The following is a 57671-nucleotide window of genomic DNA, read 5'->3' on the forward strand; positions in this document are numbered from 1 at the left end:
GGTCGGCACCCTTGCCGACGGCGAGACCTTTATTAACGGTAGCCAGCAATTCTATGCTCACGCCCTGTTCCAAAGCGAAGCTATGAATCTGAGCGATGAAGAGCGAGCCAACCTCGACCCATCAACACTGCCAGACGTTAGCGGTGCGGATGCTGTTGTCTTCTCTGCATTGCCAGGCTATGCCAACGGCGACGGTAGTTGTGCAACCGCATTGGGTCTTGAGCTTCCAGATCTTCCCGGTAGCGGTGGTGGTGACGGCGATGGTTCTCTCTTGTCTGGCATTCCCATTCTAGGCGGTCTCTTGGACTTCTATCTTGGCGATGTAATCGACATCTTAACCATCCCCTTAGACTCACTCCCCGGCCTACCTGGCGGCGGTGATGGTGGCTTTGGCGCCGGTCCTGCGGCAAGCTTCTCCGGTGAAATGAAAGGTCAGCTACAAGCCAATGGCCAGCTTCGTCTCAGCACAGTCTGTATCCAAAGCTTTATCGATAATGATGGCAGCGGCGGGCTAACAGAGGGTGATGACCTAGCCCAAGAAAGCTCTTCGGTTTTAGTGTTACCTGCAGCCGATGACAACCTGCTGAATTTCTCCAATGAGTTGTGTGAAATTCTGGAGCCTGCGTTAACCTTGGGTGCTGGCACGCCTGCTTCAGGTATTGTACCTGCAGGTATTGTAGTGCCGCTGGTATATGGCGTGAGCTTAATTGCCGATCCCGTGCTTAACGTTCTGGATGACACCGTACCCACTGAAGACATCCTGAATGCGCTGATTACTGGTAGCTTCTCTGACCTCAGCATTCCTGGTCAGCCAGAATTCACCGATGCACCCTTTGGCTTGGGCTTCCTAACCAATGGACTACTGAGCGGCACAGGCGCAACACCGGGACTTGAGCCCACACTAGTTGATGCCTTAGACTCTTGCTTAATTGACCCATTGACACTAAGTGTTAACTCACTTCTGACTGGTTTGCTGACCCTTGATCCTGGGGCACTAGGCGACATAGCAGACAGTGGTTTCTCTCCTGCAGAGTGCGCAGCTATCTTTGGCGATGTGCTTCCAGGAGACGGTATCGGGTTACCAGATTTACCCGGTGCGCCAGGCATTCCCCTGCCGCTACCGACGCCTTAATAAGCTCTTCTAACGCGACCCACTGGGTCGCGTTTTTATAATTAACTACAAATGGAGACCCAATAGATGAGCAAGTTGCGTAACTGGACGATTGCCCTTGCTTTAGGCTGCACAGCTATTTCGGGACACAGCCAAGAAGACGACGAGCGCACCTACGACAACCGCTGGCGACTTCACGGCATGGCGGGCTCGATGGTAGCCGATGACTCCGACTACGATACCGGTTTTGAATACAAAATCGGTATCGGTAAGCCCATCAGTCGCTATGTCATGCTGGACTTACAAGCCAACTTTGGCGAACTAGAAACAGAAATTGGTGATCAATACGAACGCGCCGTTGGTGGCTTAGATGTATTGTTCTTCCCTGCCCGGGCCTTTGAACTAGATTCCCGCGCGTTTCAGCCCTTCTTTGGTGTTGGTGCCACCTACCATGAAATCGACTTTTTAGGTGCCACCGAGTCAGGTTTCGGTACCGACATGATTGCCGGTTTTATGTACAAACTGGATCAAGTCGAGTTTCGTGCAGAACTGCGCTACCAGGTCGACAATATCGAAGAAGAGCCGCCCATTCAGGACGACACCTTCTATACCTATGGCGCAATGCTCGGTGTCTCTATTCCGCTGGGCGAAAAACCCTTGCCATATAACTACGACTCCGATGGCGATGGCGTACCAGACCGCTTGGATAAGTGCCCTAACACCCCTCGGGGAACGCGGGTAGATTCCGATGGTTGCCCATTGGATAAAGACGGTGATGGCGTCCCCGACTTCCGGGATAAATGTCCAAACACCCCTCGCGGTGCCAAAGTTAACGTAGATGGCTGCTCCATTGACGATGACCGTGACGGCGTACCCAACGATATCGACCAGTGTCCGAACACCCCTTACGGAACCCCAGTTGATGCCAAAGGCTGTGCGTTGGATTCGGATAGAGACGGCGTACCTAACAAGATTGACCAATGTCCAGGTACCCTGCCCAACATGAAGGTTAACTCTCGTGGCTGCGTCATTTCGCAAACGGTAGAACTGAGCGGTGTTCACTTTGAGTTTGATAAAGCACGCTTGACGCTGGACGCTAAAACAGTTCTGCGTAAGGTGTCTGAGTCACTCAATAATGAGCCTGATGTGAAAATCATCATAATGGGCCACACCGACTCAATGGGTAGCGATGCTTATAACAAGCGTCTATCTCAAGAGCGTGCTCAATCTGTGGTGAACTACCTCTCGACACAAGGTATTAGCAGCAGCCGTATGCAAGCCATTGGTTACGGTGAGAGCAAACCGGTGGCCAGCAACAGCACTGACGAAGGTCGCGAACGCAACCGCCGCGTTGAGCTTCAGGTTATTTCACCTAATCAGTAACAGGCGACACTAAAATGATAAGGGCGGCTGATAAGCCGCCCTTTTTTTTCGCCTGTATATTTAATGCCCTATCGCCCTCTTAACGTTCGCCAATAACAACCGTTACGACATCCCTCTTTAGGATTTTTATCATCAGTTGCAACGAGTAAAATCCTGTCCACACGCCTCGGGTGCCAAGCTGGCTCGATACAGCAGCACATTAAAAAGTGTTATTAGACTTAGGGAAGTCTAGAGGAATTTGACGGTCCAGCTGCGAGTTCTCAGCTTCGTCCTTAAAACGTAAACCGACACCCAACAAACGAACAGGTTGATTCAGCCTACCCCACGCCTGGCGTGTCAAATCATGGTACACCGACATATCAGGTACCGCGCAATCTACCCGCCGCTCCACAGTGGTCGTTTGAAAGTCACTGCTTTTAAGTTTTACAAAGGCGCCACATATTTGCTCTTTAGAAGTGCTGGCTTTTTCCATTCGGGACTCCAACCGAGACAGCAAAGCCTCCACCTGCATCAACGCCATCGCCTCCGTGGGCAAATCCTCAGGATAAGTATGCTCCACACTGAGGGATTTTCGCTGCCGACGAGTCTGCACCGGACGCTGATCATCTCCTCTCGCGCAGTGATACAAATGTTGACCAAACTTTCCAAACTGCCGTACTAATTCATGTAATGGAATATTGAGAATATCGGCACCGGTACGCAAGTCAGACTGATGAAGGCGTTGGGCCATCACCTTGCCAACGCCGTGAATTTTTTCTACCGGCAGCTGGGCGGCAAACCTGGCCGCATGATCGGGAGCAATCACCATTAAACCATCTGGCTTATTCCAATCACTGGCCACTTTTGCCAGAAATTTATTACCCGCCACACCGGCAGAAATAGTGATACCCACTTCCTCTACAACGGCGCGGCGAATTTCCTCGGCAATCCGGGTAGCACTGCCCTGACAATGTGGGCTCTCTGTCACATCCAGATAAGCCTCATCTAAAGATAAGGGCTCTATGACATCGGTATAGCGCAAAAATATCGCTCTGACCTGTTCAGCAGCTTTCCTGTACTTGTCCATAGAGGGAGGAATAACCAACAAGCCAGGACAGAGCTTTTTGGCTTGCCCAGTAGGCATGGCAGAGCGAACGCCATAACTCCGAGCCAGATAATTGCAGGTAGCAATCACCCCTCGACGGTCCGAGTCACCACCAACCGCCAAAGGTAAAAAGCGTAACGAGGGATCATCCCGCATCTCCACTGAGGCGTAGAAGCAATCGCAGTCGCAATGAATAATTTTCCGCATCAGCAACAAATACTGGTTATTTAAACAGCAATCTAGCAAATTCGGTATGGGATGTCACCGCTCCAGGGCGTTATACTGTGCAAAACTTCATCGCAAACTTGCGACGCGCTTTAATAGCCCGTTTGCAGGGGTTAGCCTTAAATGTCGCTAACCTATGTATGCAGAGGTTTCTTCATTTTTTTAACCGAGATCCCGATAATGTCAGTAAACGACTGGACGCCAGACACACAGCTCGCCCAGCAACAAATTGATTCTCAGTGGCTCAAAAAGTGTATTGCCATGAGTCAGGCAAACGCGCTGGAAACCATGGCGGAGCAAATAGATGCAGCCGATCTAAGGGAAAAAGCGGCGTATATGCGCCTCCCCCCAGAACAATGGCAGGCAGCGACCACCCATTTTAATAACGATGAACTCATCGCCTTAATTCGATTTTTTACCCGGGCAGAAATGCTGCTAAGCGGCTGGGAGGCAGGCAACAGCTCTCCTGTTATCGCCCTTAATAAAGCGCTTCGCCAACGGGGAGAAAAACTATCAAAAGAAACGTTGTTATGGATTAGGGCCAATAGCGATAACCGCTATATTCCCAATGGCGCCCTATAACAGACGGCTTAAAGCAAAAGCGGTTAGCAGGCACGCCCCCTTACACCCCCTAAGAGGGCTACTGTCAGTACTGCCGGCTACTTTTGTTTGTTCTCAAACGCTGCCATTTGCTCTGCAGAGGCCTCAGCCTGGTAAAGCTTCTTCCATTCTGAATACGGCATGCCATAAACCCGCTCCCGGGCGGCCTCATAGTCTACCGTTTTACCCTGCTCCTCTGCCGCAGCCACATACCACTTAGACAGGCAGTTGCGACAAAAGCCCGCTAAATTCATCAAATCAATATTTTGAACATCTTTGCGCGCATCAAGGTGGGCAAGCAAACGACGAAAAACTGCCGCTTCAATCGCGTCGTTGTTGGTATCAGACATATTCTATTCCTCATTAATTTTTGCAAACGAGTCTATCCATTCTCGCAGAATTTGCTATGGTTTAGGTCAGTTGTAGTGATTAACGGCTAATAGCCTTAGATCTCGGGCTCAATTTTCTGTAACAGTATTGAGCTACGTTATAAACACTGGCCAGTGTCGTCGGCCAATCCAATGTTAAGAGGATAGCAAAATGGCGAATAAAAAAATGGATCCGGTCGCAATGATAAAGAAAGAGATCGAGGCGCTAGAAAAAAAGGTCGAAGCGCTGCGAGAGCGGTTAATGTCCGATGCCGACAAAGGTATTGAGCGGGCAAAAGCCCAATTAGAACGAGCCAAAACTAAGCTCAACACAGAACAGAATAAACTTAAAGAGTTGCAAGCTGCCGCCAAAAAGAATTTGGATGCTCGAGTACAGAAACAACTAGACCGGGCAAATAAAGCCGTCGATGCCGCTAAAAATCTCGAACTAGACGCCCAAGCTCTCCTTATTATGGGCAAAGATCATATCAAGGATTTACGAGAAGACTATCGCCAGGCAAAAGCCATGGCCAAAGCAGCCAAAGACGCTGCCAAAGAGTTTGACCAAAAAGCAAAAACAGCAGCAAAGAAATCACCCGCAAAAAAAACGCCTGTAAAGAAAGCACCTGCAGCGAAGAAGACCGTAGCGAAAAAGGCCGCGCCCAAGAAAAAAGCGCCGGCAAAGAAAGTCGCTACCGCTAAAAAGTCACCCGCAAAAAAAGCCGCCGTAAAAAAACAGTCCTAGCGCGTTGCATCACTCGTATCCGGCGCTACGGAGACGCTGCTCCGGAAAGTTAAACCCTGAGTTAAATCGCTTAACCGATTGGGCTACAGCCCAATCGGCATCGAATTCAGCTTTAAATGCGCTATTTGAGTTTATTTGGCCGAATAATTTGACATCCCCCCACGCTGTACTTTACTTCTATGTACTCCATATGTTGATTTTAGGAATATTCATCCTTCACTCAGGGACGACAATACCTTCTTAAAAATCAATCCTAATGCCGCCGGCAACTTCGCAAAAGAGGCGGGCATGTAGCAATATGTGCCCCATAGATATGCAAGCCAACGACAGCAAAAACAAAAATCCTTTCTCCAAAGATCATCTCAACCCCCCGTTTTTTTTGGTTCCGTTATTCTTATCTTTGCCATAGTTATCTATGGCGCGCTTATGCCAGAAAATGCGGGCGTGGTGTTCGGCCACGTTCAGTCTTGGATCGTAGACACGTTTGGCTGGTTTTACCTGCTGGCAGTAGCGATATTTTTGATTTTCTCGCTATATCTAGCCCTGTCTCACTACGGCGATATCCGCTTAGGGCCAGAACACTCCAAACCTGATTTCAGTTATGGCTCGTGGTTTGCCATGCTCTTCTCTGCGGGCATGGGGATTGGCTTATTATTCTATGGTGTGGCCGAGCCAGTACTGCATATGAATACGCCGCCAACCGGTGAGGGTCAGACGGTAAAAGCCGCCAGAGAAGCCATGTCGATTACCTTTTTTCACTGGGGTCTGCATGCCTGGGCCATCTACGCGGTGGTCGGACTATCATTGGCCTATTTCGGTTTTAGACACGGTCTGCCCCTAACCATTCGTTCATCGCTGTACCCTATTATTGGTGATCGAATTTACGGCCCCATCGGTCACACCGTCGATATTTTTGCCGTATTGGGCACCTTGTTTGGCGTTGCCACATCACTCGGCTTGGGGGTTATGCAGGTGAATGCCGGGCTGAATTATCTGTTCGGCGTAGAAGTCTCTACCACAGTGCAAGTGCTGCTCATCGTCATTATCACCGGCTTTGCCACAACGTCAGTGGTGGCAGGGCTAGACAGCGGTATCCGCAGGATAAGTGAACTGAACTTGGCGCTGGCAGCACTTCTCCTGCTGTACATCGTTTTTGCTGGCCCCACCCAACACTTATTTCAAGCCTTGATACAAAACACCGGCCACTACCTCACTACGGTAACTGAGCGTACGTTTAACCTTTATGCCTATGACCCTATCGAGTGGATGGGATCATGGACGCTCTTTTATTGGGGCTGGTGGATTGCTTGGTCGCCCTTTGTAGGGATGTTTATTGCCAGAGTATCTCGAGGCCGGACCATTCGAGAATTTGTCTGCGGTGTACTCTTTGTGCCGGTGGGCTTCACGTTTATCTGGATGACGTTCTTTGGCAACACGGCTATTGCCCTGGACTTCGGCACCGCCCAGGGCGCCATATCGGCGGCCGTAGACCAAGATGTCTCCACCGCTATTTTCAAGATGTTTGAATACCTTCCCTTAACAACGATTGCTTCTGGCGTAGCAACACTTTTAGTGGTGACCTTCTTCGTTACATCGTCAGATTCGGGATCGCTGGTTATCGACATGATTACCTCCGGTGGCAATCATGAACCCCCTGTGTGGCAACGTATATTCTGGGCCGTCACCGAAGGTCTGGTAGCCGCCGTCCTGCTACTGGCTGGTGGCTTGGGGGCGCTGCAAAGCGCCGCCATCGCCAGCGCCTTGCCCTTCACCTTTATTATGCTGCTGATTTGTTATGGCTTGATACGAGGCTTGCGTTTAGAAGGGCTTAAACGGGCAGCGGCAAACCAGTCTCGTCGTCCGGTATCGCCAATAGAAGCACCTTGGCAAGTTCGGCTGCGACGCATGGTGAGCTTTCCAGACCGGGAACAGGCCCTCGCGTTTCTTAACTCGGAAGTGCTTGATGCATTTACCGCTGTTAAGCGTGAAATGATCAAACACGATCGTCAATGCGAAATGCTCAGAGAAGCCACCAGCATCAACATTAAAATGCTGCATGACGATGAAGAAAGCTTTGAATACCACGTTGTCATGACAGCACACATCCACCCCAGTTTTGTCGTATCGGACCTGCATATGGACGAGAACAAACAGCGGCATTTTTATCGTCTTGAAGTCCACCTTAGCGAGGGCACACAACAATACGACATTATGGATTACAGTCGCGAGCAGATTATCAGTGATGTTCTCTCCCAATATAATCGCCATCTCATCTATTTAGATATGGCTCGCCCCGACTCAGACACAATTGTGCCAGAGGAGGCGCCAATATGAGGCATTCAGCGAATATCATCAGGGCCACCCTACTTGGCCCCTTACTCCTATCCGCCACGGCCAGTTATGCCCAAGACACGGATATCGCTGTAGGGGGTGCAGTGCGCTTTCAATACAGTTGGGAGGACTACGACGATGGCAACAGAGGTCGAGGGGGAGACCTCGACCTCGATACGGTGAGAATCAATTTCGACGGTGAAGTGAGCGGCTTAACGCTATCGGCTGAGCTGCGTTACTACCAATATATGGAAGTTATTCACCACGCCTGGCTTGGGTATGACTTTAACGAACAATGGCAAGGAAAACTGGGGATCAGTCAGGTTCCCTTTGGCAACCTCCCCTATAACTCCCACAGTTTTTTCTTTAGCAGCAATTACTATGTCGGGCTGGAAGACGATTACGATTTTGGTCTGCAATTTCTCTACGATAACGGCCGTATTAACAGTCAGGTCGCCTTATTTAAAAATGATGAACAAGGCGGTATCGATGGCTATGTCGATAATAGGAGTGATCGCTATTCCTACGACATTGTTGGCAACCGACCTGCTGGCGAGGGCAATTTTGACGAGCCCGGTGAACAGCTGGCAGAGAATAACACCGTTGTTTGGCGCTTTGCCGGGGACCTAAACCCCGACGAAGACGCGCGTAGCGAGCTGGGGTTTTCCATACTTCACGGCCAACTCAACAATGATCAAGAACAAGACAGCGGTGACTATCAAGCCTATGCCGTTCACATGGATAACCAGTATGGTCCCTGGAACTTACAACTCACCACAGGACATTACAAATACAACGTCGAGAACGGCTCGGAACGAATTGCCGTCGGCGCGTACTCCTTCTTTGACAGCATTGCCAGCGAGGCCGATATCCACAGCATCAACTTGGCTTATACTTGGAACAAGCCCATTGACGGGCTAGATAGCCTGACCTTCTACAGCGATAACAGCCTGATTAATGAAAAATCTGGCGGCTTACCGGACACGCAAATGCACGTCTTTGGGGTCGCCCTTAGCAAGGGCAAGTTATACACCTACTTCGACTTTATCATTGCCAAAAACCAGCCCTTTATTGGCGGATCGATAGCTGGCGATGACGATATGACCCAACGGCTGAATATCAACTTCGGCTTTTATTTCTAGCACTATCTGCCACAAACAAAAACGCCCCGCATTGCAGGGCGTTTGTTCAGCCAGACAACTATTTAGCTATCCAGCGTCTGATAGTAATCCATCAGAATTTTAGCCACTTCAGGACGCGAAAACTCAGGGGGGGGTGCAATGCCATTACCTAGCATTTCCCGCACTTTAGTGCCCGACAGCAGCACAAAGTCTTCTTTGTCGTGATCGGGAGCATCCCGCATCATCACCACTTTATCCAATTTTTTAGAATAAGCCGTGTGGTCTGCACGGTAGATTTCGATATCCAGTGCGCCTTCGGGGACTTTCTCATCGAAGATCGTCTGGGCATCGAAACCACCGTAATAGTCACCAACACCTGCATGGTCACGACCAACAATCAGTTGTGTACAGCCACAGTTTTGACGGAACACCGCGTGCAATACTGCTTCGCGAGGGCCAGCATAAAGCATGTCAAAACCGTAGCCGGTGATCATCACCGTGTTTTTGGGGAAGTACACATCTACCATTTTACGGATAGACGCATCGCGCACGTGGGCAGGAATATCGCCGGGTTTCAACTTGCCCAGCAGCATGTGAATCAGAATACCGTCGGTACCCAGATCTTCCATCGCCATCCGACACAGTTCTTCGTGGGCGCGGTGCATCGGGTTGCGCGTTTGAAAGGCAACCACTTTTTCCCAACCGCGCTCGGCGATTTCATTGCGAATCTCTACTGCCGTGCGGAAAGTATCCGGGAAATCACTTTGGAAGTAAGAGAAATTCAACACCTGAATAGGGCCGGACAAGACATTGTTGCCCTGAGCCTTAAAGGTTTGGACGCCGGGGTGATTGCCATCCAAGGTGCCAAAAATATTCTCAGCCATAACATCTATCTGCTTATCCGTTGCAGTATCAATGGCTTCGATATCCATAATGGCAAGTACAGGGTTGCCTTCTACATTGGGGTCACGCAGCGCCACACGCTGGCCAGCGCTCACGCCCTGCAGATCTTTTAACAGATTAAGAATGGGCACAGGCCAAAACAGACCGTCTTCAGTGTAAAGCTTCTCTGACACGCTCAAGGCATCGGCCAAGTTCATGTAGCCAGTGAGCGGGGTAAAGTAACCCGCGCCCAGCATCACTGCGTTCGCAGCGGCGGCAGAGCTAATCAGGATTGAAGGCAGGGTTTCTGCCTCAGTAATCAGGGCGTGGTGTTTTTCAGTGTCATAGACGAACAAAGGTTTCAGTTCGTCGGCGCCATGGGGCTTAATCATTTTGAGACTCCAGTTGCGTAACGCAGGTATAAAAATATCGAGCGCAGCGCCAGTATGGCGCTGCCGAACAAAATCAGATAATGCCTTGCTCTTTCAGTGCTGCCAGCAGCACTTCGACTTCTTCGTCCAGGCTCAGTTCGTGGCTGTTCAGAACAATCTCAGGGCTTTCTGGCGCTTCATAGGGATCATCAATACCGGTGAAGTTTTTGATCTCGCCAGCGCGGGCCTTTTTATACAAGCCTTTAGGGTCACGCTCTTCAGCAACTTCCAGCGGTACATCCACATACACTTCAATAAAGGGCATATCGCTTTCTGCATGCAAGGCACGAACATTGTCACGATCGGCACGGTATGGGCTGACGAAGCTGGACAGTACGATGACACCAGTGTCGACAAACAGCTTACCAATTTCGCCAATGCGACGAATATTCTCTGCGCGATCATCCGCACTAAAACCCAGATTTTTATTGATACCCAAACGGATATTGTCACCGTCTAAGCGATAGCAAAGGTGGCCTTTTTCCATCAATGCTTTTTCAAGTGCAACGGCAACGGTACTTTTGCCGCTGCCAGACAATCCTGTAAACCACAAGGTAGCGCCTTTTTGCTTGAGCAGCGCGTTGCGATCTTCACGGCTCACTTCGCCGTCGTGCCAATGAACATTGGTCGCTTTCACTTCAGTCATTTCACTTCCCCGTTATTAGAAGCTGCGCCATCGGCAGCGGAAACTGGCGAAATATTAATGCGCCTCGCTCTACAAGTAAAACGGGATATTGTTATACTCGCTATCGATAAATTCGATACTATAACCAACCACCATTATCGGGATAATCTTTGTGAAATTTAGTCTGCGCCAGTTAGAGGTTTTTTTAGCCGTTGCCCGCCACCAAAATGTGTCCAGGGCCGCTGACCAGCTTGCCATGTCCCAGTCTGCCGCCAGCGCTGCGCTGCAAACCCTTGAACGGAATTACGGTGTCAGCCTGTTTAGCCGTAAAGGCAATAAGCTCAGCCTCAACCCGGTCGGACACACGCTTCGGCAAGAAGCTGAAACCCTGCTCGGCCACTGTCAGCAATTTGATGACGCCTTAAAACGCCACGGCGAAATCGGCCATCTTAAAGTTGGCGCCAGCTTCACCATCGGCAATCATTTGGTGGTCCGTTATCTGGCTGACTATTTAACCGAATACCCAGAAGCCGATGTACAACTGCACACAGCGAATACTCCTGAGATTGTCGCCAAGGTTCTAAACTACGAGGTCGACGTGGGCATGATTGAGCGGGAAGTCCAACACCGGGAATTGGAGATGATCCCCTGGAAAGAAGACGAACTCATTGTGTTTTGCAGCGCCAATCACCCTCTTGCCAGTAAAAATACCCTGAGCAACAAAGACATTAAAGAAGCCAAATGGATTTTGCGGGAACCCGACTCCGGTGCCCGGCATACATTTGACCGGGCCTTGGCTGGGCTACTCCCAGAAATCAATATCTACCGAGAGTTCAAACACAATGAAGCAATTAAAAGTGCTGTCACCTCGGGCCTCGGTATAGGCTGCTTGTCTCGGGTGGTGTTACAGAACGATTTCCGCAACGGCGAGCTGGTGCCGTTAAAACTGGCCAAGCGAGATATGCGCCGACGCTTTTATATTGCCCTGCCCAAAAAGCGCCACCCCAAAGCCGCAGTAGAACACTGGATTAAACTCTGCAAAATCGCAGAGGCGGCGGATGACAACCACCCCAATTAAGCCTGTTCCTTAACTCGGCGCAGCTTGTTGAGCCAAGGTCGTTTTCAAGCCAAGGTCGCTTGCCCCGCTTTTACCTTGGCATTCCAGCCCGGTGCGTCTTCCAGCTCACCATCTTCACCCAAGGGTGGATACGCCAGGCCCCGTTGCTGACAAAACGCCGTTAACTGGGGGTGGGCCCATTCAAAAAACAACCGCTGATACTGCTCGGGCGATAAACGGCATTGATCATAACAACCCGCTTGCATGCGCTGATGCTGCGCCTCAGCCAAAATAATCCCCGCCGCGACGGACACGTTAAAAGACTGGACCATACCCATCATCGGAATAGTAATATGCGCATCGGCCATGTCAGCGGCCACTGCACTCACGCCGCGTTTCTCCGCGCCCAGCAAAATAGCGGTAGGGCCAGTGTAATCCACCTCTCGATAGTCCACCGAGTCATCCGCCAAATGGGCCGCCAGTATCTGTACACCTTGCTGCTTTAACGGAGCGATAGCACTCTCAATGGTTTTGTGGCGGTACATTTCAACCCAGCGCTGACTGCCCATGGCGGTGCCGCGAAAAGCTCTGTACTCATTGTCATCCACCACGCAATGCATGCTGGCAATCCCAACCGCATCGGCATTGCGCAACACCGCCGAAAGATTCCGGCCCTTGTGAACATTATCAGTCAGCAGGGTTAAATCCGGCTGTCGACGATCCAAAACCGCCCTCAGTTTTTGATATCGCTGCGGCGTCATGGGCGGGGAATAATTGCCATGGTAATCCGCGATACACAGGTAGTTTTACCCGCTTCATCGCAAATTTTAATGTCCCAAACTTGGGTGGTGCGACCGATGTGCGAGGGCGTCGCCGTGCCATACACCCGCCCACTTTCAACTTTACGAATATGATTGGCGTTAATCTCCAAGCCCACGCAACCAAGACCTTCCCCACAGGTGAGCGACGCCGCAATGCTACCCAGCGTTTCTGCCAATGCGACTGACGCGCCGCCATGCAGTATGCCGTAGGGCTGATGGGTACGGCTGTCCACTACCATCGAGCCTTTTAAATAATCGTCACCCACTTCTTCACAACGTATATCCAGCGTCTCCGCCAAGGTATTACGCAACTGGGCATTCAAAGCCTCAAGGCTGATGTCCTGCTTCCAAATAGACATTGATAACGCTCTCCTATCTTACCAATTGCTATGCGCCCAAATCGGTCTGGCGCAAGTTTCTGACAAATAAAGTTTACTCTGCTAACATGCTCAAATCGACGGCAAGTATAACCCTAAAGGAGTCGTTTATGATCACCATGCCTCGCACCGTTTATTCTGATGAGCACGAATTGTTTCGCAACTCTGTGCGTAAATTTTTAGAAACCGAAGCCGCGCCCTTCCATGCTCAGTGGGAAAAAGACGGCCAGGTAGATCGCAGCCTGTGGTTAAAAGCCGGCGAACAAGGGTTTCTTTGCCCCAGTATCGAAGAGGAATACGGCGGCTATGGCGCCGACTTTCGTTACCACGCCATCGTCAATGAAGAAATCGGCCGCTCCGGTTTAACGGGTATTGGCTGGGGGCTGCATTCTGATATCGCCGTGCCCTATGTGCAACGCTACGGCAGCGAAGCTCAAAAGCAAAAATACCTGCCCAAATGCGTCAGCGGCGAAATCGTCATGGCCATTGCCATGACCGAACCGGCCGCAGGCTCTGATCTCCAGGGAATTAAAACCAACGCGGTAAAAGACGGTGACGACTATATTATCAACGGCTCAAAAACCTTTATTACCAATGGTCAGCACGCCGACCTCGTAGTGGTCGTCGCCAAAACAGATCCTAAAGGCGGCGCAAAAGGCACCAGTTTGTTCCTGATAGAGGCCGGAATGGAGGGCTTTAGCAAGGGCTCTAATCTGGAGAAAGTGGGCATGAAAGCCCAGGACACTTCCGAGCTTTTCTTTCAGGACGTCCGGGTCTCCAAAGACCAGTTGCTAGGGGAAGAAGGCAAAGGTTTTGTCTATCTGATGCAAGACTTGCCCCAGGAGCGACTGAACGTGGCCATGGTCGCGGTCGCCAGCGCAGAAGCCACCATTGAGCAGACGATTGATTACGTTAAAGACCGTAAAGCCTTTGGCACCACGGTAGCGACTTTTCAAAACACCCAGTTCAAACTGGCTGAACTCGCCACCGAGGTACAAGTCGCCCGAGTCTATATTGACCGCTGTCTAGAGCTGCATTTAGAACAGAAATTTGATTCCGTCATGGCCGCGCAAGCCAAGCTGCTGTGCACCGACCTGCAATGCAAAGTCATTGACGAATGTCTGCAGCTCTTTGGCGGCTACGGCTATATGTGGGAATACCCCGTCGCCCGCGCCTTTGCCGATGCCAGAGTGCAACGCATTTATGCTGGTACCAATGAAATCATGAAGCTGATTATTGGCCGCGAGCTAGTGAAGTAAGCGGTTTTTTGCCGGACTTTACCACACCGTAAAGTCCGGCTTTCACCTAGATACCATCTCTCATACCCAGGCCTTCTACCCCATCTTTCTCTAGATTGGGCGAGCATACCGACTCGTGCCATACTCTAAGCAATCACAACATACTCTAGCCAATCACAATCAGCCAACATCGATTACGATCTCGATATTTGTCATCGTCAGCAGACTCTTATCCGCTATTTGCGGTCTTAAATATTGACCGTAATATAACGCCATATTTAAAAAATAACTGACGAGCATCCATATGAAGGGTTTCACATTTACATGAACAGCTACGCGCCGACAGGCTGGCTCCAAAACCCCCACGTGCAATCAGTACTGGCGTCGACCTTCCCTCGCAGGTTGCGCATTGCGCCATTGCTCCCTGCCTTTAACAAAGCGAGTAAAACGGTGGTACTCGATTGCGGCGACGGCCAACAGCTGTTGGGAGAATACAGCCAGCAAACCGGACGCAGCAAAGGATTAGTCACGCTCATTCACGGCTGGGAAGGCAGTTCCAAGTCCAGTTATATGTTGTCTTCAGGCGCCCAACTCTTTAATGCTGGTTACGATATTTTTCGTTTAAACCTGAGAGACCACGGCCCCAGTCACCACCTCAACAAAGAGCTATTCCACTCCGCCCGTTTACAAGAAGTGGTTGAAGCCGTGCGCTGCATTCACCAAACCTACCCCCACGACTGGCAATTTCTTGCAGGATTTTCACTGGGAGGAAACTTTGCGTTGCGGGTCGCGGCAAAAGCCGCCCAAGAAGGATTAAGCTTGCATCAAACCGTAGCCATATGTCCGGTGCTTAACCCCGCTAAAACCATGGCGGCGCTAGAAACTGGCTGGTGGGTTTACGAGCGCTATTTTGTTAAAAAGTGGAAAGCGTCGCTGCGTAAAAAACTCGCACTTTATCCCGAACTTAACTACGGCGAAAAATTGCTCAGCTTGAAAAATCTAAGCGACATGAATGAATATTTTGTACCCAATTTCACGCCCTACCCCTCTACTCAGGCGTATTTCAACGCTTATAGCTTGACCGGGGAAGTACTGGAAAGCCTAGACTCCCCCGCGCATATTATTGCCAGCAAAGACGATCCAATGATTTTGGCAGAGGATTTAGCGCAACTGGCAAACAATCCCAAACTGGATATAGAGCAGACTGAGTTTGGTGGCCACTGCGGTTTCTTAAAAAACTATCGCTTGGATAGCTGGCTGGATACGCGCCTAGTAGATGTGATTAACCACCGCCGCTACGCGGCGGCCGAAGCTCAGGCGTCGGCAATGTGACGACTGATATCCAATATGCGCTGAGCTTCTTCGACGTGCAAAGACTCCACTAGTTTGCCATCGACCAATACCACGCCCTTGCCTTCTCGCCGAGCCAGCTCCCAGCCAGCAATAATTTTTTCGGCATGAGCCACTTGCGCAGATGACGGTGAGAAAGCTTGATTAGCCGTAGCAATTTGCTTGGGGTGAATCAAGGTTTTGCCGTCAAAACCCAGCTCAAGGCCCTGCTCGCAGGCGCTGATCAAACCCGCCTCATCATTCAAATCGAGGTGCACACCATCAAATACATCAAGCCCCTCTGCTCTAGCCGCTGCCACACAGCGACTTAAGGAGAACAACATGCCCAACCGTGATGGGGTATGGGGCACCCGAAGATCTTTCGCCAAGTCCGAAGTCCCCAGTACAATTGCATCCATACGGGAATGAGCCGCGGCCACCTCTTCCACATTCAAGATGCCTTTTGGCGTTTCAGCCATTGCCCAAAGTTTGAGGTTTTCTGAGGCACCCGCGCCTTTAAGCACCTGCACCACGGCATGGATTTCAGCGGCACTTTCTACTTTTGGCAGACACAGGGCAACAATATCCGTGTCGGCAAAAGCCTGAATATCGTCCCGCCCCCATGGCGTATCAAAGCCATTCACCCGCACCACCAGCTGACGATGACCGTAGCCCCCTGCCATAACAGCGGCTTTCACTTGCTCTCTGGCCATCACTTTTTGGTCCGGCGCTACCGCATCTTCCAGGTCCAGAATCAGCACATCGGCGTCTAATGACTTGGCTTTTTCCAACGCGCGACTATTAGAGCCGGGCATATACAAAACAGAGCGGCGCGGCGTATAAGGCATAGTATTTCCCTGAGAAAAGCCAAAGTTTAACACAGCTCAAGTCATCCTCAGCCCGACAGGCATAAGGAAAAAACCTCCGGGATTAATTGCGAACAATTATCAATAAAACTAGAATGGAAACCCTTATCCATATTGCCCCATCCAGCCCGGAGATGTTCATGCGCTTATCGCTTCGCAACGCCCTACTCGTTATTGTCGCCAGCTTGCCGCTTTTTGCTCAAGCAGCCACAAAAGCAGAAGACAGCGCAGTGGTTACGCATTATGCGGATATGGCGGCGGCCATTTTTGGCGACGCCCATCAACAGGCGCTAAAGCTGCAAGCCAGCATTGATACCTTTCTCGCAGCGCCCAGCAAAGAAACACTGCAACAGGCGAAAGCAGCATGGATAGCGGCGCGGGTACCCTATATGCAAAGTGAGGTGTTTCGCTTTGGCAACCCCGTCGTCGATAACTGGGAAGGTCAAGTAAACTCTTGGCCCTTGGATGAAGGCCTTATTGATTATGTTGCAGAAGACTATGTTTCTGCGCTGGGTAATATTGGGGCCACGCTTAACATCATCGCCAACCCAAGCATTGATCTCGGCGGCACAGTATTAGATACCACCACACTATCACCTGAGGTCCTTGCTGATCTCAATGAACTAGGCGGCTCAGAAGCCAATGTAGCCACCGGTTATCATGCCATTGAGTTTTTGTTATGGGGACAAGACCTGCACGGCAATGCCCTTGGTGCTGGCGAGCGGCCCTACACTGACTATGTAAACGGCGATGACTGCAGTCACGGCCATTGCGAGAGACGCCGCGAATACCTCAGCGCTGTCACCCAATTACTCATTAATGATCTGGCAGAAATGAAAACCCAATGGACCGCGAGCAACAAGGGTAATTACCGCGAAACCCTGCTGGAGCTGGATCCAAAACACGCCATTGCCCGCATGTTTTACGGCATGGGGTCGCTGTCTTTGGGGGAACTCGGCGGCGAACGTATTAAAGTCGCACTAGAAGCCAACTCCTCAGAAGATGAGCACGACTGTTTTAGCGACAACACCCATTGGGCCCACTACTACGATGGCCTTGGTATTCAAAACGTGTTTCTGGGCCGTTACAAAACCACTGACGGCAAGGAGATCACCGGACCGTCAGTGCGTGATTACGTCGCTGCACAAAACCCCGAGGCCGCCACCGCGACCGAGCAAGCTCTAAGCCAGTCGATGGCCGCACTAAGCACGTTAGTAAAAACAGCTGAAGCTGAAGATACCCCACAGAAGTTCGATATGCTGATTGCCGAGGGCAATACCCAGGGCCAAGAGATTCTGGCTGATATTTTGAATGCATTGGTTCAACAGACACGTGCCCTGGAAAAAGCGGCAGCAGCCGTTAATATCGACCCCAATCAGCTCGGCTATTAAGGAGGCAGCGACTCTTGCCGCCTCAGCCCACTGCCGCCAGCGCTGCGGCCTCCAAACGGGTAGCACCGCTACGGACAATAGCTGCGGGGCTGACAGTTATTATTGCTCTGCTTGCCTGCGATTCCCAACCACCGCCCCCCATCCCCGCTGGCTACGGCATTGCCAGCCAAGACCAAAATCTTCTTAGCCGACCTCGCCCCGGACTTAGCCCGGAGCAGCGTTTAGAATGGAGCGTGGGCCGAAGCTTTGCCATCCAACCTTGGGTAACAGCGCCCACCACTACCACCGCAAGAGATGGCCTGGGTCCGCTGTATAACGCCAACAGTTGCGCCGCCTGCCACCGCCACAATTTAGGTGGCCAATTACCAGAACACGGCCCCGGCTTAATTTTGCGTTTAAATTCCCCCGGCCCACAACAGAATAAGAATGTTGCTGCACATAGCAAACTGGGCATTCAACTTCAGGACCGGGCACTGCCCGGAATAAAACCCGAGGGCCGTATTAACTGGCGGGAACAGCGCCATCAGGCTGCCGAACACACTCTGCTATACCGGCAATATGGCATTACCGCACCCAGCAACAAGCATTCTGTCTCAGCACGGCTGGCTCCCGCACTGATTGGTCAGGGTTTAATAGATAGTGTCTCTGATGACGTTCTTATTGCCCTAGCCGACCCAGAAGATAATAACGGCGATGGTATTTCCGGGCGCGTGAATAAAGTTTGGGACCCCCAGCAAAACCGTTATCGTCCCGGAAAATTTGGCTGGAAGGCCGGGCAAGCCAGTTTAAAACAACAGCTCGCACTGGCCTTTTCTCAAGACCTGGGGATTCGCTCATCGCTGTTCCCCCATGCGATTTGCCCGGCAAACAGCAACTGCCTGAAAACCGATTCTGAACCACTGGAAATCAACGATAAATTACTTGAGGCAGTGTCTTTTTATATTGCCAATCTCGCGGTGCCTGCCCCGACACAAATATCTAAAAGTCTGCCTGCCCCTGCAAACCAAGCCAGCCAGACGCTCACTTCCCGTCAATCCCAAGCCCTGACCAGCGAACAAATTACAGCCCTGCCAGGCTACCGCGTGTTTACCACACTGGGCTGCAACAGCTGCCATCGGCAGTTCATGCAAGGCCGCAATGCCAACGGCGACACCGTTAATTTTCAAATCTTCAGCGACCTATTGCTCCACGACATGGGTGAGCCACTGGCCGACGCTGTGGAAGAGTTTTCAGCATCTGGCAAAGAATGGCGCACCGCCCCGCTCTGGGGGCTTGGCCTTAAGACCAACAAGGCAGACAATAGCCGCCTGCTACACGATGGCCGGGCAAAAAACATTCATCAGGCTATTTTATGGCATGGCGGCGAAGCCCAGCAAAGCCAAGATAGCTACCGGGCAATCAGCGCATTTCAACAACAGCAATTACTGCAATTTTTACAGGCCCTGTAATGACACTACTTAAACCTTCACTCTTCCTTGCCACTGTACTTTCAGGCCTCACTTTACTCAGCGCCTGTAGTCCTGCGCCAGAAAACAAATTGCTCGCCGAAACCACCAGGCTAAGTATTGTGCCCGGCTACCGCGATTTTGCCGACGCCAGCCACCAACTCCGGGAAGCCAGCGAGCATTTTTGCGCGCAAACCACCGAACAAAATGCGGCCTACCAAACCCTGCGCACAACATGGCAAAACACCGCCACCACGTGGGCCGCCATTCAGCCTTTGCAATTTGGGCCGTTATTAGTAGACAACCAAGCGTGGAAAATTCAATTTTGGCCAGACCGCAAAAACCTGGTTGCCAGAAAAGTGGAAGCGTTGCTTAAAGGCGATGAGCCCCTGGATGTAGCACGCATCGAAAAAGCCAGCGTCGTGGCTCAAGGCCTGTCGGCCCTGGAGTATTTATTATTTGACGAAAAAGCCGGGCAAATAGACCGCTACAAAACTAGCGACGGCCAGCGTCGCTGCGAGCTTCTTATCGCAACCAGCGCCCATTTGGAGGGCGTCGCCGTGCATTTACACACGGCATGGCAAACCGATGGCGGAAACTATGCCGATACCTTTAGTCAACCCGGCAAAAACAACCGCGACTTTCCCGAAAGCAATGTCGCGATTGGCACCTTGCTAGACAGCATCGTTTACGGCCTGGAGCTGGTAAAAAGAGACAAGCTAGAACGACCACTGGGCCTAGCCAACAACAAGCCGCAAATTTACCTGCTGGAATGGTGGCGCAGTCGTTATTCGCTTGAAGCCATTACCGCCAATCTTGCCGCCTTACAGCGGCTTTACAAAGCCGACAGCGGGTACGGTCTGGACGACTACCTTACCCAGGCCAAAGGCGAGAAAGCACTCGCTGATAAAATCGAGAGGAAATTCGTCGAGGCCCTGAAACTGGCGTCAGAAATTAAAGGGGATTTGTTTACCAGCGCAAATAATGATGACACCTTGAAAAAAGCGGCGGCCTTGAGTAAAGCGGTCACTGAGCTGGAAATGTTAACTAAAAACGAGTTGCCCGCCGCCCTTGGCGTGACCTTAAGCTTTAATTCCAGTGACGGCGATTAACGCAATGTATCGAGTCACCACTCCAACCCACACAGCAATGTTGTTTTTACTATGAACCGCAGACAGTTTTTACTCGCCAGCGGCCTGTTCATTACGCTACCGAAAACACTGCTGGCAGAGACGGGCGATTATTCACCGGTGATGAGTGCGAGTCGTTTAGAGAAAGGGAAATTTCGAATAGGCCAATGGCAAAAAGATGGCTGGGCCACCGCGGTTGACATCCCCCATCGTGGCCACGACAGCTGTGCTCATAGCAAAAACCAAGAGTTATTGTTTTTCTCTCGACGTCCAGATAGAGAAATTTTTATCCTGGACGCCCGCAACGGACAGCCAAAACAACAGGTGATGGCTCAAGACGGCTACCACTACTACGGTCACGGCTGCCTCGATGCCCAGGAGCGCTTTTTATACACCACCGAAAATCATGTTGCCGGTGACGGCCAAGGGGCTATTGGTGTTTACGACAGCCAAGATAACTACCGGTTTGTAAAACACCTTTCCTGCGCCGGAATCGGACCTCATCAGCTGGCGATGATGCCAGACAACAAAACCTTGGTAGTGGCCGTAGGCGGGATAAAAACCTTGCCTCAACACGGACGCGACACCCTGAATTTTGACAGCATGGCTCCCGCACTGAATTACATCGATATCGATTCCGGCGAATTACTAGAGAGCCAAGCCTCGCCCCATCAACACCTAAGCCTGCGTCATCTCGATGTCGGCTCCCAGGGTCTGGTCGTCGTTGGTGGCCAATATCAAGGAAGCTTACCCGCACCATTACCCTTGGTATATCAACATCAGCGCGGTAAACCTCTACAAGCAATGGATACTGGCGATGTGCCATTACGATTAAATAAAAGCTATGTAGCCAGTATCAGCATCGACAGCCTGCAGCACTATGCCGTCAGCACCTGCCCCCGGGACAATACCGTCTGTTTGTGGAATCTTGCTAATGGACAACTGCAACAGAGCTTTCGTCTACTCGACTGCGCGGGTGCCGTGTACGATGCGCGCTATCAACAGTTTATTCTCAGCAACGGCAGAGGCCAGTTAATGGCTTTGTCGCCGGGTAGCCCTGCACTGCGGCCATTGGCTTACGCCAGTGGTATTCACTGGGATAATCACTTACGACTTGCACAACCCTCATAGGACATAATATGCAACGCCGCACGCTTATGAAATCTGCCCTGCTTGCTGGTGTTAGTGCGAGCTTGCCGCGCTTCAGTCTGGCAATGGCCTCGGCCGATAAAGTCAGCAAAAATTCCTACCACTATATTTTGACCGCCGAAGCGGCCCAGTCTGAAATTGTACCAGGCACCACATCTGATATTTTAGGCTTTGATGGCGCATTTCCGGCGCCGATAATTCGCGCCAAACAGGGCGAACCGCTACGGGTTGAATTTCACAACAAACTAGACAAGGCCACCACCATCCACTGGCACGGCATTCGTCTGCCTAATGAAATGGATGGGGTGCCGTGGTTGACACAAAAGCCCATCCAGCCCGGTGAGCGCTTTGTTTACGAATTTACGCCGCCCGATGCTGGCACCTTCTGGTATCACCCCCATATGCACAGCATAGAGCAACTGAGCATGGGACTGGTTGGCGCGCTGATTATTGAAGAGCGAGAACCCCAAGGCTATCACGACGTTATTTTAGGAATGAAAGATTGGCGCCTAAAACAAGACGGGAGTTACTTGCCACTGTCTCTCCCGCGAGAAGCGTTTCGCGCTGGCACCCTGGGCACCGTGGCCACCATTAATGGTCTGCAAAAACCGGTAATAGAAGTTCCCGCCGGTAAACTGCTGCGATTGCGATTTTTAAATATGGACAACACCCGAGTTTTTAATTTGAGCTTAGGTAAAACCCAGTCGGACATTTTGGCGATTGATGGCAGCCCGCTAGCCAAAACAGAACCATTACATGTCGCCCCTACCGGCGCCGGTATGCGTTTAGATGTCGCACTGCAAGCACCACAAAAAGTAGGGGAAGAAATTCCTGTTTACGATATGAAAGGTCGCTTTGGCAGTGAAATTGCCAGACTGAAAACCGTTGCAAGCTCCAGCAGCTCTAAAAAACCCGCACCAATAAAAGCACTGCCCGCCAATCCCATTCCCAAGGCAGATTTGGCGACGGCAGAACAGCTGAATTTTGTTTTTGAGTGGCAAGGCGCGCTATCCCCCAGTAGTAAGCAGGGCAAAGTCGATCACAGTTTTTGGCTAATTAATCGCCGGGCGTGGGAAGGCGCAAGCCCCCAAGGGCTTCCCGCGCCCTTAGCCAAACTTGAGCAAGGTAAAAGCTATGTGGTGGACTTGCACAATGCCACGCCCCACCATCATCCCATCCACCTGCACGGATTAATTTTTACGGTGATGAAGTCGGACAAACGGGAAATTACCCCCTATGAAACCGACACTATTTTGATGGAAAAAAACGAGCGTGCCCAGATCGCCTTTGTTGCCGATAACCCCGGCAAATGGATGTTTCATTGCCATGTCATCGAGCATATGAAAACGGGCTTAATGGGCTATATCGAAATCAGCTAGCCCTTTGCCAGGCTAGCTAGCGCTGGAATGATCTTTTAACGTCACGAGCTTGCTCGGGGCTGTAGTGTTTAGTTCGCCCTTTTTATTGCCCGTAGCTCTTGCTGCTTTTGCTGACGCGGGCTTTTGTTCTGCAGCCAAAGTCGGCTTTTTCAGCAGCGACAACAGCTCTTGATAGGCCTCTTCAAGACACTCGCGGTAAAACTCAGGATCGGGCATGGCCTCTCTGTTGGCCGATACCGTTACCGTAACCACATCTGCCGCGCTGTAAAAGAAATGAGATAAGCCCACACCGGAGCTTAATGCCCCCAAGCCGTAAAAACGTAGCAGGCTGGCCCCAGCGCAATAAAGCGGAAAACGGGGGCCAGAAACCTGAGAAACATAACTGCTAATGCCCATTGGCAGAAAACGCATAGCCCGCCGCTGTATATACGCATTTACAAGTGGCCGACTTAGCGCAGGGGAGAACACACCGCTGAGGTAACGGCTATTTGCCAGCGGAGAATATTCGGCAAACTCCGTAGCGCCATCAACACCGTCTTTAATTCGCATCAAACGCAGGGCGGGATCACTGATTTCAGAATAAATGGGCGTCAAGGCCAAACTCCGTTGGCCGCCCTCTGCTGCATTTCGACGATCACCCGCCCCACACATTAACGCCACCGCAAGACTTTCTTGGGGAAGTTCTTGATGATGTGACAAATAGCGCCGCAATGCCCCCGCAACCAACGCGATACAGACATGCTCAGTCTTCAAACCATACAGTACTTTGAGTTTTTTCAGCTCCGTCAAAGAAAACTCCGTTGCCGCCATACTTCGACAAGAGCCAACCAGGGTATTAAATCGGGTTTTTGGTGCCCCTAATGGGGGCATGGCCAGTACATTACGCCCCAAACCCAACGCGGTTTTACCCAGACCCTTCAGCACCGAATAGCTCCCCGAAAGCAACTTAAGCGCACTACCCGTCGAGTGCCCCGCTGCCGCATAAAGCAACTCCAAACCACTTGGCGCAGGAGTGATTTGCTCTGTTCTGGGACCCGGCGTAACAGCCTCCGGATCGGCTTCAAGGTCATGTAACACCGCCATAATTGAATTATGACCAGCCCCTTCAATCAGCGCGCTGTGCATCTTGGTATAAATGGCAAAGCCATTTTTGGGTACCCCCGGAATACCATCCACGCCTTCGATGATATACGTCACCCAAAGTGGTTTGCTCATATTTAAAGGCTGGGAATGCAGCTGGGAAATCAGAATGCAGAGTTGACGCCAATCACCAGGCTTGGGCAAGGCGATATGACGAACATGAAACTCAATATCAAAGTTGCTATCCAGGGTCCAATACGGGCGGTCTACACCCGCAGGCACCCGTAACAGAGAAGAGCGAAAAATATCGTGCTTCTCCAGCCGGCGTTCGAAGTTTGATAGCACCTTGTTGAACTGTAGCTTTTTATCCGGCGATGTAATGGGATCATATATCCCCAAGCCACCAACATGTTGTGGTGTATTGGGATGCTCAAGATTAATAAACGCACTGTCAAAAACGCCCAGCTGCTTCATGTTCTTTCCCTGCCTTTTTATCATTGGCTACAAATTCAGTAGGAAAAGACAGAATAGACCAGTTAATGCTGCGGAGACGTTCAGAGCATCACAAAAATTTGATCCAAGCCTTAAAGTCTTATTCCCAGAGTACAGGGAATAAATGAAGCAACTTACACGCCATTTTTAAATAGTATTACGAAGGCGCAGGGGCGGCAGTAAGCGGTATCTAATAAAAGCTTACCTCTCTGCCTGGCGCTTGCGTTGTCGTGCGGGGGGCTCGGCGCCCACATGTTGTTCATTGCGCTGACGGGCCAATTCCACTTGTTTTTGACGATCGCGAAAACGCTGGCGCTGACTGTCAGTGACACTGTGATAACAGGCAGGACAAGTGACACCCTCTTCAAAAAACGCACTGGCTTTATCCGCAGCATTAATAGGTTCACGGCAACCATGGCATAGATCATAGCTACCCGGCGCCAGGCCATGCCCTACAGAAACCCGGTTATCGAACACAAAACATTCGCCTTTCCACAGGCTTTGAGCTTCCTCAACGTCTTCCAGATATTTGAGAATACCGCCTTCAAGATGATAGACCTCGTCAAAGCCTTCCTGACGCATAAACGAAGAGGCCTTTTCGCAGCGAATGCCTCCCGTACAAAACATGGCCACTTTTTTATGCTTTTCAGGATCGTAATGCGCTCGCACGTACTCGGGAAACTCCCGAAAACTTTGGGTATCTGGATTGACCGCGCCTTGAAAACTGCCGATCTTCACTTCGTAGTCATTGCGGGTATCAATCAGCAACACCTCGGGATCAGAAATCAAGGCATTCCAATCCTGCGGTTTGACGTATTGGCCAACCACCGCATTGGGATCAATACCACCCACCCCCATCGTCACGATTTCTTTTTTTAGCTTTACCTTCATCCGGTAAAAAGGCTGACTGTCGTCAAAAGATTCTTTATGGCTCAAGTCGAGCAAACGAGGGTCTTGGCGTAAAAAATCTAATACCGTATCAATGCCCTGCCGGGAACCCGCAATAGTGCCGTTGATACCTTCTTTTGCCAGTAGCAAGGTGCCTTTCACACCGGCACTGACACACTGGTCCAGCAAGGGTTCTCGCAGTGCTTTGTAGTCGGGCAAGGCAACAAATTTATACAGCGCGGCCACCACAAAATCGTTCATTTTAGTGCTCAGCCTTATCGTGCTTGCTGCCACCGAGGCAATTTGGTGAATCGGGAACTTGGCCAAATTTTTCTTGCCACTCTTCCGGTGAGTATGTGTGCAACGCCAAGGCATGTACGGGGCCTTTCAACTCGTCGGCCAGAATTTGGTACATGCGCTGATGTCTTGCCACTTTCCGCATTCCCTCAAAAGCCTCGCTGACCACAGCCACCTTAAAGTGAGTTTCAGAATTGGCGGGAACACTGTGCATATGGCTTTCATTCACCACCTCTAAATGCTGGGGCTGAAGCTCAGACTCCAGTTTGCGCTGAATACTCTCTTGCACTGACATTGCTAACTACCACCTTAAAACACGTATTGAACAGATACAGGCCCACATTATACATCAAGCAAACACCAGCCTCAGCGTTTGCGGCGCCCATACAAGGCCGCCGCAAAAGCGCGATTACCCCACTCACAGAGTTCTGCTGGTTCATCAATAATGGTTTCGGGCGCCTGGTAATAACTCAAATTGATCATTTTATCACCTCTGGGGTAACTAAAAGGCGCTAAACCCTGGGCCTCAAAATCGGCTTTTGAAACCTCATCGACTTTTAAATACAAGCAGTCATCAAAGGTAATGGCAAACATCAAACCATCTAGAAAAAAACCATGACCACCAAACATCCGCCGAGCTTCAACAGGGCCAATCAGTTGAAACTGTTCCTGCAAGTAGTTAATAAAATCAGCCGTGGACGACATGGCTATCGACTCGGTCAGTCAGTGCAAACAGCTCGTCACCCAAGCTGGACAACCGGCGGTGCAATTCCGCCTCATCGGCAGCCAGTCCCCAGCGCATATAAGCCCGCCCCTGCCATTGATATACCCGCACCGACAGGCCGTGCTTATAACAAAGCTGTTGCAGCAATAGCCCCCGGTCCAGCGGTAACTCAAAACTATTAAACAAGGGCGTTGAGCTTGTGGACTCAACCCAGCCAGACAAAATATTGCCAAGCATATTGGCTTGTCGCGCTGAGGCTGCAGACAAGGTTTGTCGCATCTGATGTTGCCAAGCCCGATCGGCCAGCATGACAGCCCCGGCGCTTTGAGCCAGACTATTCACCGCCCACGGTCCCTGCATAGCATCGAGCTTGGCCAACCACTGAGGGTCGCCAAGGGCAAACCCCAAGCGCAGCCCAGGCAAGCCAAAAAACTTGCCGGTAGAACGCAATAACATAACCTTGGGCTTGCTGAGTAAACCGGTACACAGGCTTTCAATTTGCACATCCGCATACGCCTGATCTACCAACATAAACCCGTTTTCAGGTAGTAGCTGCTGCCATTGTGAAAGCTGGGCTTCTGTATACATTTGGCCAGTGGGGTTATTCGGGCTCACCAAGACCAAGTATTCAATCCCCTGTTGCCGGATTAACTCAGCCACCTTTTCAGGCTGGTCATGGGGAAAGAAAACACACTCATGTCCGGCCTGCTGCCAACGAAAAGCATGTTCTTCGTAAGCTGGCCCAGCTAGCAATACCCGCCCGACAGCCAACATTTGTGGAATCAGCTGAATGACGGCCTGGCTACCAGAGGTTGGCAGTAACTGTTGGGGATAGACGTCATAATACTTTGCGGCAGCCTGCTGCAGCTCCGATGAGTGATACGGCAATTTAGCGAGGCCAGCCAGGCAAGAACAAGGCACCGGCCATGGCCACGGGTTAATCCCCGTTGCCAAATCCAGCATCTCCGTATAATACTCAGCATCGGGTAACTGTAGCGGGTTGCCACCGTGATTTGGCGCCGGGATATCAATCGTCATTGCAGTTCATCACAAAGCTACTAACACCCCTAAAATTAATACTGCTGTCAGCCACAGAAAAAATACTTTGTTGGCCAAGTTCAGCGTTCGATTTACATCCACCGCACTGGGAGCCTCACCCTGCCCCAGTTGCGGCCGGGATTGCAGCTGGCCATGGTAGCGCGCACTGCCGCCCAGGGTCACCCCCAGCGCCGCCGCGCCACTGGCCATCACCGAACCGGCATTGATGCTTTTCCACCGCCAACCTTGGCCCCACCAACAGCGAAACGCAGCAGGTGAGCAAGACAGCAGCGAAAAACTCAACGCCGTAAGTTGGGCGGGAAAGAAGTTTAATACATCGTCACACCGAGCCGCGAAACTGCCAAAATGGGAATAGCGCGAACTGCGATAGCCCCACATGGCATCTAAGGTGTTGGCCAACCGGTGTAGCACCACCGCTGCTGGGCCCGCCACCGCATACCAGAACAACGATGCAAAGAAGGCATCACTGCTATTTTCAAGGCCGGATTCCATCGCACTGCTAAGCACTTCAGCGTCGCTTAAGTTGTCGGTATCTCTGCTGACAATCCATGACAAACACTGCCGGGCCAGTACCAAGTCGCCCTTTGCCAGCGCGCTCGCAATCGGTTGGATATGCTCACTCAAGCTACGCCACCCCATCGCCAAATATAAAATCAGTGCGTCAAAGCAAAAACCAAATAGCCAATGCAGGCGCTCCAATAGCGCTGACATTGCCAATACCAACAATACCGGTGGCAATACCACTAGACACCAAGCCAGTGCACCACGAAGACGCTCAAAGAACCGGGTTTGCTGTCGATTACAGCGTTTCTCCAGAGCACTGGCGGCATTACCAAAGCCCACCAATGGATGCCATTTTTTAGGCTCAGCTAAAAAATGGTCTAGCAGGTAGGCCAATAGCCACACAGCAACAATGACGTAATAGGGATTTTGCAGAGGCATAACATTCCGTAAGACCGATTATTCAAAACCAGTGGCGATGCAAAGACCAAGCGGAATTAACGAAGAAACCGGGTACGCAGTGAAAGCCCTCTCCAGAGAGAAAGCCTTAACACCAAAACCGCAGCACCAACATATTCGAGGAGTTTTTTCGACTACATCTCAAGTGAAGGGCTAAGCCCCTCACCTACACCGCTAACTTGTAAAACGCGGCGGCATTATCCCATAAAACCCGCTTGGCATTACTGTCGCCGAGGGCATTACCGATAATTTCGATATCAACGGAATGAAAAGGACGGGGGGAACGGGTTGAAGGCAGATCAGTACCAAACATAAGCGCATCGGGGTTGATGTCATACAAGCGCTTGATCGCCTGACTCACGGCAAAATCAACCCGACCAAAACCGGTTGCCTTTACCCGAATACCGCTTTCTGCCAAGCGGTACAACATAGGTAAACCTTCTTTCGATAAACCCAGATGATCGATACTGACGGCCGGCAAAGTCCGTAGCATAGACTCTATTTCGGCCAAGCTCTTGCTGTCGGCATAGATCTCAATATGCCAGCCCAGCAAATCAAAAATTCGCCAGGCAAAATCGGCCATATAATCTACACAATCAAAACCACCCCGGCGCAGATTAAAACGCACGGCACGTACGCCACCGTCAGAGAGTTGAAACAGTTCTTTATCGCTAATAGTAGGTTTCACTTGGGTAACGCCGACAAAGCCCGGCCCCAGGTCGCGAAGCGCAGTAAGCAAATATTGCTGATCGTAGCTCTGGAACGAACCTGCTACCACGGCCCCACCAGCAATGCCTAAATCAGCCGTGCGGCCCACGTAATCATCGACGGTGAAAGGATCTGGCAAATAGCCGTTATTGGATTCGACTGGAAAATCCTGATCGACAATATGCAAATGTGCATCAAAAATCATGTGTTTCATGTTGAACCACCTCCCGGTTATTTTGGGTGGTGGGTTGACCGAGGCATACTACCGCCAAACAAAAATGGCGAAATCGAGGGCAACCCTACGTTTTTATTGTTTTCTTGCTGAAACCTGAACAACCAAAATCGCAGATTTACCAAAGGAATGCAAACCCTAATTCACGATTAACTTTCGCTCGTATCTTCATCACTATGTCGTAGTGAGGCATTTTTGGCTTCTATCCACTGTGACATATACTGATGACTGCGTAACGATTGTTGGCGAATCATCATGCCATTAAAAAATTGCCGGCGATGAGCCTCAGGGGCAATCAGTAACTCATTGATAATATTGAAAAAATTATTTTCAAAACCCGATTTGTTAAAATTACTGTCTAACAGTGGTAAACATTGCTGAGCAGCAGCATGCCACTGCTTTTCGTTGGTATATAAATCAGCGGCAGTGGCAACAAAATCACTTGCCGTATTCGCCACGCCACCCGGCCACTGCGCCGTTGACGCCATGCCTTCAATGCCGATATTGCTTGTAACCGACGGCGTGCCGCACTCCATAGCCTCCAGTAACTTGCCCTTTTGACCCGCACCAAAACGCAAAGGTGCCAACACCAATCTTGCCTGACTTACTATTACACACGCATTTTCAGCCCAGCCTTTTAGTAAAAATCCTTCTTTTTCACTGTGCAATTGCTGAGCTTTAGGCGGCTGATAAGCCCCATAAACGTGGCATTGCACGTTCTTTCCCAGCCTGCGCCGCAACTCTGGCCAAATATCGCGCCGCAAATATTGCACGGCATCCCAATTAGGCGCATGTCTAAAATTACCCACCACCACACAGTGTTGACGCTGACTGAACTCGGGCTGTTTCTGTCGAGCAAAAGCCAAATTGGCAAAAAGAGGTAAATGAAATAGCAATCTGGGATCAACCCCAAATTGCTCGACAAGAAGATCAACCTCAAAGGGCGAGATCATCAAACTGAGATCACATCGCCAAATCGAGGCGATTTCTCGAAAGGCTAAATCACTAAATAAATCAGCAGACAGCATTTCACGCCCTGCCTTCAGGGCTTTATGACGGGCATCCCGCAAGCAATGCAAATCTTCGGTATCCAAAATGCGCAATGCCTTTGGGCAGGCTCGTTCCACCCGCCAGCCAAACTGCTCCTCACACACAAAGCGATCAAACACCACTATGTCAGGGTTGAGCCGCTGAACCTGTTCGTCAAAGCTGCTGCAATTCAGTTGAATACTAAAGGTGGCGACACCCAGACTAGAGAGGTCTGCCGGGTTTTGGCCAAACTCGGCGGCACAAGCAAAGCTCACCGCAGCTCCCTGTGCTTGAAACAAGCTAATTACATCAAGGATACGACGACCAGCCGCAGAGGAGCGGGGCTCCGGCCAGACATAGCCAATAAACAAAACCTTGTTCGCCACCGCTTACACTGCCTTATAAAAAACAACGATTATCCCTGCTGGACGCAGTCAGTCAAAATTATTATCGAGAATCAACGGTGTAGAAAAATTGTTCGTCGATCAGCAAGCGCGCAATTGCTGCCCGCACAGTCAATTAGGCCCGTCACTATATCATCCGAAAAGTTTTGAATTTCGATCATTAAGCTGTGAATTTAAGGTCCAATAATCGTAAATAATGCCCAGCAAAAATACGCCACCAGTCAGCAGATAAATAATGCCAGTCAGCCACTTGCCCATATAAAACCGATGTAAACCGAAAACGCCCAAAAACGTCAGTAACACCCATGCGGCAGTATAACTACAATTGCCCGGTGTCCAGCGTTTGTCTGCCTGAGCATCCATTCCTGGAATTAAAAACAGGTCTATAATCCAGCCAATTAAAAACAGGCCTAGGGTGAAAAAATAGATTGTGCCTGAAATTGGCTTGCCAAAATAAAATCGGTGGGCGCCCATAAAACCGAATATCCAAAGTAGATAGCCCACTGCCATGCTATGTGTGTTTCCCATTACGGTCGCCTCGGTATAAGTTCAAAAATAATAGAAGCAGGTTTGGCGGATGCTTTAGCACGGGGTTCTTTGACAGAGATCACCCATAAGCCACATGCAGAAAACAAAGTAAACCAATCACTTAAACTGCGAAAATACCAAGGATGGGCTTCTTTAAATTCATCCCCAAAACCGGCCCAGCTGCCATCACGCCACCCCGCTTCGTAATTTTCGCCATAATCAATAAATGCTGGATGCAAGGTCTGAACCAAGCAACATCCGCCAGGCTTAATTAAGCTAGCCGCTGCAGATAACACGGTTTGGCTGTCCTCTTCTCCTAGTAACGAGAAGTTAAACACCAACATATCCACTAAGCTGGGCCAATCACCATTAGCAAACGCCTGATAACTGAGGGTGCTAAACTCACCACCACCCAATTCCGCTGCTTTTTCAATCAGTGTTGCTACGCCATCGATACCATAGCGTTCAGCCACATGCCCCTGTAAAGCCCTTAATAACCAACCTTCGCCGCAACCTACATCAAGTATGCTATCAGGCTTTCTGGCTAATATTGCATTGACGATGGCATCGTTAGTCACCTCTACTCGACTCGCAATACGCTGCTGCCGAATCGCATTGCTCCATGCCTCGGCATTTTGCTGCCACACCGGCAATATTAATGAATCACTCATATCTCATCCGCCGAGAAAATGTTGAAGCTGTTTAACGGGTATTTGCCATTATCTGCGTAACAACCGATGATTCGCTGTAAACCAATAGGGAGAGTTACACAAACACGCTATGCCACGTATTGTCTTTGAAGAAAACCGTTTACATTGTGAACCAGGAGAAAATCTGCTGGACTGTTTGTTACGGCATGGCCACAGCATTCCCTACGGCTGTAGAGCAGGCGCGTGTCAATCTTGTCTTGTGCAATTAGAACAAGGACAGCCGCCCAGCCAAGCTCAAGCAAGTCTAACACCTAGCCAACGGCAAGATGGCCTACTACTCAGTTGCCAATGCCAGCCCGACACAGCGTTAACCATAAGCCGATATTCGCTAAAAAACAAAATCATCACCAGCTCAGTGTTAGAAAAAACACAATTAAGCGAGACCGTTTTACGCTTGCGACTGCGACCCCAAGGCCCTTGGCGAGCCGGGCAATACATCAATTTGTGGCTGAATGAAAAATCACAAAGCCGATGTTACTCCATCGCCAGCGTCGCCAGTGAAGACCCCTTTCTGGAACTACACATTGGCTTACACCCCCATGGCTATCTCAGCCCAACACTATTTTATGACTGTATGGTTGGCGACAACATCGCTTGGCAAGGACCAATAGGAGAGTTTGTCTATCGAGACGATTTGCCCCAGGACAACATATTACTGCTAGCAGAGGGTACCGGGCTCGCACCGCTGTTGGGAATTTGCAGAGAAGCACTACTTACAAACCCAAGCACAAATATTGAACTTTTGTGTACCGACAGCAAACCCTCAGAATATTATGGCACTGACTTATTAATGCAGCTTAAAAAGCAATATCCACAACTAGCGTTCGGGGTGATTGAGAAGACAAAAAATGCCGAACCATACCGGGCCACAACCACCAGCCTTAAAGCGCGATTTTCGTCACTACGTGATTACAGTGTGTATATTTGTGGCGGACCAAAATATGTGGAAACCCTACAGCGCCAATGCTTTATGGCCGGAGCAACGAGAAGTAATATTCTGATCGAGAAATTTTTAGACTTCAGCTCGGCATAAAATATTGTTCAATGTTTAAATTTTTATATAACCAACGTACTCTTTCATGAATTTGGCTTTTCCTCGTTGTAGAAAAATCTCGTAATCCCAATCTTTATCACTCAAGACACTTCTATAACGTGGCCGAATAACATAGGCCTCTGCTGCACGTAAACCTTGATCGGTACTCACTTCCACCGGAAAACGACGGTACCAACTTCCTTCAAAGGCATCCAAACGCCGCAGCGCTTCGACAGAAACATCCTCGTAAATCAAGCCTTCAACGCTTGCCCCATCTTCCTTAACTATACCTGGATACTCTTGCCCATGAACAAGATAGCGGCGATACCCTTTTAAGGTGGCTGCACAAGCCAAAAGAGGTTCCCCTGCGACCCAAGTCATAATGTCAGCGCACATCAAGCTACCATATGTAAATATCATCGCCATCGATATTCACCTCCTCTGAGCAAGCTATGTCGGCTAATAACACCCTATTATTTTCCAACAAGATACCCATCGTCTGACAAAGTTTACCGGTTCGTAGATCACGATAGGGAGTGGATATAGAGTGGCGACGATGCTCCTGCTCGCCCACGGCTAGAATTTGATGAAAGTACGGCCGCATGGCCCAATTCATTCCCAGGTTTTCAAAAGTGGCACTCCAGTACCCGTCCTCAACACGACAACTTTCATAGTTAGGTGAAATTTGCTCGCCGCTGCGATGGCAGAAATAAACACGCAAAAAGCCTACCGGAGCCTCTGGTAATGCCATGACATCCACGGGGTCAGCTAATAATTGAGGCTCAATTTTCTGAAAAAACTCGGTGATATCCTGATGGAAACGAAGCTGTAATTTTTGCTGACTAATTTTCAGGGAAAGGTATTTTTCCAGCAATTCATCCAACATTACTTTGGGGTGCTCAGGAGGAACCAGCTCCGCGGCGGGAGGGTAAAAGAAATAACCTTGAACATAACGTGCGCCACAATCCAACGCGAAATAAAACTCTTCCCTGGTTTCCACACCTTCACACAGCAACAAACTACCCGTTCGTCTGGCCAACGCCCCCAAACTTCTCACTACATCCTTAGAAATACCGCTCATCATTCCACGTTTAAAAAATGCCATATCCATTTTAATAATGTCTGGTTCAAGGGCCACCAAACGATCAACATGGGAATGCCCTGCACCAAAATCATCAATCGCTATTTTCATTCCAGCCTGACGATAACGCTTTAATAGCATTTGCATTTTTAGCGTTTCACCAACCCCTTCGACAAACTCAATCAAAACCCGCTCGGGCGCCAAGCCACAGTGACGTGCCATTTCAATACTGGGAACCACTTGATCATCAGGAACGTGGTTCATCCATTCAGGTGAGATATTCAGTGAAAGAAATGTGTTGCCCGGATTTTTCGCCAAGTGGCGCATTGCACGCTCACGAACAGTGCGGTCTATTTGTAGCAATAAGCTTCGATCAAAGTTTGGGTCATTAAACAAAGGGCCGAGCGACTCCACCCTGGCTGACGTGTTCCGGGTTCTACCAAGCGCTTCGTAGCCAACAATCGCCTTTTTTCCCACATCGATAATGGGCTGAAAATACGGAAAATAGTTATCTAACATCTTATTTTTGTAGCCACATTAAATTTTCAAGCTGCAAAACCATTGATAAGCTATAAGACTAGCAGTGAATATAGGACTTGTCTGTAAGTGTTTATCTTGTCAATTTGTCAATGGTATCGCCAGCTCTGTAGCTTGACCTGCCGGGAATTATTACGGATGCTACTTAGCTTTGACCTACAGAAATAATCGAACGGAGAAATAGATCTATGGCTGATCAAGCATTATTCGATCTATACCTCAGTGGCAAGCTTCAAGAAGGCTATAGCTCAGAACAGGTCTTGGAACCATTATCACGATTATTTAAACAGCCGGAGGAAAAGCTTCGTCCACTTTTATCCGGTAGACCTTATTGTATAAAACGAGGGCTAAATTCAGCAGAGCTCGGCCGTTACCAACGGGCCTTAAGCAATATCGGCTTAATTACCGCTTACCGTGACAGCAACACCCCCATAGGGAATTCATCCCAAGCGGTAAGCTCAAGCCTGTCACTTTGCCCAAGTGGAAGCCTGGTGCTTAGCGAGGCAGAACGGCAACGGCTGCCCGGACCCGACATTGACGTTAGCGATATTGTCCTCGCGCCAACAGGGAGCAGACTTCAACAAAATAGCGATGAGATTCCTGTTGAGCCACCAACAACTGCACACTTAAGTCTCGATCAACCCGGAGCGACACTTGCGGAAGCCGGATTACCTCTAGTCGAGCTAAATATCGACGATATGATTGCAGGTATGAGTTTAGCCGAGCCCGGTAGCCTGTTATCTGAACCAAAAACCCCACCGGCCGCACCGCCAAATACAGATCACATTAAGCTGCAGGAATAAGTCCTTATTTTGGACCCCGTCCTGAAATGACTATTTAAGCCGTTTCTTTGTCGAGTGATGGCAAACGGACAATAACTCGTAAGCCCGGCTGATTATCTTCTAAAACAATGCTCCCGGCATGAAGCGTCGTCACCGCTTTCACCAAACTTAAACCCAGACCGTTGCCGGGATGCCGACTACGACTATCTTCTATTCGGTAAAATCGTTGAAACACTTTGTCTCTATCCCTTATTGGAATTCCTACACCAGAGTCAGCCACTTCAATACAGATATCTTCAACATCAAGCGATAAGGCAATATCCAATACGCCAAACTCCGGAGTGTATTTAATGGCGTTATCCATTAAATTGGCAAAAGCCTGAAAGAGTAAATTGCGATCACCCCGAACCGTTAATGCCGACGTCATATTAATATTAAGTTGTTGTTGTTTTTCTAGGGCCAGCGGTTCGTAAAGCTCGATCACATCCGAGATCAAGGTGCACAAATCAACGTCAGCAAAACCAGAACGGCGATTTCCCGATTCCACCTGCGCTATACGCAGCAAAGCATTAAACGTGCCCAGCAAGCCATCAGCTTCATCGATCAAGCTTTGCATTTTCTCCTTGGATTCATCGCCATCGCATTCATCTTGCAAGTCACTGAGACCTCCCCGTAGCCGGGTTAAAGGGGTACGCAAATCATGGGCAATATTATCTGAGACTTGGCGAACACCATTCATTAACACTTCGATTCTATCTAACATCTGATTGAGGTTTTTTGCCAAGCGACGATAATCTCCAGCGCTGTCTTTAATATTAAAGCGCTCACCAAAGTCACCCGACATAATTCGTCGCAAGCTGGTATTAATATGTTCAATTCTACGGAGGGCTAACGCTGACACCACAGCACTACCCAAGGTACCCAACACAATCGTCGCCAACATGCTGCGAGTAAGCGCACCGACAACCAATTTAGTACTGCTGATAACATCGGCATAATGCCTGGCCACTAATACATATTCACCACTAGGCAACTGTCGCGAGTGGGCAATAAACTCGGTGCCTACCGGCTTTAAAAAATCCATTAACGCCTCAGGCTTAAAACCAGACCAACCATCTCTGCCTTCTGCAATATTTGGCCAAGCATCAAGATTACCTGCAATTTTTTGCCGCTGAGCATCACTTACATAATAGAAAAACCGAATCAAGCTATCTGGGCCACTGTGGCTTTTGATAAGCGCATCGATGCCCTCTGCACCACTACGCTGATATTCAGCTGCAAGCGCGTTGACTTCATCTTTTAACGATTGCTGCACATCATCAAAAAAACCATAGGCGATAAAGGCGTATATCACCGCCAATACCAAAAACACCGACACCCCAAGCCATGCCACATAGCCGACAAAAAACCGGAAGGTAAAACTGCTGAAAATTTTACTCAGTATCATCTAAGGTATACCCAGCGCCTCTCACCGTATTCAGTAGCTGTTGATCAAAGCCCTTATCAATTTTTTGTCTTAAGCGACTAATATGCACATCTATGACATTGGTCTGGGGGTCAAAATGATAATCCCAAACATTTTCAAGCAGCATGGTTCGAGTCACAACCTGTCCTGCATTACGCATCAAATATTCTAATAACTTGTATTCTCTGGGTTGTAGGGTCAGGGGTTGTCCGCCACGGTTCACCTTGTGCGAAATAAGGTCCATCTCTAAATCGGCCACCCGCAAGCGGGTGACTTCCCCACTGGATTCCCGGCGGCGCATAATCACCTCAATACGCGCCTGCAGTTCAGCAAAGGCAAAGGGTTTGACCAGGTAATCATCTCCTCCCGCCTTTAAGCCTTTGACCCGGTCATCGACCTCACCCAAGGCACTGAGAATAAGTGCTGGCGTCATATTATTGGCCGCTCTCAGGGTTTGGATAATGGTAAGGCCATCAACGTTGGGCAGCATTCGGTCTACAATCAATGCATCGTAGTTTTCGGTAGTGGCCTTTATCAGCCCCGCTTTGCCATCGGCAGCGTGTTCTACCTCGTAACCACACTCTTTAAAGCCTTTAACAATGTACTGCGCCACACTGCTGTCGTCTTCAATAAGTAATACCCGCATGGAGTCTATCCTGTTTAGTTATTTCTATTATTGAAAGCAATCCGCTATCTCCCCTGCGGAAACTCACCATCGCCGCGGGTACATTTACTTATTTTGCTCTGTACCGTGTATCGCTAATCTTTAATCATTGTCAAGCCACTCTTTAGAGCGGAAATAAAATGCTAGCAACAAAGATAATAAATAGCGTAGCGATCATTGCAGCTCAATTCTGTAAACCCGTTTTGGCTCTCATCCTGACAGCAATTGGCGTACCTGGGTTAGCGGCCTCTATAAGCGAAGATGCAAATTATATTGGTCACACATTGCCACAAGAAAAATACCAAGGCTACCAACCTAGTATGACCGTGTTTGTTGAGCAAGACGCCAACGGCCAGTTTCATGCCATCAATACCGAACAAGCTCGATTTAATCGCGTTTGGATGAATCAAGACAGCGCAAGAACCGGCAACGATGCAATCAAAGCCTTATTCAAGATGGCCGTGAAACATCTCTACCGTAGCGTTTACCGGCAAGCTGGGGGCAGCAAATACTATGTTCCTGATGAAGAAGGCCGCATTCACTTAAGCGGACGCCAAAAAACGGAATTGGACTACCGCCTGCGAATGAGCAGCAGCAATGTTGAAGTCAGCATGAAATACAGTTTCTAGGCTACCACCTGCTCGCTCTCGGCTTCAAAAGGCCTTCAGCTCTGCTACAATTCGCCCATTATTTGCAATTGAGTTTTCGCTTAGATGGCCGAGCCCACCTCCACCGCTACTTCAACACCAGCAACCGACCACCCAAATGCAGGGGTCATCAGACGACTTATGGCCATGGTATACGACGGGTTTCTGTTGTTTGCCGTACTGTTTATTGCCGGTGCCATTCCGACTTTAATTCTCAGCCCCGAACATATCAAAGACTCCCCGCAAACAGGTACCGTTGTTCACGAGCTAAGTAGTGGCGCTGGCGGCTGGCTCTATCAACTGTATCTACTGAGCATTATTGTTATGTTCAACAGCATTTTTTGGCGCAAGCAAGGCCAGACCTTGGGCATGCAAGCTTGGCGTTTAAAACTCGTTAGTTTAAATGGCGACAAACCCAGCTGGGGACAATGCATTATTCGCGTCTTTGCCAGTTTTTTGTCGCTACTGCCCTGCGGCTTGGGATATTTATGGTTAGTCGTCGATAAACAGCAACTCGCCTGGCATGATCGCTTGTCTAAAACCAAGGTATTACTGCTACCTAAACGCTAACGATGCTGTCTGTTTCAGGCTTAAGGTTGACTCGATACTTGCGCTGATGAGGCGTCAGCGACTTGATCGCTGTGCAATGTCACCGAAACCGTACGTCCGGCAATTAGCGCCACCTCTTTTGGCACCTCATCAATGGCAATGCGTACCGGGATGCGCTGGGCAAGACGAATCCAGCTAAACGTCGGATTCACATTGGCCAACAGGGTATCGGCTGACGTGCTGCGCTCTCGGTCTTCAATTCCAACCGACCAGCCCTGCACGTGTCCTTGGAGCTTTTTGCTTTCTCCCATCACCCGAATCTCGGCCAACGCGCCAACGCGAATATTGGCGAGCTTCGTCTCTTCAAAATACCCCGTCACATAAAATGAATCCGAATCGACCAAGGTCATCATTGCCTCGCCTTCAGACGCATAGGCACCCGGGCGCAGGGACAAATTGGTGACAATGCCATTAACGGGTGCCGTTACCGTTGCCAGACCCAGATTAATATTCGCTAAATCAAGCTCAGTTTGGGCCTGGTGATAATTTGCCCTCGCTGACTCCAAGTCAGATATGTGCTCATCTTTCTGTTGCTGACTGGCAACGGTATCAAGGCGTTGATAGCGCTTATTTTCCCGATCAGCCTCATTTAAATCGGCCTTGGCTACCTCAAGGCGGGCACGGGCTCTTTCCACCGCGTTTTCTAAGCGCTTGTGGGCAATGGTATATAACAAATCACCCTTTTTAACTTCCTGATTATCCGTCACATAAACTGTTTCAATACGCCCGGACAAATCCCCTGCAATAGGAACCACATCCGCGCGAATTTTGCCGTCGCGGGTTTGCGGTGCGTAGGTGTAGTAATTAAACAGTTTCCACAACATAGTCGCCGCCACCGCAACCACACAGAAGGTTACCGTCACTTTGAGTACTTTTGTAAAGCCGTTGTAAGTAGACATAATAAAAACGCTTTCTCTATCTCTAAACCGACGTAAGAAAAAACAAGACGCCAGTCATGATTAAAAAAATCGACGTGTCAAAAATCGGCCGATGCCAGATAAACCGATAAGCATTGCTCGCCTCTAATAGACACGAAAGCACAATCCGCCCCGCAAAACCCAGTAACATGCACAGAAGAAATGGCGGTAAAAATACCCCGCCTATATCCAGCTCAGCCATTACTCCTCCACGCCTAGTGGCACTTGATGGAACATCGCCAATCGCAACCCAGATAGCGCCCGTACCACTCGGTCTGAATGGCCGCTATTTACCCGCAAGCTCATTGCCAATGCCGCGTCGATATCTGCCAAGAGGCTTGCAGGCGGATTGAGCACGTTCAGCTCTCGACCAAAGTGACTAAGCAGCGCCTCGATCCTCAAACGTGACTCACCCTCACACTGGTTAATATGTATGCGTAGCGTCGCAACGTTAGCCCCCACTCTTAACACGGACAGCACGCTGACATTCGATTTCTGCCAGGCACTTGTTAAGCGCGCAGCTGTCATGGCGACTCGGTCCAAGGAATGATTAATATAGATATCTCTAGCCCGGGGGCTTGCGCGACGGCTTAAGCCTACAATGTCTTTCATTTCTCGTTTGAGTGTACGCTGCAATGCTTTTTCAGCCCCCCAAGGCCGAAACAAGCTGGCACATAAAAATGCCGCGTAAATTCCCATCAAACTCGCTACTGCCGCTTCCAAATAAACATTAAAAGCAAAGGGCGAATAATGTCCCTGTAAATTGATATTGCTCAAGCCCAGCGCCATCACCAATGTGGCTAAAGGATTAGTCGCAGCCCAAGCGCCAATCGGTAACATAAACACAGCCATCACCATTACAAAGCTGACAAAGTCTTCCGCCATCGGCAATAAGCCATAACAAAGTAATGCACTTAAGAATAGCGCCAAACAGGCAAAGCGCCCAAAGGTGGCAATGGCAACCCCTGGCTCATCCACACCGCCAAAGAAAGCAATGGCCACAGTACCTAAAATCGCCATATTGGCGCCCTGATTCCAGCCCGTAAAATACCAAACCACACAGATAATACTGTAAGTGCACAATACCCCTGCAGCCATACGCATGGCGTGATCAATATCGATAGGTAGTGGGAATGGCCTCGCTCGATTAAGCTCTTCGTTGAGTTGCCTATCAAGCTTGTCACCCCGCTTGAGTGACTGGTCTATCACATTGACACCGTGCCAATAATCCAGCATTTCCTCCAACATATCGGCGAGGGTTTCAAAGATCATTTTCTGCCAAAGACTATTAGCTTGGCTTTCGGCCAATCCATGCAAGCGCGACCCATAGTCCGCCGCTGCAGCTTGTCCATGATGCAAGCCATGTCGCGCTTCTTCTAAAAAGGGTTCAAGCAAAGCGCGGCCATGTTCATCTAAACTCGCTACTCGACTACTGATGCCAGACAATAAGGGCACCATCGCCAACAGTCGCCGCTGAATGGCCACGGCCTTTTTAAGATCTCGTTTATCGAGCATGGGGTCATAACGAAGTTGCGCGTTGAGCTGGGATAAAGCAGCGATATCCGCCAAGGTTTTTATCCGCTCATGCTCTACCGCGCCCTGCTGAAGTTCGCCATCCAGCACGGCCTCAGCCCAATGCCGCATATCCGGCAACCACCGCGCCAAACTCGCCTGCAGCTGTTTGGCATGAGACATGGGGAATAAACCATCAATCAAGGTCGTGGCCAAAATACCAAGGCCAACTTCAGTCAACCGCGATATGACGACAGAAAACATGGATTCTGGGTGATCCACCCCCGCCACCGCAACCAACATAAGGGTGAGGGAAAAGAGCTGAAAGCCGTAGGCTCTAGGCGTTCTATCCAGTGCTGCCAAGGCAAAACTAAGCGTGGCAAACAAACCGGCAAAAATAATAAGCAGCAGCGGAGTGCTACCAAACAACGCAGCAATTAGCAGGCTGACCAGACCAGCACATAATGTTCCCGCAAAGCGAAATACAGCCTTTGAGCGAATGGCGCCAGAAAACGGGTTCATCAGCACGCAGCAGGTGACCAATGCCCAATAGGGTTGCTCCAAACCCAATGAAGCTGCGGTGGCAAATGCCGACATACCAGCGACAAAAAGTTTTAGTGAAAAAATCCAATCCTTTAAGGCAAACATGGGCGATTAGCGTTGCGCTGGTTTTTTCTGTAGAAACTGAACCGTTCTTTTCTCAAAAAGCCGCATCAAGCGCGTTGCCGACTCAATCTCTTCCACCGACAGGTCTCCCAGTATTTCTGCCCTCAACTCCGCAATGGCGACCTCCATATTAGCAGCCAATGTTTTGCCAGCGGGCAGCACAAAAATCATTTTGCTTCTGCGGTTATTAGGTATACTTCGGCGAGCCAGCAACCCCGCTTCCTCGGCCTGATCCAGAATACGCACCATAGCCCCCGGGTTAACCCCCACATCCTCGGCCAGTACAGATTGACGGATGCCTTCATCACCTCGCCTGGCCGCTAAAATCACCGCCGAAGCCATAGAGGTCGACAAGCCGGAATCCGCAAGCACTTGGCTAACCGCTTGTAACCAGATGCGTCGAACGGGCTGCAGGCTGTTAGTAAAATCAAAAAGAGACTGAGCATGATGTTTTTTCATTCCCTCACGCTAGCAGTAAATACACTATCATTAAATAAGCAACCATTGCTTTTGCAACACTATTTAATAAGCAAACCCCGTGACCGTAATCACAAGAAATCACTGCCGCAAGATAAAGTCAAAAAGTGCTTTTTATACCGCATCCAAAAGACACAATGGAAACTTCAATGAAAAGCGAGATAAGGGATCAGAAAAAACAAAATGAAAAGCCCAGTAAACTCCTTAGCCTAAATTCAGCAATCGTTTAGTAAACGTCCCGTAGATAGCGGCCTTGGTCGGCAAGACGATCCACCGCATCTTCGCCCATCACCTGACGAAGCGCATCATCAACACCCTCCCCCATGCCCAAACGACTGCCACACACCATCACCGTGGCGCCGTCGGCAAGCCACTCCTGCAAAACCGCAGCCGACTCAAGAAGCCGGTGCTGAACATAGCTCGGCCGCTCCGAACCACGTGAAAACACCAAGTCCAGCCGAGGCAAAAACCCATCGCGTTGCAGTTCAGCAATTTGCTGCTGGTATATTCTATCGGTGACAGGGCTGCGCTCGCCAAAGATCAACCAGTTGCGAGTAATGCCGTGCTGACGCCTAGCCTGTAAATGCCCCCATAAACCCGCAAGGCCAGAGCCACTGCCAATTAAAATGAGAGGCTTGGTGTTAGGCGGGCTATTAAATAAAGGATTAGGCCTTAACCTTAGCCACTGCTGTTGCCCGATACCCAAACCCTGGCTTAGCCAAGCAGAGGCTAGCCCGAGCTTGCCAGCTTCGTCACAACGCTGGCGCATCAGCAGCTCCAGAACGCCATCGGTTGGGATTGAGGCAATGGAATACTCACGTTTATTATGCAGCGGTAAAGTCTGGATCCATTGTCGCAGTTGCAGCGATGTCGAAAACAGCTCGCCACCCGCATCGAGGAGCTTACGATCTTGCAGCAACGCAACTAACTCAGGGTCGCTTAGGGGCTTGCCATCAACCGTATTGATCGTCGCCAGAAAAGCCCGACAAATATCGACACTATTCCGTGGCACCAGCTCAGCAATATCACCGGCCTGCCAATTCAGCTGCTCAGGATTCAGCGCCGAAAAACGCAAGCGAATCAGCGCCTCACTAGCACTTTTGGGGTTGAGTGTTTGCCTCTCAAGCAAGGTCCAAGGCTGAAATTTTTCTGTTAATGCTTGGCTCACCTCAAAGCGATCGGCATTATTCCCCGTGGCTTGCTGCAACCACATTTGCGCTGCTTTAAAATCAGGGTCTTGGCTAGAGTCCAGTTCAAGCCGCTCAAACAAGCTTCGGGCACCAAGCTTTTTTAAGCCGCTATCCAATCTGCGACCAAAGGCGCAGAAGTCAGGATAATGACTATCCCCCAGGGCCAGCACCGCGTATTCAAGGTGAGCCAAGTCGGTTGGTTTGATTTGTTTCAGTAGCTGTTTTTCAAAACGAACTCCGTTGTCCGGAGCCTCGCCATCACCATAGGTGCTAACCACAAATAAAGCTCTGCTGGCCCCGCTCAGCGTTTTATTATTAACGCGATTTAAGGGCAATAAACTGGCGTTGCTGTCTAAGCCCCCACAGGCAGCTTCGGCCAAGCGCAACGCATTTCCAGACTGACTGGCGTAAGCCACAATCACACCATTATCAACAAGCTCAGCTTGACCAAAAGTGGTTTTTGGATGATGCCGCAAGTAATGGCGATAACAGCACACGCACAGCACAATATAGCCTGCAACGGATAGCAGGCTATAAAGTAGTTTTTCCCATTCTTGCATGGCGGCAGAGTGCCTTATTTACTGTGGCAAAACCTCGAGGGTGGCAACATAACCACCTTGGCGCTTTTTAGCAGGCGCCTTGGCCTTAGCGTCTTCATACTCAGCTTCAAGCCAATACATGCCAGCTGCAGGCCACGTTAAGCTCACTACGCCGTCTTTATCCGCTGTCAGTTTGATCTCATCCTGGCTATTCCGGTAGCGCATTGCCCCAGGAACCACCATCACACTGGTACCCGCTGCGGGTTCACCATCGATCAAAAACCGAAACTTGGCCTGCTCACCGGCAAATAAATCATTGGGGTGAGTAATGGGCTGCATCTCTAAGCCTTCGTTACTCAGTGCCAAAGCTGTTTTGCTAGGCTGGCCAGAAGTCACAAAGGTTTCCATGCGCCGAGAGCTGTAGCTCACTTGCAGGTTTTTAGCATCTTTAGGCACTGATTTTTCAAAATCACCTGGCTTAACGGCCTGACCTCGTCCCGGCCAGCGGCCACGCTTGCCATCTTCGGTTTCCCAGCTGGCACGCAGACCACTGCTAGCGCTAAAAATTTTATAGGTCCCTTCTTGCTTCAGCTCAACATCAAAAGTGCTACGGTATTTACCGGTGTTGGCATTTTGCGCTTCAACGTTACCGCCATCGGGTCCCATCACTTGCAGTGAATTTAAACGCATGGGGGCATGATCCGCGTAAAACAAATCGTTGGACACTGCCGCATCAACGGTGACCCAAGGGGCATCGCCAGACAAAACCGTTGCCGCAGGCAAAAACCAGGCGCGATGCGCGCTGGCAACAGCAGGCACACACAAAGCGACTGCGATTAACACCGTTTTCAAATTTTTCATGACATCTCCTTTAGCAAGACCGGCATGGCCTGGCAGATCAATAAATAAGACTTAGCGAGCCAAGTGAAACTGGATTTTTCCCAGCTCTTTTTTACCTTCGGCGCTGAGGGTTTCATCGTTTGCCAGCGGCAAACTAAATGGGATTTTTAATAATTCTCGCCCACCCACTTCTCGGGCGGCCTCGACGTAAAGCTGGTAATTTCCGACTGACAAAGAATCAAGCAAATCACTAACATCAAGCTTGTAAACACCGGGAACACGGGTTGCACCGCTCACGCCATCTAATGGCATATCTGCACTGCGGCCACTGCGCCGCCACCATTGCCGCATATCTTTAAGCCACTGCTCGCCTTTATCCTCACCATTCCGATCTTGCTGATACCACACGGCAATATTATGAATATCACCACTGTCTAAGTTGTGTAGCCAAATTGCCACATAAGGACGATGGTATTCGGCGACGTTGATTGTCGGTAACTCTACACTCACCCAGCTTTCTTCGGCTTGAGCCGCAGCCATAGAACACAGAACAAAAAACAACAGGGCTATTCGTTTAATCATTTCTACACCTAATGGATAAACAACAAAATTAATAACAAGGGAATCAACACACCCAAACCCACCATAGGCCAAGTACTGGGGCGACGAAGCGCCTGCTTTTGCAGCAGTAATAAACCCGTCATAGAAAACACCACACAGGCAACAGCAAACACATCCAAAAACCATCGCCATGCCGTGCCGGTGTCACGACCTTTATGAAGATCATTAAAATAGGCGACCCACCCCCTATCGGTTTTTTCATAAATCAGTTCGCCTGAAGCCAAATCCAAACTCAGCCAGGCATCTGCACCGGGTTGCGGCATAGCCAAATAAATTTCTTCCTCACTCCACTCGATTTGCTTAGTGGGTGGCAGATAAATCCGCTGCTCACTGGCAAGCCAGCTGCGCAATGTTCTAGGAACCCGGCTGCTAACGTCTTCTTCTTCAGACAGCTGCGCTAACAAATCAGCTGGTACCGTGGTTTCCACACTGGTAACTTGCGGCACAGCCGGAATAACCCCTGCGTGATTCAAGGTAATACCGGTAATGGCGAAGCCCAGCATGCCAATCAAGCACAGCGCTGAACTAATCCAATGCCACTGTCTGAGCGAACCTGGTATTAATCGAGCCAGACTAAGGGTCATTGCCACTTTCTCCTGCTTGGCTTCAAGATTGAATACCTACGCAGGAAGCTCGGCAACATAGCGTTGTTAGACTGCGCCACTAAAAAAATAGATCTCATCACAAACCTCTGCTCTAACACTATCAGCAGAGCTGCTATAGCTTCACAGCCAATTTCTATTCTGCTTTTCATTAATCGTCTCGTTCTCAGCCCGGCGCTGATCAGAACCTATTTTATATAGCTGAGTGCGTATTAATTGCAAATGATATCAAATATTGATTGCTATTGAGAATAGTTATTATTTATATTGTCGTCCGCCGACGCAATTCCCGGCCCAAATTAGCCATCAATTTTCAGTCAATACACATTCCACAAGACCGGATGGGGTTATTTACCCGATATATAACCGGCTACCAAGGAGGCCCAAGCCATGAACGAAATGCAGCACACCACGTCCCTAAACAACCCACGAACGCGTAAAACCGCTATGTCCCAGGCCATTGCCATTGCGCTAGCAACTGGCAGTCTCAGCATGACCGCGCTGGCACAGCAGCCCCAAGAGACAAAAACACTGCCAAAAGTGAATGTTGAAGCCGACGCGATCACGCCATACAAAGCAAAGAAAGCATCATCACCGATTTACACTCAGCCTTTAGCAGAAACGCCTAAAACTATTACCGTGGTGACTGAGGCGGTTTTACAAGATCAAGCCGTAACCAGTTTGCGTGATGCACTGCGTAATGTGTCTGGCATTACCATGCAGGCCGGTGAAGGCGGCGCAGCTGCGGGCGATAACCTCAGCATTCGCGGTTTTGACGCCACTAACGACCTGTATGTTGACGGCGTAAGAGATATCGGTGCTTACAGCCGCGATACCTTCAATCTAGAAACTGTTGAAGTGACCAAAGGCCCTTCTTCTACAGCAAGTGGCCGTGGCTCAGCTGGCGGTTCGGTTAACGTCGTGAGCAAAACCGCTAAATTTGAAGACTTTAAACGCGGCAGCGTAATGGTTGGCAACGACAGCCAATTGCGTGCAGCCATTGATGTGAACAGCCAACTGAGCAACACCGTTGCCGGTCGCTTAAACGTCATGACGGAAGACAGTGGTGTGCCAGGCCGGGATGTCACCGAACGTGAATCCAGCGGGATTGCCGGTGCCCTAACGTTCAAAGCCAGCGAAAAAACCACGCTAACCGCAGGCCTGACCTGGCTGGATCAAGACAATCTGCCCGATGGCGGCGTGCCCTTGCTAACCGATGCCAATGGCCAGCGTTACCTGGATGAAAAAACCGCCGAAAACTACTACGGCGTTGAAGGTCGCGACTACGACGAAAACGAAGTGCTAAGCCTCAAGCTCGCGGTGGACCACCAGTTCAATGATAACTTGAGCCTGCGCAACCAAACCTTTATCGGCCAAACCGAAACCCGCGCGGCCTTTACCCGGCCCTCGTTTAACAGTGATACCGGCATGGTAAGACGCGGCGGCGTTAAAGCCCGTGACGAAGATCGGGATATCATCTCTAACCAAACAACCCTGCGCGCCATGTTTGCCAGCGGCAATGTAAAACATGATTTGGTTAGCGGCATTGATTTAACCAAAGAAGAATACACTCGTTATGAGCTAGTCACCGCCAACGACGACCCGGCAGAAGTCGATCTCTATAACCCACAAACTGACGCCCCCTATGCCGGTAACATTAGCCGTGGCGGCGGCGAAAACTCTGGCCAATACGACTCTATCGCCCTGTTCTTTAGCGACACTCTTACCTTTACACCGCAGTGGAGCGCCACCGTCGGTGTGCGAGCAGAACAGTACGATCAAGAATATTCACAAAACTACACCTCTTCGGGTCGTGGCGGCGTATTAACACCACCATTTCAATATGAAACCGACGATACCTTGGTGAGCTGGAATGCCTCTGTAAGCTACAAGCCCGCAGAAAATGGCACCATTTACTTTGGACTGGCTAACGCGCAAACCCCATTGGGCAGCAACCTGACATTGTCTGCAGATCAACAAGATATTGACGCCGAAGAAGATGAACTGATCGAACTGGGCACCAAGTGGGAACTGTTTGGCGACCGTTTGTTGGCAACAGCAGCGATATTTCAGTCCACCAAAACCAACGCCCAAACCACTGATGAAAACGATCTGCTAGTGTTAGATGGCGAGCAAGAAGTGAGTGGTTTTGAGCTAGGCCTAAACGGCGCGATAAATGATAAGTGGTCACTGATTGCCAACTACAGCTACACCGATACCGAAATTACGGAATCTGGCGACCCAACGGAAGAAGGCACAGACCTGTTCAATATTCCCGAGCATTCAGCCAACCTGTGGAGCACTTATCAGCTTTCCCAAGACTGGCAAGTGGGCGGCGGTCTGCAGTATATCGGTGAATATGACAATGGCACCACCACAGAGTTAGATGCCGTGACTCTAATCAATGCAGTGGCCTCCTGGCAGGCAACGGACAATCTGAACCTGCAATTAAACGTGAACAACCTGACTGATGAGAAATACCTTCTCAAGCCCCGTGGTAGTCGAGGTGTTCCCGGTACAGGCCGAAGCATCACCCTCACGGCTAGCGTCGAATTCTAAAACCGTGCTTATCGTCCAAGCCCCGCCTTTGCGGGGCTTTTTCGTATCTGGCCGTGGCTCAACATCTTCACACTCCCCAGGTTCTTGCCAAACTGCGTATGCCCGCAATAAGCTAGAGCAGCAGTTATCATTCATCTCACCCAATAACGGACACCCCAACAACATGCTGATTCAAGTCCCCAAGCTGCTAAGCAAAGACCAAGTTGCTCACTGTCGGCACATTTTGGAGTCGGCTGAATGGATAGATGGCAAAGTTACCGCTGGCTATCAATCCGCCAGAGCCAAAAACAATATCCAACTTCCCGAAAACTCCGAAGCCGCAAAAGTGCTTGGCGATATCGTTCTAGCCGCCTTGGCGAAAAGCAATATTTTTATGTCCGCCGCGTTACCCTTAAAAATATTCCCCCCTTTATTCAACTGTTACCAAGGTGGGCACGCCTTTGGGGTTCACGTTGACAATGCTATCCGCCAAGTACCCGGCACGGCAGTGAAAGTCAGAACGGATCTATCCATGACCTTGTTTTTCTCGGAGCCAGAAGAATACCAAGGTGGAGAGCTGGTGATCGAAGATACCTACGGCACCCATAGCGTTAAGCTCCCGGCGGGAGATATGGTGATATATCCCTCTAGCAGCCTTCATCGCGTTACCCCCGTAACAGATGGCCAACGATTAGCCTCCTTCTTTTGGTTGCAAAGTATGGTTGCCAGTGATGAAAAACGAACCTTGCTTTACGATATGGACATGGCTATTCAAAATTTAAGTCAGGGCCAAGAAGACAACCCCGCCATCGTGCAACTAACCGGTGTCTATCACAATTTATTACGACAATGGGCGCAAACCTAATATTCTTGTTAAGCGGCGGGCAAGAATTGATAAGCTAATCTAGACTCAGAATTACCAGCCTATAAGCAAACTAAGCTGATATAGATACGATACCGGGAGACAAAAATGAATATTTTAAAATATGCCGCACTGACATTCAGCATCGCTACCGCCAGCCTGGCCTTGGCAGACAAAGTTGAACCTAACCCAAATATCCAGCTTGCTACTGGCGAAACTGAACATTGCGTTGGCATTACCCGTATCGATGAAATTGAGGTTTTGGATAAACGCAATATTCTTTTTTACATGAAAGGTAAAAAGGTTTATCTCAACGATCTTCCTCGTCCCTGCCCCGGCTTTAGCAGCCGCGACACCATTACCTACAGCACCTCACTCCATAAGTTGTGTAACTCAGATATCGTTACCGAGCTTAACGATGTAGGCTCAGATTATATGCGCGGCGCATCCTGCGGCCTGGGTAAGTTTTACCCCATCAGCAAAGAAGACGCGGACAAACTACGCACAGAAAGTCACAAGTAACTCTTCCAGAAAACCGCTATAGCTACTAGCTCAAGATAAATTTCAGGGAGTGAACCGAGCAACAGGGCTAGCAAAACAATGAGCCAAAAAGCCGGGGCGCGGCCACATAAAGCCCGCCCCGTTCTAAACTGAATTTATTTATCCTCAGGGGTAAATTCTGGCCCAAAAGGCTTCAACAACAAAAGCATCGCTGGCATAAACAGTAAATCAGCCAGCAGTGCCACGCTAATTGCCACCCCAAGCAGCAAACCAAAATGGGCAATAACCAACATATTGGATAACAGATAACAAGAAAATGCGCCAATCAAAATCAGCGTTGTAATGATCAATGCTGGACCCACATCTCGTAAGGATTGCTCAACGGCCAAAGCATAATTACCACTCTCAAAAAACCGGCGACGAAAGCGCGTTACTAAATGAATACTGTCATCTACCGCGATACCGATGGCAATAGTTGCAAGCAACAGCTTCATATAGTCCAGGTGCATATCTATCCACCCCATCAAACCCAATATCGCCAATACCGGCGTCACATTGGGGATCATCGTCAACAGACCCACTTTAATCGAACCAAACGCGATACACAGAAATACGGCAATGCCAATAAAAATCAGGCTATAACCGTAAAACTGAGTATCGGCAATATAATCTGCAACTTTAATCCACATTAGACCGATACCGGTCTTACGCACCTCTGCACCAGGCAAAGGATGCTGTTCAAGGTACGCATCCACACTGTTCATAACTTTTCGAACTTCGGATGACTCCATCAGCTCAACCCGCAGCTCCAATACTGCTCGGGAATAATCACGAGTGACAAAATCATCTAATTCGTCACCACCAGAAATCTCATAAACCAGAAAATATTGACCGATTAAATTTCGATCATCCGGCACGGTATACCAAGCCTTGTCATCACCGTGAAAGCTGCGATTTATATCTTTTTGAATATCCACCACCGAATAGGTTTTCTTTACGTGTGGGAGTGATTCTGCATACTGTTGCAGTTTATCCAATGCCTGCAGCAAGGCAGGGTCTTTAATACCATCCGCTTCGCCGGTGTCCACAATATAGGCAAAACTGAGTATTCCCCCCATCACCTCCTCGGCTTTTTCGGTATGTTGTCGCCACTCCACACTGGGCTTGAATTCAGTCAAAAAGTTAAAATCAATTTTCAGCATAGATACGCCAACAAGGCTGACCAAAATAACCATCAAGCCTGTTCCCAGTAGTTTTTTGGGGTGCTGAAGGTTTAACTTTATGCATGCCTCAACTGCAGATAACACATATCGATTAACACCTTTGCGATTTTTTGTCTGCTTTGGTTTTGCCTTGCCTCCCGCCAAAAACACCACTAACAAAGTTAAGGACAATATAAGGGTAAACATCACCCCGGCCGCCGCATACATTGCCATTTCACTGAGCACTTTAAGATGGGAAACCGTCATCACCAAAAAGCCAAAAGCGGTGGTCATAGCCGCCAGCAAACAAGCACCACCCACCTTGCCAATAGCCATTTGTACAGAAAGCTTTCGGTCGCCTGTTTCGGCAAACACCCGCTGAAACTCAAGAATGATATGCACTGATTGCGCCACGCCAACAGCGCAGAGCAGCGTTGGTACAATGCCAAAAAACAACCCCAGTACCCAGCCAAACGCGCCCATGACCCCCAGCACCAAGATAATGCTCAGCACCACCACCGCCAGCGGGCCCACCAAACCCAACCAGCTAACACGAAACAACAAAAACGACAGCAACGCCAACAACCCCAATGTCATTAGGGTCCCCTTGGCAGAATCACTCATAAACAGATTGTTATAAGTGGCATTCATCGGCACATCGCCGGTGAGAAAAAATTCAATGCCCTGATACTCATCCCGAGCCAGAATTTCTCTAACCTTGTTATCACTCACTTGAGGATAAAGGTTATTAATATCACTACTGCCCTTGGCAGGATCAAAAATAATATCCTTCAGCAAATCGACACTGCTGAGCTCCATTTCTAAAATTACCGCGCCGTAAGTCGCCTCTTCATTAACCAGATAATTTACATACAACGGCCGATCCAGCACCCTCTCACGCAACTCCAGCAGCGCTTGTTGTGAGTCGGGAAAATCAATCATCAGTTCATCGATATGAATGGAATCACCGTCTGCGCGGATAAATTCCACATTAGTCAGGCTGGTCACCTCACGAACAAAAGGCACTTCATTCTCTAGTGCTTCCGTCAGGCTTGCGACCTGCTGCATTGCCTCGTAATTGAATGGTCCATGAGGTCGATTGGGAACCCGGTAAAGGATGTACGTCACTTCATCAGAGAGGAACTCGTCCAGATATTCTGAATAGGCAACATAGGCAGGATCTGACTTATCGAAGTAAGCATCAAGACTGTTATCACTCTGCACTTTACTTGCAAAGTAAAGGCCAACGCCCAGCAGCAACAGAGAAAACAGCACCACCCACCAACGGTGGGAAACCGCCCAAGCGGCCAATCTGAAAAAAGCATTATCGATAAGATCTACAAACTTGGAGTCTCTACCCGCCATAAAAAAAGTACTCGATTAGTATAAAATTATTGTTATTAACTCTGTGACAATAACACAGCACCACAGGAGAAATATTATACAACTAATGATAATGTTCCAGACTGGGTTAGGGTAGGCAAGCCAAAAAATAAAATCGCTGCCATCGACACACAAAAGAGGACAATAATATGCTGATCAATTATCGAGGCTGCTGGTTGGCCATCGCCGCAACCATACTGCTCAATAGCAGCGTTTTTGCTGAGACAAAATCTCCCGAAGCCAAAGGCTTGGTCATCGCCAAAGAAATGAAAGCCCGTGATACGGGCTGGACAGACTCCACCGCCACCATGGAAATGCAATTATTCAGTCGCGGCGACATGCTGGCCACCCGGGAAATGCGAATTAAAAGCCTGGAAAAACAGGATGACGGCGATAAATCACTCACTATTTTTGATACTCCAAGAGATGTTCAGGGCACCGCTTTTCTCAGCTTCACTCATATTCTTGAGCCCGATGATCAGTGGCTATATTTACCCGCTCTGAAGCGCGTCAAACAAATTTCATCTAAGAATAAAACCAGCCCCTTTATGGGCAGCGAATTCTCCTACGAAGACCTCAACTCCTTTGAGGTTGCCCGCTATGATTATAAGTGGCTGCGCAACGAAACCTTTAATGGCATGGAGTGCTATGTCATTGAGGCTTATCCCAAAGACCCTTATTCTGGATACAGCAAAGAAGTCGTCTGGGTGGATCATGCCGAATTAAGGCCACTTAAAGCTGACTATTACGATAAACGCGGCAAATTGTTAAAAACGCTGATTTACAGTGACTATCAACAATATCTGGATACCTTCTGGCGGCCCGCTACTCAAACCATGGTTAATCACCAAAACAATAAAAAAACCATCGTTTTAATGAAGAATTATCAATTTAAAACAGGGCTAGACGAAAGTGACTTCACCCGAAACAGCTTGCAACGTGCCCGCTAGGCAGGCGGCCACAAGGGTAATATCTGGCTGCTGCAGAATTTTACTTTGCTGCTTCAGTGTCAGTGGCAACGCAGAGATATTAGGTTATGCCGGGCTTCAAACCCGCTGGTTTCCAGACACAGCATTAGAGCCACAACAAAAAGACACCGCCTATTCTATGGTCGTGGCACCCGAGTGGTATCAGCGCTTTAACAATAACGACGATAGCGTGAATGTAAAACTGTTCTACCGCCACGACAGTGCTGATGACAAGCGGAGTCACGGTGATATTCGCGAGGCCTATTGGCAGCATGTGGGCCAAGACTATGAGTTTAGCCTTGGTATCAACAAACTCTTTTGGGGCGTTACCGAGTCCCAGCACTTGGTGGACATTGTTAATCAAACTGACCTTGTCGAGGCCCCAGATGGAGAAGAAAAACTTGGCCAGACCATGGCGCATTTGGCCTTGCTACAGGACTGGGGAGTTGTTGATATCATTCTGCTGCCCGGTTTCAGAGAACGAAGCTTTGCCGGAGAAAATGGTCGCCTCCGCAGCATTCCCCTCACCATAGAAGACGGGCGCTTCGATAGCGGTGCTGGAGATAAGCACAGCGATGCAGCCTTACGCTGGAGTCACTACCTCGGCGATGTGAGTCTAGGCATTTCCAGCTTTTGGGGAACATCCCGAGAGCCGCTGCTTGAGGTGGCTACGAACAACGGCAATGTGGTTCTGCAGCCGTTTTACCCACAAATTTTTCAAAATGGCCTTACCGCACAATATATTGTTGGCGACTGGATTTGGAAGCTGGAAACAATTTACAGGGAATACCTTGGCGATACCCAAGGAATCGATTTTTTTGCCAGCACCAGCGGTGTCGAAAAAGCAATTGTCGGCATCTGGAATAACTGGGATCTGGGGGTACTCGCTGAGTATTCACAAGACAGCCGCGGAAATGAAGCGACATCGCTATATCAAAATGATTTATTTATAGGTGGGCGTTTAAGTTTTAATGATATTGCTGGCAGCGAAATTCTTGCTGGCGTCGTCCAAGACTTGAGCAAAGCGGGGTCGCAACTTGCCTTTGTAGAAGCCAGTACCCGGCTTGGTAGTTCAACTCGACTTAGCCTTGAGTTTTACTATTTCAGTGCCGAAGATAATAGCGCGCCGTTATTTTTGCTACGTCGCGACAGTTTTGTAGAACTGGCCATTGACTATTATTTTTAGTCTTTTGGCTCAACCGTCACCGTCTGCACCACCGGATCATCCAGCTCCCAACCGCCGCCGATAACTGCCGCCAACTGCAAGGCGGCTTGTAGTCTATCGGCGGTGTTACTTAACCGCGACCGCTTTGCATTTAAGGTCAAATTTTGCGCCGTTGCCACCTCAAGAAAACTGACGATCCCGGCTTTGTAACGGTTAGTAATAATGCGTTCGTTTTCTTCAGCCAGTTCAACTAAGCGATCTTGCTGCTCGGCTTTATCTCCTAACAGCGCAATACTGGCCAGTGCATTTTCTACTTCTGCCAAGCCATCCAATACGGTTTGCCGATAAAACGCCAGCTGTTCATCGTACTGCGCTTTGGCGATGTTATATGCAGCTTGGCGCGCCCCACCATCAAACAGAGTTTGAGCAAGGCTGGGCCCCACCGACCAGATCATATTGGGCGCATCCAATAATTCACTAAAGCGACTGGCCTGCAGCCCCTGACTGGCGCTGATACCAAAGCTGGGCAACCACGCCGTTTTAGCGACACCAATTTGAGCATTGGCAGCAGCAAGCTGTCGTTCTGCCGACACCACATCGGGGCGACGAGAAATTAAGGTAGAGGGCAAGGTTTCTGGCAACGCGGGCACATCGGGAATGCGATTAAGCGCCGCCAGCGAAAATTGCACCGGCGCTTTGCCAAGCAATACCGCAATATTGTTTTCTTCTAAAGCGCGTTGGTTTTGCAGATCAATCAAATCGGCTTTCAGCGATTGACGCTGAGTTTCTGCCTGAATCACATCTGAGCGCGCCACAATTCCCGCTTTATATTGGTTATTAGTGAGGGTATAGGAGCGATCATAAGCAATCATGGTTTGCTCAAGAATCTCGCGCTGCAAGTCAAAGGCGCGCAGGCGAATATAGCTCTGCGCCACGGCCAGCTGAATAGTTAACTGCGCCGCCACCAAATCGGCAGCGCTGCCTTCAAGATTCGCTTGCTGGCTCTCGACCTGACGCCGCACCCTGCCCCACACATCCGGAGCCCAACTCAAACTGATGCCAGCACTGTAGCTTTCGTCTACATTGCGGCTATCGCCACCGCTGCGGGTGCCTGAAAGGCTGCCGTTCAACTGGGGGAAGTAGTCACTTCGCGCCCCGCGAAGCTGGGCTTGTGAAGCGCGATACCGAGCCTCACTTTGGGCAAGGGTCTGGTTGGCTTGCATGGCCTGATTAATCAGGCTATTTAATTTCGGATCATTAAATGCCTGCCACCATTTACCCTGTGCGGCCCAGCTTTGCGAACTCACCGTTTGCCAACCGGCTTCGTATTTAAAGCTGACCGGGATATTTACCGTTGGCTTAACATAATCCGGTCCAGCCGAGCAGGCCGTTAAGCCAGTAACTAGCGTCGTTGTCAGCAATAAGCACTGAATAATTGTTCGTTTTTTCATCATGGGGATTTCATCAAATCAGAGTCGGTTTCAGCGGGCAGTGCGTCATGTCGAATACATTTTTGGCGCAGCTTTTCTAAATATAAATACACAACCGGTGTGGTATACAAAGTCAGAAACTGGCTAACCAGCAAACCACCAATAATGGTAATGCCCAGCGGCCGGCGCAGCTCGGCACCTTCTCCAAAGCCCATCGCTAACGGTACCGCGCCCAATAAGGCTGCCAAATTCGTCATCAAGATTGCCCGCAATCGCAACACCGAAGCTTCACGAATTGCCGCAATAGGTGTTAAGCCATTGCGGCGCTGGGCTTGCAAAGCAAAATCAATCATTAAGATGGCATTTTTCATCACAATGCCGATCAACAAAAACAAACCTAACAAAGCAATTAAGCTTAAATAGGTATTAGAAATTTTAAGGGCAATCAGTGCACCAATGCCCGCCGAGGGCAGGGTCGACAAAATCGTCAGCGGATGTAATGTGCTTTCATACAAGACTCCTAACACCAAATAGACCGCCAGCAATACCCACAAAATTAACCAGGGCTGACTAAGATCAGCACCAAAATCTCTACCGGTGTCGTCGTCTTCGGCCACATGCACTTTGGTAGGCAATTTGATTTTATTCACCATTTCCGCCAATGCCGCTTCGGCCTGCAATGCAGTCACACCGGGTGCCAAGGCATAGCCAATACCCTCCGAGGCAAACTGCCCCTCATGGCGAATACGGTCTTCTCCCATACCGTAATCCCAGCTGGTAAAGGTTGATAAAGGCACCTTATTGCCGTCATCCGTTAGTACTTCCAACTGGCGTAATACCGACGGACTGGAGGTATAGCCCGGTGTCAACTCCATTACCACCCGGTATTGGTTCATTTCATCGTAAAGGGTCGCCACCTGACGCTGAGAAAAAGAATTGTTGAGCATAGAGGCGATAGTGCTCATATCCACCCCATATTGGCGGGCTTTTTCTCTATCTATATTTAGCACCACCTGCTGGGTTTCTTCGCCGCCCGGCGAGTCCACATCCACCAGCTCAGGTAATTCCTGCATGGCCACAGCGGCGTTGTAGGCCCACTCCCGCAGGTCTTCTAAGGAATCAGAACGCAGCAATAATTCATATTCGCTGCGTCTAAACGGCGACGACAAGCGAATATCCTGATCGACCATCAACATTAATCGCCCACCAGAAACCAGCGGCGCATTTTCGCGTAAGCGATC

55 protein-coding genes (2 of these 55 cut by a window edge) are annotated in these 57671 nt (G+C 49.7%); 23 read left to right on the plus strand and 32 right to left on the minus strand.

The genetic code is table 11. The features are described from left to right. Together IMCC21906_RS12035 and IMCC21906_RS16390 are read left to right on the plus strand one after the other, a co-directional pair. A protein-coding gene (locus tag IMCC21906_RS12035) for a hypothetical protein (RefSeq protein ID WP_047012375.1) crosses the window boundary here: on the plus strand, positions 1 to 1132 show its end. It extends 1721 nt beyond the left edge of the window; 1132 of the gene's 2853 nt are visible here — the last part of the coding sequence; its start codon lies beyond the left edge, outside the window; its stop codon occupies positions 1130 to 1132. A 66-nt stretch (positions 1133 to 1198) separates the two neighbouring features. Beyond that, entirely contained in the window at positions 1199 to 2494 is a 1296-nt protein-coding gene (locus IMCC21906_RS16390; RefSeq protein WP_052763516.1) for an OmpA family protein, read from the plus strand. Between the two features lie 199 nt (positions 2495 to 2693). Here IMCC21906_RS16390 and dinB read toward each other — a convergent pair whose 3' ends face one another. Continuing rightward, positions 2694 to 3785: a DNA polymerase IV gene (dinB, locus tag IMCC21906_RS12045; RefSeq protein ID WP_047013390.1), complete on the minus strand. Its 1092-nt coding sequence runs from the start codon at positions 3783 to 3785 to the stop codon at positions 2694 to 2696. A 198-nt stretch (positions 3786 to 3983) separates the two neighbouring features. Here dinB and IMCC21906_RS12050 point away from each other — a divergent pair, with 198 nt between their 5' ends. After that, positions 3984 to 4385, plus strand: a complete 402-nt coding sequence (locus IMCC21906_RS12050) for a hypothetical protein (protein ID WP_047012376.1) — start codon at positions 3984 to 3986, stop codon at positions 4383 to 4385. Between the two features lie 77 nt (positions 4386 to 4462). Here IMCC21906_RS12050 and IMCC21906_RS12055 read toward each other — a convergent pair whose 3' ends face one another. Next, positions 4463 to 4753, minus strand: a complete 291-nt coding sequence (locus IMCC21906_RS12055) for a DUF1244 domain-containing protein (protein WP_047012377.1) — start codon at positions 4751 to 4753, stop codon at positions 4463 to 4465. A gap of 190 nt (positions 4754 to 4943) precedes the next feature. On the opposite strand from IMCC21906_RS12055, the gene IMCC21906_RS16875 reads away from it, so the two are divergent. From IMCC21906_RS16875 to IMCC21906_RS12070, 3 genes are all read left to right on the plus strand, one after another. Beyond that, the gene (locus tag IMCC21906_RS16875; protein WP_052763517.1) at positions 4944 to 5516 is read left to right on the plus strand and encodes a hypothetical protein; all 573 of its coding nucleotides are present in this window, start codon (positions 4944 to 4946) and stop codon (positions 5514 to 5516) included. A 300-nt stretch (positions 5517 to 5816) separates the two neighbouring features. Continuing rightward, positions 5817 to 7850, plus strand: coding sequence for a choline BCCT transporter BetT (locus IMCC21906_RS12065; RefSeq protein WP_047012378.1), 2034 nt, complete (start codon positions 5817 to 5819; stop codon positions 7848 to 7850). Continuing rightward, the gene (locus tag IMCC21906_RS12070) at positions 7847 to 8989 is read left to right on the plus strand and encodes a hypothetical protein (RefSeq protein ID WP_052763518.1); all 1143 of its coding nucleotides are present in this window, start codon (positions 7847 to 7849) and stop codon (positions 8987 to 8989) included. The genes IMCC21906_RS12065 and IMCC21906_RS12070 overlap by 4 nt, the downstream gene beginning before the upstream one ends. 62 nt (positions 8990 to 9051) lie before the next feature. On the opposite strand, the gene sat is transcribed toward IMCC21906_RS12070, so the two are convergent. Then, a complete protein-coding gene (gene sat, locus IMCC21906_RS12075; RefSeq protein ID WP_047012379.1) occupies positions 9052 to 10242 on the minus strand; it encodes a sulfate adenylyltransferase in 1191 nt (396 codons plus the stop codon). A gap of 73 nt (positions 10243 to 10315) precedes the next feature. Then, entirely contained in the window at positions 10316 to 10927 is a 612-nt protein-coding gene (gene cysC, locus IMCC21906_RS12080; RefSeq protein ID WP_047012380.1) for an adenylyl-sulfate kinase, read from the minus strand. 151 nt (positions 10928 to 11078) lie between these two features. Between cysC and IMCC21906_RS12085 the strand changes: the two genes are divergently transcribed. Next, the gene (locus tag IMCC21906_RS12085) at positions 11079 to 11984 is read left to right on the plus strand and encodes a LysR family transcriptional regulator (protein WP_047012381.1); all 906 of its coding nucleotides are present in this window, start codon (positions 11079 to 11081) and stop codon (positions 11982 to 11984) included. A gap of 44 nt (positions 11985 to 12028) precedes the next feature. Here the strand turns inward: IMCC21906_RS12085 and trmH are convergent, their stop codons facing one another. Both trmH and IMCC21906_RS12095 read right to left on the minus strand, forming a co-directional pair. Further along, complete coding sequence (gene trmH, locus IMCC21906_RS12090; RefSeq protein WP_231580262.1) at positions 12029 to 12688, minus strand: tRNA (guanosine(18)-2'-O)-methyltransferase TrmH; 660 nt, start codon at positions 12686 to 12688, stop codon at positions 12029 to 12031. Positions 12689 to 12720: 32 nt separating this feature from the next. Continuing rightward, entirely contained in the window at positions 12721 to 13143 is a 423-nt protein-coding gene (locus tag IMCC21906_RS12095) for a hotdog fold thioesterase (RefSeq protein ID WP_047012383.1), read from the minus strand. A gap of 128 nt (positions 13144 to 13271) precedes the next feature. On the opposite strand from IMCC21906_RS12095, the gene IMCC21906_RS12100 reads away from it, so the two are divergent. After that, complete coding sequence (locus IMCC21906_RS12100; RefSeq protein ID WP_047012384.1) at positions 13272 to 14420, plus strand: acyl-CoA dehydrogenase family protein; 1149 nt, start codon at positions 13272 to 13274, stop codon at positions 14418 to 14420. Between the two features lie 303 nt (positions 14421 to 14723). Further along, the gene (locus IMCC21906_RS12105) at positions 14724 to 15731 is read left to right on the plus strand and encodes a YheT family hydrolase (RefSeq protein WP_047012385.1); all 1008 of its coding nucleotides are present in this window, start codon (positions 14724 to 14726) and stop codon (positions 15729 to 15731) included. Here the strand turns inward: IMCC21906_RS12105 and IMCC21906_RS12110 are convergent. Next, positions 15713 to 16576, minus strand: a complete 864-nt coding sequence (locus IMCC21906_RS12110; protein WP_047012386.1) for a CoA ester lyase — start codon at positions 16574 to 16576, stop codon at positions 15713 to 15715. The genes IMCC21906_RS12105 and IMCC21906_RS12110 overlap by 19 nt on opposite strands. 158 nt (positions 16577 to 16734) lie before the next feature. Here IMCC21906_RS12110 and IMCC21906_RS12115 point away from each other — a divergent pair, with 158 nt between their 5' ends. From IMCC21906_RS12115 to IMCC21906_RS12135, 5 genes are read left to right on the plus strand one after another with little or no spacing between them, the layout of a single operon-like run. Then, entirely contained in the window at positions 16735 to 17985 is a 1251-nt protein-coding gene (locus IMCC21906_RS12115) for an imelysin family protein (RefSeq protein WP_156166045.1), read from the plus strand. 14 nt (positions 17986 to 17999) lie between these two features. Next, a complete protein-coding gene (locus IMCC21906_RS12120; protein WP_047012388.1) occupies positions 18000 to 19433 on the plus strand; it encodes a di-heme oxidoredictase family protein in 1434 nt (477 codons plus the stop codon). Continuing rightward, a complete protein-coding gene (locus IMCC21906_RS12125) occupies positions 19433 to 20542 on the plus strand; it encodes an imelysin family protein (RefSeq protein WP_047012389.1) in 1110 nt (369 codons plus the stop codon). The genes IMCC21906_RS12120 and IMCC21906_RS12125 overlap by 1 nt, the downstream gene beginning before the upstream one ends. Before the next feature lie 51 nt (positions 20543 to 20593). Continuing rightward, a complete protein-coding gene (locus IMCC21906_RS12130) occupies positions 20594 to 21691 on the plus strand; it encodes a DUF1513 domain-containing protein (RefSeq protein WP_047012390.1) in 1098 nt (365 codons plus the stop codon). An 8-nt stretch (positions 21692 to 21699) separates the two neighbouring features. Next, positions 21700 to 23088: a multicopper oxidase family protein gene (locus tag IMCC21906_RS12135; protein WP_047012391.1), complete on the plus strand. Its 1389-nt coding sequence runs from the start codon at positions 21700 to 21702 to the stop codon at positions 23086 to 23088. A 12-nt stretch (positions 23089 to 23100) separates the two neighbouring features. Here the strand turns inward: IMCC21906_RS12135 and IMCC21906_RS12140 are convergent, their stop codons facing one another. From IMCC21906_RS12140 to IMCC21906_RS12185, 10 genes are all read right to left on the minus strand, one after another. After that, entirely contained in the window at positions 23101 to 24642 is a 1542-nt protein-coding gene (locus IMCC21906_RS12140) for a wax ester/triacylglycerol synthase domain-containing protein (protein ID WP_047013392.1), read from the minus strand. A 219-nt stretch (positions 24643 to 24861) separates the two neighbouring features. Continuing rightward, complete coding sequence (locus tag IMCC21906_RS12145; RefSeq protein WP_047012392.1) at positions 24862 to 25809, minus strand: rhodanese-related sulfurtransferase; 948 nt, start codon at positions 25807 to 25809, stop codon at positions 24862 to 24864. Between the two features lies 1 nt (position 25810). Further along, the gene (locus tag IMCC21906_RS12150; protein WP_047012393.1) at positions 25811 to 26140 is read right to left on the minus strand and encodes a BolA family transcriptional regulator; all 330 of its coding nucleotides are present in this window, start codon (positions 26138 to 26140) and stop codon (positions 25811 to 25813) included. Positions 26141 to 26211: 71 nt separating this feature from the next. After that, complete coding sequence (locus IMCC21906_RS12155; protein ID WP_047012394.1) at positions 26212 to 26550, minus strand: TfoX/Sxy family protein; 339 nt, start codon at positions 26548 to 26550, stop codon at positions 26212 to 26214. After that, on the minus strand, positions 26534 to 27607 hold the full coding sequence (locus tag IMCC21906_RS12160; RefSeq protein ID WP_047012395.1) for a threonine-phosphate decarboxylase: 1074 nt from the start codon (positions 27605 to 27607) through the stop codon (positions 26534 to 26536). The genes IMCC21906_RS12155 and IMCC21906_RS12160 overlap by 17 nt, the downstream gene beginning before the upstream one ends. Positions 27608 to 27616: 9 nt before the next feature. Then, positions 27617 to 28570, minus strand: a complete 954-nt coding sequence (cbiB, locus tag IMCC21906_RS12165; protein ID WP_047012396.1) for an adenosylcobinamide-phosphate synthase CbiB — start codon at positions 28568 to 28570, stop codon at positions 27617 to 27619. A gap of 184 nt (positions 28571 to 28754) precedes the next feature. Next, positions 28755 to 29510, minus strand: coding sequence for an amidohydrolase (locus tag IMCC21906_RS12170; protein ID WP_047012397.1), 756 nt, complete (start codon positions 29508 to 29510; stop codon positions 28755 to 28757). Positions 29511 to 29677: 167 nt separating this feature from the next. Next, positions 29678 to 30943: a glycosyltransferase gene (locus IMCC21906_RS12175; protein WP_047012398.1), complete on the minus strand. Its 1266-nt coding sequence runs from the start codon at positions 30941 to 30943 to the stop codon at positions 29678 to 29680. A 150-nt stretch (positions 30944 to 31093) separates the two neighbouring features. Then, positions 31094 to 31489 carry a TM2 domain-containing protein gene (locus IMCC21906_RS12180; RefSeq protein WP_047012399.1) on the minus strand — a complete coding sequence of 132 codons (396 nt, stop codon included), beginning with the start codon at positions 31487 to 31489 and terminating at the stop codon, positions 31094 to 31096. Beyond that, positions 31489 to 32160, minus strand: coding sequence for a class I SAM-dependent methyltransferase (locus tag IMCC21906_RS12185; RefSeq protein WP_047012400.1), 672 nt, complete (start codon positions 32158 to 32160; stop codon positions 31489 to 31491). Before IMCC21906_RS12185 ends, IMCC21906_RS12180 begins: the two co-directional genes overlap by 1 nt. A 109-nt stretch (positions 32161 to 32269) precedes the next feature. Here IMCC21906_RS12185 and IMCC21906_RS12190 point away from each other — a divergent pair, with 109 nt between their 5' ends. Next, a complete protein-coding gene (locus IMCC21906_RS12190; RefSeq protein ID WP_052763519.1) occupies positions 32270 to 33232 on the plus strand; it encodes a 2Fe-2S iron-sulfur cluster-binding protein in 963 nt (320 codons plus the stop codon). Between the two features lie 15 nt (positions 33233 to 33247). Here IMCC21906_RS12190 and IMCC21906_RS12195 read toward each other — a convergent pair whose 3' ends face one another. Next, the gene (locus tag IMCC21906_RS12195) at positions 33248 to 33658 is read right to left on the minus strand and encodes a gamma-glutamylcyclotransferase family protein (protein WP_047012401.1); all 411 of its coding nucleotides are present in this window, start codon (positions 33656 to 33658) and stop codon (positions 33248 to 33250) included. After that, positions 33633 to 34832: an EAL domain-containing protein gene (locus IMCC21906_RS12200; RefSeq protein ID WP_047012402.1), complete on the minus strand. Its 1200-nt coding sequence runs from the start codon at positions 34830 to 34832 to the stop codon at positions 33633 to 33635. Before IMCC21906_RS12200 ends, IMCC21906_RS12195 begins: the two co-directional genes overlap by 26 nt. A 206-nt stretch (positions 34833 to 35038) precedes the next feature. On the opposite strand from IMCC21906_RS12200, the gene IMCC21906_RS12205 reads away from it, so the two are divergent. Next, positions 35039 to 35653: a hypothetical protein gene (locus IMCC21906_RS12205; protein ID WP_047012403.1), complete on the plus strand. Its 615-nt coding sequence runs from the start codon at positions 35039 to 35041 to the stop codon at positions 35651 to 35653. 34 nt (positions 35654 to 35687) lie between these two features. Here IMCC21906_RS12205 and IMCC21906_RS12210 read toward each other — a convergent pair whose 3' ends face one another. Together IMCC21906_RS12210 and IMCC21906_RS12215 are read right to left on the minus strand one after the other, a co-directional pair. Next, positions 35688 to 37079: a HAMP domain-containing sensor histidine kinase gene (locus tag IMCC21906_RS12210; RefSeq protein ID WP_047012404.1), complete on the minus strand. Its 1392-nt coding sequence runs from the start codon at positions 37077 to 37079 to the stop codon at positions 35688 to 35690. Continuing rightward, complete coding sequence (locus IMCC21906_RS12215) at positions 37066 to 37743, minus strand: response regulator transcription factor (RefSeq protein ID WP_047012405.1); 678 nt, start codon at positions 37741 to 37743, stop codon at positions 37066 to 37068. The genes IMCC21906_RS12210 and IMCC21906_RS12215 overlap by 14 nt, the downstream gene beginning before the upstream one ends. Positions 37744 to 37901: 158 nt before the next feature. Here IMCC21906_RS12215 and IMCC21906_RS12220 point away from each other — a divergent pair, with 158 nt between their 5' ends. Further along, the gene (locus IMCC21906_RS12220) at positions 37902 to 38390 is read left to right on the plus strand and encodes a hypothetical protein (protein WP_047012406.1); all 489 of its coding nucleotides are present in this window, start codon (positions 37902 to 37904) and stop codon (positions 38388 to 38390) included. Between the two features lie 84 nt (positions 38391 to 38474). Then, positions 38475 to 38978 (plus strand): RDD family protein, encoded by a 504-nt coding sequence (locus IMCC21906_RS12225; protein ID WP_047012407.1) that lies wholly within the window; start codon positions 38475 to 38477, stop codon positions 38976 to 38978. Positions 38979 to 38998: 20 nt separating this feature from the next. Here IMCC21906_RS12225 and IMCC21906_RS12230 read toward each other — a convergent pair whose 3' ends face one another. The 8 genes from IMCC21906_RS12230 to IMCC21906_RS12265 form a co-directional block, all read right to left on the minus strand. Continuing rightward, on the minus strand, positions 38999 to 39916 hold the full coding sequence (locus IMCC21906_RS12230; protein ID WP_047012408.1) for an HlyD family secretion protein: 918 nt from the start codon (positions 39914 to 39916) through the stop codon (positions 38999 to 39001). A 22-nt stretch (positions 39917 to 39938) separates the two neighbouring features. Further along, positions 39939 to 40136 carry a DUF1656 domain-containing protein gene (locus tag IMCC21906_RS17250; RefSeq protein ID WP_047012409.1) on the minus strand — a complete coding sequence of 66 codons (198 nt, stop codon included), beginning with the start codon at positions 40134 to 40136 and terminating at the stop codon, positions 39939 to 39941. After that, positions 40136 to 42094 (minus strand): FUSC family protein, encoded by a 1959-nt coding sequence (locus IMCC21906_RS12240; RefSeq protein WP_047012410.1) that lies wholly within the window; start codon positions 42092 to 42094, stop codon positions 40136 to 40138. The genes IMCC21906_RS17250 and IMCC21906_RS12240 overlap by 1 nt, the downstream gene beginning before the upstream one ends. A gap of 6 nt (positions 42095 to 42100) precedes the next feature. Beyond that, positions 42101 to 42571, minus strand: coding sequence for a MarR family winged helix-turn-helix transcriptional regulator (locus tag IMCC21906_RS12245; RefSeq protein ID WP_082117471.1), 471 nt, complete (start codon positions 42569 to 42571; stop codon positions 42101 to 42103). A gap of 244 nt (positions 42572 to 42815) precedes the next feature. Further along, on the minus strand, positions 42816 to 44339 hold the full coding sequence (locus tag IMCC21906_RS12250; RefSeq protein WP_047012411.1) for a sulfite reductase flavoprotein subunit alpha: 1524 nt from the start codon (positions 44337 to 44339) through the stop codon (positions 42816 to 42818). An 18-nt stretch (positions 44340 to 44357) separates the two neighbouring features. Beyond that, positions 44358 to 45179 (minus strand): DUF4198 domain-containing protein, encoded by an 822-nt coding sequence (locus IMCC21906_RS12255; protein WP_047012412.1) that lies wholly within the window; start codon positions 45177 to 45179, stop codon positions 44358 to 44360. A gap of 51 nt (positions 45180 to 45230) precedes the next feature. Further along, positions 45231 to 45740, minus strand: coding sequence for a DUF2271 domain-containing protein (locus IMCC21906_RS12260; RefSeq protein ID WP_047012413.1), 510 nt, complete (start codon positions 45738 to 45740; stop codon positions 45231 to 45233). An 8-nt stretch (positions 45741 to 45748) separates the two neighbouring features. Then, the gene (locus tag IMCC21906_RS12265) at positions 45749 to 46363 is read right to left on the minus strand and encodes a PepSY-associated TM helix domain-containing protein (protein WP_047012414.1); all 615 of its coding nucleotides are present in this window, start codon (positions 46361 to 46363) and stop codon (positions 45749 to 45751) included. A gap of 408 nt (positions 46364 to 46771) precedes the next feature. Between IMCC21906_RS12265 and IMCC21906_RS12270 the strand changes: the two genes are divergently transcribed. The 3 genes from IMCC21906_RS12270 to IMCC21906_RS12280 all read left to right on the plus strand — a co-directional run bounded on the left by IMCC21906_RS12270 (position 46772) and on the right by IMCC21906_RS12280 (position 50303). Beyond that, on the plus strand, positions 46772 to 48940 hold the full coding sequence (locus IMCC21906_RS12270) for a TonB-dependent siderophore receptor (protein ID WP_052763520.1): 2169 nt from the start codon (positions 46772 to 46774) through the stop codon (positions 48938 to 48940). Positions 48941 to 49103: 163 nt separating this feature from the next. Continuing rightward, positions 49104 to 49784: a Fe2+-dependent dioxygenase gene (locus IMCC21906_RS12275; protein WP_047012415.1), complete on the plus strand. Its 681-nt coding sequence runs from the start codon at positions 49104 to 49106 to the stop codon at positions 49782 to 49784. 105 nt (positions 49785 to 49889) lie between these two features. Beyond that, positions 49890 to 50303 (plus strand): DUF6491 family protein, encoded by a 414-nt coding sequence (locus tag IMCC21906_RS12280; RefSeq protein WP_052763521.1) that lies wholly within the window; start codon positions 49890 to 49892, stop codon positions 50301 to 50303. Positions 50304 to 50437: 134 nt separating this feature from the next. Here the strand turns inward: IMCC21906_RS12280 and IMCC21906_RS12285 are convergent, their stop codons facing one another. Then, positions 50438 to 52849 (minus strand): RND family transporter, encoded by a 2412-nt coding sequence (locus IMCC21906_RS12285; RefSeq protein WP_047012416.1) that lies wholly within the window; start codon positions 52847 to 52849, stop codon positions 50438 to 50440. Positions 52850 to 53016: 167 nt separating this feature from the next. Here IMCC21906_RS12285 and IMCC21906_RS12290 point away from each other — a divergent pair, with 167 nt between their 5' ends. Continuing rightward, positions 53017 to 53817, plus strand: coding sequence for an outer membrane lipoprotein-sorting protein (locus tag IMCC21906_RS12290; protein ID WP_047012417.1), 801 nt, complete (start codon positions 53017 to 53019; stop codon positions 53815 to 53817). A gap of 157 nt (positions 53818 to 53974) precedes the next feature. Next, positions 53975 to 55021, plus strand: a complete 1047-nt coding sequence (locus IMCC21906_RS12295) for a hypothetical protein (protein WP_156166046.1) — start codon at positions 53975 to 53977, stop codon at positions 55019 to 55021. On the opposite strand, the gene IMCC21906_RS12300 is transcribed toward IMCC21906_RS12295, so the two are convergent. Continuing rightward, on the minus strand, positions 55018 to 56454 hold the full coding sequence (locus IMCC21906_RS12300) for an efflux transporter outer membrane subunit (RefSeq protein WP_197085897.1): 1437 nt from the start codon (positions 56452 to 56454) through the stop codon (positions 55018 to 55020). The two genes, IMCC21906_RS12295 and IMCC21906_RS12300, sit on opposite strands and share 4 nt — an antisense overlap. After that, positions 56451 to 57671: the final stretch of an efflux RND transporter permease subunit gene (locus IMCC21906_RS12305; RefSeq protein WP_047012418.1), read on the minus strand. It continues 1887 nt past the right edge of the window; the window shows 1221 of its 3108 coding nt (coding positions 1888–3108); the start codon falls outside the window, past its right edge; the stop codon is at positions 56451 to 56453. The genes IMCC21906_RS12300 and IMCC21906_RS12305 overlap by 4 nt, the downstream gene beginning before the upstream one ends.

Origin of the sequence: Spongiibacter sp. IMCC21906 (genome assembly GCF_001010805.1) — a bacterium.
Classification (GTDB): Bacteria; Pseudomonadota; Gammaproteobacteria; order Pseudomonadales; family Spongiibacteraceae; genus Spongiibacter.

Excerpts from the sequence above, each read along its gene's own strand:
- IMCC21906_RS16390 (WP_052763516.1), top strand. The coding sequence starts at position 1,199 with ATGAGCAAGTTGCGTAACTGGACGATTGCCCTTGCTTTAGGCTGCACA.
- dinB (WP_047013390.1), bottom strand. The coding sequence starts at position 3,785 with ATGCGGAAAATTATTCATTGCGACTGCGATTGCTTCTACGCCTCAGTG.
- IMCC21906_RS12050 (WP_047012376.1), top strand. The coding sequence starts at position 3,984 with ATGTCAGTAAACGACTGGACGCCAGACACACAGCTCGCCCAGCAACAA.
- IMCC21906_RS12055 (WP_047012377.1), bottom strand. The coding sequence starts at position 4,753 with ATGTCTGATACCAACAACGACGCGATTGAAGCGGCAGTTTTTCGTCGT.
- IMCC21906_RS16875 (WP_052763517.1), top strand. The coding sequence starts at position 4,944 with ATGGCGAATAAAAAAATGGATCCGGTCGCAATGATAAAGAAAGAGATC.
- IMCC21906_RS12070 (WP_052763518.1), top strand. The coding sequence starts at position 7,847 with ATGAGGCATTCAGCGAATATCATCAGGGCCACCCTACTTGGCCCCTTA.
- sat (WP_047012379.1), bottom strand. The coding sequence starts at position 10,242 with ATGATTAAGCCCCATGGCGCCGACGAACTGAAACCTTTGTTCGTCTAT.
- cysC (WP_047012380.1), bottom strand. The coding sequence starts at position 10,927 with ATGACTGAAGTGAAAGCGACCAATGTTCATTGGCACGACGGCGAAGTG.
- IMCC21906_RS12095 (WP_047012383.1), bottom strand. The coding sequence starts at position 13,143 with ATGTCTATTTGGAAGCAGGACATCAGCCTTGAGGCTTTGAATGCCCAG.
- IMCC21906_RS12100 (WP_047012384.1), top strand. The coding sequence starts at position 13,272 with ATGATCACCATGCCTCGCACCGTTTATTCTGATGAGCACGAATTGTTT.
- IMCC21906_RS12105 (WP_047012385.1), top strand. The coding sequence starts at position 14,724 with ATGAACAGCTACGCGCCGACAGGCTGGCTCCAAAACCCCCACGTGCAA.
- IMCC21906_RS12110 (WP_047012386.1), bottom strand. The coding sequence starts at position 16,576 with ATGCCTTATACGCCGCGCCGCTCTGTTTTGTATATGCCCGGCTCTAAT.
- IMCC21906_RS12115 (WP_156166045.1), top strand. The coding sequence starts at position 16,735 with ATGCGCTTATCGCTTCGCAACGCCCTACTCGTTATTGTCGCCAGCTTG.
- IMCC21906_RS12125 (WP_047012389.1), top strand. The coding sequence starts at position 19,433 with ATGACACTACTTAAACCTTCACTCTTCCTTGCCACTGTACTTTCAGGC.
- IMCC21906_RS12130 (WP_047012390.1), top strand. The coding sequence starts at position 20,594 with ATGAACCGCAGACAGTTTTTACTCGCCAGCGGCCTGTTCATTACGCTA.
- IMCC21906_RS12135 (WP_047012391.1), top strand. The coding sequence starts at position 21,700 with ATGCAACGCCGCACGCTTATGAAATCTGCCCTGCTTGCTGGTGTTAGT.
- IMCC21906_RS12140 (WP_047013392.1), bottom strand. The coding sequence starts at position 24,642 with ATGAAGCAGCTGGGCGTTTTTGACAGTGCGTTTATTAATCTTGAGCAT.
- IMCC21906_RS12145 (WP_047012392.1), bottom strand. The coding sequence starts at position 25,809 with ATGAACGATTTTGTGGTGGCCGCGCTGTATAAATTTGTTGCCTTGCCC.
- IMCC21906_RS12150 (WP_047012393.1), bottom strand. The coding sequence starts at position 26,140 with ATGTCAGTGCAAGAGAGTATTCAGCGCAAACTGGAGTCTGAGCTTCAG.
- IMCC21906_RS12155 (WP_047012394.1), bottom strand. The coding sequence starts at position 26,550 with ATGTCGTCCACGGCTGATTTTATTAACTACTTGCAGGAACAGTTTCAA.
- IMCC21906_RS12160 (WP_047012395.1), bottom strand. The coding sequence starts at position 27,607 with ATGACGATTGATATCCCGGCGCCAAATCACGGTGGCAACCCGCTACAG.
- cbiB (WP_047012396.1), bottom strand. The coding sequence starts at position 28,570 with ATGCCTCTGCAAAATCCCTATTACGTCATTGTTGCTGTGTGGCTATTG.
- IMCC21906_RS12170 (WP_047012397.1), bottom strand. The coding sequence starts at position 29,510 with ATGAAACACATGATTTTTGATGCACATTTGCATATTGTCGATCAGGAT.
- IMCC21906_RS12180 (WP_047012399.1), bottom strand. The coding sequence starts at position 31,489 with ATGGGAAACACACATAGCATGGCAGTGGGCTATCTACTTTGGATATTC.
- IMCC21906_RS12185 (WP_047012400.1), bottom strand. The coding sequence starts at position 32,160 with ATGAGTGATTCATTAATATTGCCGGTGTGGCAGCAAAATGCCGAGGCA.
- IMCC21906_RS12190 (WP_052763519.1), top strand. The coding sequence starts at position 32,270 with ATGCCACGTATTGTCTTTGAAGAAAACCGTTTACATTGTGAACCAGGA.
- IMCC21906_RS12195 (WP_047012401.1), bottom strand. The coding sequence starts at position 33,658 with ATGGCGATGATATTTACATATGGTAGCTTGATGTGCGCTGACATTATG.
- IMCC21906_RS12200 (WP_047012402.1), bottom strand. The coding sequence starts at position 34,832 with ATGTTAGATAACTATTTTCCGTATTTTCAGCCCATTATCGATGTGGGA.
- IMCC21906_RS12205 (WP_047012403.1), top strand. The coding sequence starts at position 35,039 with ATGGCTGATCAAGCATTATTCGATCTATACCTCAGTGGCAAGCTTCAA.
- IMCC21906_RS12210 (WP_047012404.1), bottom strand. The coding sequence starts at position 37,079 with ATGATACTGAGTAAAATTTTCAGCAGTTTTACCTTCCGGTTTTTTGTC.
- IMCC21906_RS12215 (WP_047012405.1), bottom strand. The coding sequence starts at position 37,743 with ATGCGGGTATTACTTATTGAAGACGACAGCAGTGTGGCGCAGTACATT.
- IMCC21906_RS12220 (WP_047012406.1), top strand. The coding sequence starts at position 37,902 with ATGCTAGCAACAAAGATAATAAATAGCGTAGCGATCATTGCAGCTCAA.
- IMCC21906_RS12225 (WP_047012407.1), top strand. The coding sequence starts at position 38,475 with ATGGCCGAGCCCACCTCCACCGCTACTTCAACACCAGCAACCGACCAC.
- IMCC21906_RS12230 (WP_047012408.1), bottom strand. The coding sequence starts at position 39,916 with ATGTCTACTTACAACGGCTTTACAAAAGTACTCAAAGTGACGGTAACC.
- IMCC21906_RS17250 (WP_047012409.1), bottom strand. The coding sequence starts at position 40,136 with ATGGCTGAGCTGGATATAGGCGGGGTATTTTTACCGCCATTTCTTCTG.
- IMCC21906_RS12240 (WP_047012410.1), bottom strand. The coding sequence starts at position 42,094 with ATGTTTGCCTTAAAGGATTGGATTTTTTCACTAAAACTTTTTGTCGCT.
- IMCC21906_RS12245 (WP_082117471.1), bottom strand. The coding sequence starts at position 42,571 with ATGAAAAAACATCATGCTCAGTCTCTTTTTGATTTTACTAACAGCCTG.
- IMCC21906_RS12250 (WP_047012411.1), bottom strand. The coding sequence starts at position 44,339 with ATGCAAGAATGGGAAAAACTACTTTATAGCCTGCTATCCGTTGCAGGC.
- IMCC21906_RS12255 (WP_047012412.1), bottom strand. The coding sequence starts at position 45,179 with ATGAAAAATTTGAAAACGGTGTTAATCGCAGTCGCTTTGTGTGTGCCT.
- IMCC21906_RS12260 (WP_047012413.1), bottom strand. The coding sequence starts at position 45,740 with ATGATTAAACGAATAGCCCTGTTGTTTTTTGTTCTGTGTTCTATGGCT.
- IMCC21906_RS12265 (WP_047012414.1), bottom strand. The coding sequence starts at position 46,363 with ATGACCCTTAGTCTGGCTCGATTAATACCAGGTTCGCTCAGACAGTGG.
- IMCC21906_RS12270 (WP_052763520.1), top strand. The coding sequence starts at position 46,772 with ATGAACGAAATGCAGCACACCACGTCCCTAAACAACCCACGAACGCGT.
- IMCC21906_RS12275 (WP_047012415.1), top strand. The coding sequence starts at position 49,104 with ATGCTGATTCAAGTCCCCAAGCTGCTAAGCAAAGACCAAGTTGCTCAC.
- IMCC21906_RS12280 (WP_052763521.1), top strand. The coding sequence starts at position 49,890 with ATGAATATTTTAAAATATGCCGCACTGACATTCAGCATCGCTACCGCC.
- IMCC21906_RS12285 (WP_047012416.1), bottom strand. The coding sequence starts at position 52,849 with ATGGCGGGTAGAGACTCCAAGTTTGTAGATCTTATCGATAATGCTTTT.
- IMCC21906_RS12290 (WP_047012417.1), top strand. The coding sequence starts at position 53,017 with ATGCTGATCAATTATCGAGGCTGCTGGTTGGCCATCGCCGCAACCATA.
- IMCC21906_RS12295 (WP_156166046.1), top strand. The coding sequence starts at position 53,975 with ATGGTCGTGGCACCCGAGTGGTATCAGCGCTTTAACAATAACGACGAT.
- IMCC21906_RS12300 (WP_197085897.1), bottom strand. The coding sequence starts at position 56,454 with ATGATGAAAAAACGAACAATTATTCAGTGCTTATTGCTGACAACGACG.